We start from the raw sequence: 55249 nt of genomic DNA, 5'->3' as shown, positions 1-55249 counted from the left end.
TCCATCCTCGCGTACTTCGCAGCGACGCAAGGCGTCGGCGTCGCGATGGCGCAGCGCGTGCTCGTCGCCGATCAACTGCGCGACGGCACGCTGGTGACGCCCTTTTCCTTCGTGCTCGATCTGGGTGCGTTCACTTACTACCTGATCTATCCGCGCGACCATCTGTCGAATCCCGAGTTCGCCGCGTTCCGCAACTGGCTGCTCTCCGTCGGCGAAGCGCGTAGCTGATCGCCACACCGCACGCCGTTCAACGACCCTTGAATTGCGGCTGGCGCTTCTCAGCGAACGCCTTGCGCCCTTCCACACGATCTTCCGAATCGCGCATGGCGCCCCACGCCAGTTCGGTGAATTCGAGCGCCTGTGCAAGTGGCACATTGCTGCTGGTTTCAGCGACTTTCTTGATCATCTGCACGGCAAGCGGCCCATTCGCCGCAATCGTGCCTGCGAGTTCGCGTGCGGTGTCCATCAGCGCGGCGGGTTCGACGACATCGGACACGAGCCCCACGCGCTCCGCGTAGGCCGCGTCGATCTTGCAGCCCGTCAGCAGCATCTTCATCGCGATCGCCGACGGCACCGCTTTCTGCAGCGCCTGGATGCCGCACACGGCCGGAATGCTCGCGACAACGGCTTCCGGCAAGCCGAACACCGCGTGGCTCGATGCGATCCGCAAATCGCATTGCAGCGCGAGTTCGAGCCCACCGCCAAGACAATAGCCATTGATCGCACCGATGATCGGCTTGAAGATGCGCAACGAACCGAGATCCATCAGCCGCACATAGATGCCTTCGGCCGCTGCGCGATCGATGGAACGGACGAACGACGACCCGAAATTCGTTGCCGGCGGCTGCGTATTCTTCAGATCCGCGCCGACGCAGAACGACTTGTGTCCCGAGCCCGTGAGCACGATCACGCGCACGTCGTCGTCGTCGCGCGCTTCGGCGAGCGCCGCGCGCAATGCCTTCAGGCTGTCGAGGTCGAGTGCGTTGAGGGCCTCGGGACGATCCAGGCTCACGATGGCCACATGGTCCGACACGCTGTAGTGAATGGTCATGATCCGCTCCTTCAGACGCTAGGCGACGACAGCGAGCGGCCGCCGCATACATACAGCGTCTGCCCCGTGATGTACGACGCTTCACGCTGCGCAAAGAACAGCACGGCTTGCGCGATATCGTCCGGCGTGCCGATGCGCTGCACGGGCACCGACTGCTTGAGGCGCGCCTGAAGCTCTGCATCGAATGCCTGAAAAAGCGGTGTATCGACGATACCCGGCGCGACCGCATTCACGGTGATGCCGGCGCTCGCCCATTCGAGCGCGAGACTGCGCGTGAGGCTCACCACGCCGCCCTTCGCCGCCGAATAGTTCGACTGTCCGACGCCGCCCAGCCACGCGCGCGACGAAATGTTCACGATGCGCCCGTAGCGCGCGCCGCTCATATGCGTGAGCACCGCCCGGCAACACAGAAACTGCGACTTGAGGTTCACGCCGATCACGGCGTCCCAGTCGTCGTCGCTCATCTTCGTGATCCGCTTGTCGCGCACGATGCCCGCGTTGTTCACCAGCACGTCGATGCGGCCAAAGCGCCCGGCGACGGCTTCGACGGCGTCGTTCACGGATGCGCCATCCGTCACGTCGACGGGCAGACCGATCACCTCCGCACCTTCGGCAGCGAGCGCACTTGCAGCCTGATCGAGCGCCACGCGATCGAGATCGAACAGCGCGATGCGCTGGCCGCTGCGGGCGAGCGCCGCCGCGATGCCGAAGCCGATGCCCTTCGCGCCGCCCGTGACGACGGCGACCTCGGCGGATGGGTTGTGGGGTGATGCGTTCATGGCGTGTCTCCGTGGAATGAAAGCCTGTGCATTCCATGCTAGGGCGCACGATGCACCGCGCTCAAACGACTTTTTTAGCGGCTTCGATTGACTTTCCCTCAATCGAAACACTCGATGCCCGCGCGTTGGCGGACTGCGGGTTCGACGCAAAAAAACTCAATCGACAGCGCAAAAAATGTCGTTTGCGCGGCCTGTCACGCGAAACCTAGGATGCGTCCATGTGCAGGGCCAAACGCCGTGTCGCACGTTTCAGGCGATACATCCCGCACGTTCCGCATGCGTCGTGCAGCCAGCGCGCGCTCACCACAAAGAGACACGGAGACAACATGGACACCATCCTTCCGGGCGTCGCCCAGGAACCCGCGACACCGCTCACACGAGCGCAGCGAAAAGCCATCGTCGCGGCGACGCTCGGCACCATCGTCGAATTCACTGACTGGATCATCTACGCGACCTTCGCCGCGCTCTTCTCGCGACACTTCTTTCCGGCTAACAACGATCGCGTCTCGCTGCTCTCGGCATTTGCCGTGTTCGCGGTCGGCTTCGTGATGCGGCCGATCGGCGGCGCGCTGCTCGGCGCTTATGCCGACCGGCACGGGCGCAAGAACGGCCTCGCGTTGTCGGTCGCATTGATGGCCGGCAGTTCGCTCGTCATCGCCGTGTGCCCCGGTTATGAATCGATCGGCATCGCTGCGCCGCTCATTCTCGTTCTCGCACGGCTCATTCAGGGCTTCGCGGCAGGCGGAGAGTTCGGCTCGGCGTCGACGTTCCTGATCGAATCGTCGGCGCCGTCGCGGCGCGGCTTTGCGGGCTCGTGGCAACACTTCGCGGTCAACGCCGGCGTGCTGGTGGCGGCGCTGATCGGCGCGACCCTCACGTCGATGATCGACCATGCGGGCATGGCGTCCTGGGGCTGGCGCGTCGCATTCGCGATCGCCGGATTGCTCGGCTTCGTCGCGCTGTGGGTGCGCCTCGCCGTCGCCGAAACGGACGCATTCAGAAAGAGCGTCGCCGCGCATCAGCGCACACGCCATCCGTTTCTCGTGATCGTTCGCGAACATCGGCGCGCGGCACTGCGCGTCATCGGTATCGCGATGGCGGGCAATCTGTGCATCTACCTGTGGCTCGTGCTGTTCCCGACGCTGGCGCATCTGCGTACGGGTTTGCCGCTGCACGACGCATTCAGCGCAAGCGTGATGTCGATCGTCGTTTCGCTGATCGCGATTCCGTTCATCGGCATGCTGTCGGACCGTATCGGCCGCAAGCCCGTGCTGCTCGTCTTTGCGGGCGGCTCCGCGCTGTTCGCATGGCCCGCGCTGCACTTCCTCAGCAACGACTTCTGGAGCGCAACCGCCATCGTCACGATCGGCATGCTGCTCTCGTCGGGATTCGCCGCGACCTGCGCAACGGTGATGGCCGAGCAGTTCCCCGCGCATGTGCGGGCAACGGGTGTGGCGCTTCCCTATGCGGTATCGGCGGCGCTGTTCGGCGGCACGCTGCCCTATATCGTCACCGCGATGTCGAGTTCCGGTTTGTCGCAATACCTGTGGGTCTATGTCGCGGCCGTGTGCGTCGTCGGCTTCGTGGTCTATGCGCGGATGCCGGAGACGCGCGGAAAGATTCTCGACTGAGCGCCTCACTTCGACGCACGGTCATCGCAAGTTCAGCAGGTCAATCATTGGAGGCAGTAATGCGCAAGGTCGTTATCGGCGGCGTCGGCATGACGTCGTTTGGCAAGTTTCTCGATCGCAATCTGAAATCCCTCGCCGAAGAGGCGGTGTCGCTCGCATTGAAGGATGCGCGCGCCACGGTGAACGACGTCGATCGCGTCTTCTTCGGCAATGCGGCGGCGGGTGTCGTCACGGGTCAGGAGATGATTCGCGCGCAGTCGTCGCTGCGCAATACCGGGCTCGACGGCAAGCCGATGTTCAATGTCGAGAACGCCTGCGCTTCCGGCAGTTCGGCGTTGAATCTCGCATGGCTTTCGGTCGCTTCGGGACAATCGGAGACCGCGCTGGTCGTCGGCGTCGAAAAGCTCACGCATGAGGACAAGGCGATCTCGTTCGGCGCGTTCGCGAAGGCCGTCGATCTCGAAGAGCCGCTGCCCGAAGGCGTGACGACAGGCACGGGCTCGCTTTTCATGGATCTCTACGCGGCGAAGGCACGCAAGTGGATGGACAAGACGGGCGCCGATGCGAGCGACTTCGCGCGTGTCGTCGTGAAGAGCCGCCGCGCGGGAGCGTTGAATCCGCATGCGCAATTCCGCAACGAAACGAGCGTCGACGAAGTGCTCGCGAGCCGGATGGTCAGCGATCCGTTGACGCTCTTCATGTGCTCGTCGATCGGCGACGGCGGCGCGGCGCTATTCATCTGCTCGGAAGACTATGCGGAGAAGCACGACATTCGCCCCGTGTTCATCCGCGCGAGTTCCATCGTGTCGGCGAAGGCGGATGGATCCGGCGAACTGGTCGCGGTGCGCGCGGCGAACGCCGCATACGAAGAGGCGGGCATCGGTCCGTCGGACGTGCACGTCGTCGAACTGCACGACGCCTCCGCGCCCGCGGAACTCATTCACTACGAGAACCTGGGCCTGTGCGCACCCGGCGATGCGCCGAAGCTGATCCGTTCGGGCGATACGGATATCGGCGGACGCATTTCGGTGAATCCGAGCGGCGGTCTGCTGTCGCGCGGCCATCCCGTGGGCGCGACGGGTGTCGCGCAGATCGTCGAACTCACGCAGCAGTTGCGCGGCAAGGCGGGCGCGCGGCAACGGCCGGGGGCGAAGGTGGCGCTCGCCGAGAACAACGGCGGTCAACTGGCGGGCGATTCGGCCGTCGCGCTCGTCACGATTCTGTCGACCTGATCCCGGTCCGCATTGAAGTCGCGCCGCGTTCTGCACGCGGCGCGACCGCTTGCGTCGACGACTGTCACGCCACCACGTTACCGCGCTTGCCAACCGGCAATTCGCGCACGACGACATACTCGGGATCGCGCCGCTGCCTGGCGAAGATCATCAGAATTTCGCGCCATGCCGACCAGAGTCCCACGTAGGGTTGCGGCATTTGCGACGCCAGCGCTTCATGGAACTTCGGCAGCGCATGAAACGGCACGCTCGGGAACATGTGATGTTCGATATGGAAGTTCATGTTCCAGTAGAGAAAGCGCACCACCCAGTTGACCTTGACCGTGCGGCTCGACACGCGATGATCGAGCACGTTCTCCTTCAGGCCCGTGTGCTGGGTCAGTGCACACAGCTCGTGCAGCCACGTCCCATATGCGCGCGGCAGGAACAGAAACATGACGGGCAGCCAGCTGTGCGCCAGCACCGCCCAGACGAACACCGCGACATAGCAGGCCAGCAGCACACGCGAGTTGTCGCACATCTTCTTGTATTCTGCTTCGGGCACGACCTCTTTCGCGCCCTTCGTGACGATGCCGAAGCTATGCAGAAAGGTCGCAGTGAGAAACTGCATGCCGTGTGACACGCGTACGAAGTCAGTCACCAGTTTGATGTAGCTGTGCGGGCGATGCTTGAATGCGAGTTCCGGGTCTTTATACGGCGCCGCCGTCAGATGCGTGTACGTGTGATGCTTCGCGTGAAGCCAGCGGCTGTACACCTGCTCGCGCCACGACATGAAGCAGATCACCCAGTAGACCGCTTCGTTCAGCCAGCGCGTCTTGAACACGGTGCCGTGCCCCAGCTCGTGCGCGGCGGCCTCGCTGAACGCGAACACCGTTCCGTACAGCAGGAAGGCGGGAATCACCCATGCCGTGCCCAGCGAGAACCACGCGAGCACACCTGTCGCAACGACGAGGGCGAAGAAGCCGCCCGCGTGCAAGATGCCGCGTGCGTCGGAGCGCGTGGAAAAGTCCTTGAGCGCCTTGCGGTCGATGTCGACGCGGTGCCACGAATTCATGTCGATGTTCATTGCGTTATCCCTTCGCGAAGTGCGGAGTGCGTTGCCGTATTCGGATCCGATGCGACTAGCGATACGAGCCTGCGTACTTCTGGACGGGCGCGATGTTGTCGCGGGTCACGAAGCTCGGCCCGGAGCTGACCGTCGAGCCCGTATAGACCGGCTTCAGGTCGTACTTCGCGAGACGCGCGGTGACCTTCTTGTCGTCCTTGAGCGCCGCGACGATGCGAGCCGGATCGCTGGTCTTGTCGCGAATCGCTATCGCCATTGCGGCAACGGACAGATAGCCCTGCAGATACGGCTGCTGGTCGATCGCAAACGCGATCTGCCCGGCCTGGATCGACTTGAGGATGTCGGGAGAAAGATCGAAGGTGGCGACGTAGATCTTGCCGCTCATGCCTGCGTCCTTCACGCCGCGCAGCACGCCCGTCGCCTGATCGGGGCCGAGCGCGAGAATCGCTTGGGTCGTCGGATGCGAACGCAGATACGCGGCGACCTTGCTTTCGATCACCGTCGGGTCTTCGCCGCTGTCCATCGTCGCCTTCTTGTAGTCGACGCCGATCGCATCCGCGAAACCCTTGCAGCGGTCCCACAGCGCCTGAATATCGGCGCCGTGATTCACGCACAGAAACTCATGGATGCCCGCTGCCTTCGCGCGCTCGCCTGCCGCCTTGCCCGCCTCGTATTCAGGCTGGCCGATATGCATCAGCGCGCCGAGCTTCATGCCCGAGTCGGGTCCGCCGTTGATCGTGACGAGCGGAATATGCTTCGCCTTCACGCCTTGCAGGCCCTTCTGAATCATCTCGAAGTTCGGCACCGTCGTGATCACGCCCGAGTAGTTGCGCGCCGCCGCCTGTTCGAGGATGCGCACCATGTCGCCCGTATCGCCCGTAGGCGGATTGCGGTAATCGACGGGCACGTTGAAGTCTTCGCTCGCGTCGCGCATGCCGTTCTTGACGGTGTTCCACCAGACGTTCGAATCCGAGCCGTGGCTGACCATCACGAAGCGTTCTTCGGCGGCGGCGCCGTTTGCCGCCAGACCTGTGACCAGCGTCAGTGCCGCGAGCGCAGCGGCGATGCGTTTGAGCGGGCGTGTGAATGCGAGGAAGCGGGGCTTGTTCATGATGTTTGTCTCCTGTGATCGACGGAATGCGCATATGTGCAGCGTCTTATCGATGACGCCTGTTCGCTTCCGGTGGTTAAAATCTAGTTGATCGAATCTCCGCTCTCAAACGGTTTGTTGAGGATATTTCCTCAAACTGGAGGCACGGCATGAACGTCAGACGAAAGCCGACGATGGAAGATGTCGCGAAGGCCTCGGGCGTCAGCTATTCGACCGTCGAGCGCGTGCTGAACGGGCGTGGCGGCGTCGCGCGCGAGAAGGAATCGCGCGTGCTCGAATGGGCGCGCAAGCTCAAGATGGACCGCGCACTCGGCGAAGTCTCGGTGCGCTGGCTGCGCATCGCGATCCTCACGCAAAAGCCTTCGTCGCCGTATTACGTCGCGCTGCAACAAGGTTTCGAACTGGCGCAGAAGTCGTTCGAAACGCATCGCGTGGTGTGCCATCTCACGTTCTTCGACGATCTCGAACCGCAATCGCTCGCGGCCGTCATCAATCGGGCATCGCAAAAGGCCGACGCGATGATCGTCGTGGCGTACGAGCACAGCGTCGTCGTCGATGCGATTTCGCGGGTCGCGCGCAAGATTCCCGTCGTGACACTCGCGAGCGACTTGCCGGATACGGGACGGCTCGCGTACGTCGGCATCGACAACCGTTGTGCAGGAAGAACGGCAGGCGAATTGATGGGCCGCTTCATTGGCCGCGACGGCGGGCAGGTCATCGTGATCGCGGGGCTGCGCACGTATCTCGGCCACGAGGAACGCGAAGGCGCGTTCCGTTCGGTGATGCGTCGCAAGTTTCCGGCGTGCGAGGTGGTCGCGACAGTCGAGAGCCGCGAAGACGAGAAATCGACCGAGCGTCTGACGCGCGACGCCTTCAAAAAGTACCCTGATTTAAGAGGTATTTACAATCTATCGGTCGGAGACGAAGGCATTGCACGCGCGCTCAAGGCATTGAAACGCGAGCACTCGACCGTGCTGATCGGCCATGAACTGACGGAGATCAGCCGCGCGCTGCTGATAGAAGGCGTGATGGATGCCGTGCTCGATCAAAGCCCATTCGTGGAAGCCGTGCGCGCCGTGGAAGCGATACTGGGACACTACAACCGTGGTACGCCTTCAGGTCTTCCGTTGCAGACGCCGATGTCGATCTATCTGCAGGAAAATCTGCCGCCCGCTCCGTGAGGCAGCAGCTTCACTGCGCCTGATGGTCCTGAGCTGACGGCTTCTTGCGCGCCTGCGCTTCGATGAGTTGCAGCAACAGTTTCACAGGTTCGCTCAGATGCTGCGGCGCGCGATGCACGAGCCCGACATCGCGATGAAAGGTGTGATGCCCGAGGTCGACGGCACGCACTTTCGCGGGCCAACGCCGGTACGTCGCCGTTTGCGGCACGATCGCCACGCCGACGCCGTTCTCGACCAGTCTGACGATCGCTTCGAGTTCGTCGAGTTCGCACACTTCACGCACGGTGAAGTGCATCCGGCGCAGGAAGCGATCCACCTGACGGCCGCCGAACGACGCGCGATCGTAACGAATGAACGGCTGTTCCGACAGCAGCGCCGCCCAGTCCTTGCCCTTCACGCTACGCGGCACGATGAGCGTGAAAGGTTCTTGCGCGAGCGTCGTCCAGCGCAGATCGCTCTGAAACGAAAACGGCGGACGAATGATGGCTGCGATATCGATCTCGCCCGCATCGACCAGGTTCAGCAACTCCATCGACACGCCCGGAATCACCCGCGTTCTGCATCCGGCGCATTGCGCATGAAACCGGGCCAACGCATCGGGCAGCCACGAGCGCTGCACCGATGCAATCGCGCCGATATTCACGCGCACGTTGGCCGCCGGGTCCGCCGCCATCGAACTCAGGTTGTTATAAAGCCGGACGACTTCCTGCGCCTGCATGAGCACCTGCTGGCCCATCGCATTGAGGCGCGCTGTTCGCCCTTCGCGGTCGAACAGCGCAAAGCCGAACTCGGCTTCGAGCCGTTGCATCTGCGCGCTGACAGCCGCTTGTGTCAGGCCGATTCTGCTGCCGGCCGCCGCGAACGTGCCTTCCTGCGCAACCGCGATCAGCGTCTTCAGCTCACGGAGCATTGATCAATTCCGTTTGTGTTTGATGAAATAATATATTGATTTTATTTTACTATCTCGCTGCGTATTATCAGTGCGTTATTGGCGCCCCATGCGCCCCACAACAGAAAACCCGCAATGGAGAACTCAGTGAGCCTTTCGCCTTTTCATCTGGCCATTCCCGTCTACGATCTTCCCGCCGCGCGTGACTTCTATGGACGCGTCTTCGGGCTCGAAGAAGGCCGCTCCAGCCAGCAGTGGGTCGACTTCAACTTCTTCGGTCATCAGTTGGTGATTCACGAGCATCCGAAGACGGCATCGCAAGAGAGCGTGCACAGCAATCCCGTCGACGGTCACGACGTACCCGTGCCGCACTTCGGCATCGTGCTCGAATGGGATCAGTGGGAAGCGCTCGCGGCGCGGCTCAGGTCGTTCGGCACAAAGTTCGTGATCGAGCCGTACATCCGCTTTCAGGGGCAGGTCGGCGAACAGGCCACGATGTTCCTGTTCGATCCGTGCGGCAATGCACTCGAGTTCAAGGCGTTCAAGGATATCGGCCAGCTGTTTGCGAAGTGATGCCATGCCGTGAAGCGCCACGTCGCTTCACGGCAGGTTCTCGCGCAGCACGATATCGATCACCGGCTGAAACGCGCGTCAGCCCTCAACCTTCGACATGACAGCCGTCGCCGGATCGTACGAATAGCCCTTCTGCGCGAGTTGCTGCGCCATCGTTGCACCGATCAGCTTCTTTTGCGCCTCGCGGAACACCAGTTCGTGATCGGGCTTGAGCCGCTCCAGTTCGAACGAGAGCCTGCGTAGCAGCGCGGCTTCGCCCGTGCTGCGCGCATCGATGAAGAGAATCTTTTCGTTCGCCTGGTCGAGCCGCTGCTTGATGTCCTTCGCGTACGTCACCCACTGGTCGGCATTCGCGCGGAGATCGTTGTAGGCCTTCGTGTGCGCTTTCGACTGTGCGGCAAGCTGGCGTTGCAAGGACGCGATCTCTTCCGCGATATCGATTCCGCCCGGCTGTTCGCCATCTTTCGCGGCAACCTGCACGCGCGGCCGGTCGGCGAGGCTTTGTGCGAGTTCGGCTGCGCGCTGTTCCGCTGCATCCGCCCGCTCCTTCGCGGCAAACGCGTCTTGCGTGGCGCGCGCCAGTTCGGCGCTGGCCGCCGTCTGCGACTCGCTCATCGCGCTGATCTGCGCGCGCGCTTCATCGAGTTCGCGCGTTGCGCGTTGCAACTCGTCGAGTTGCGTCGATGCCTTGTCGTTGCGCGTGGCCGTGGCCTCGCGTTCGGAAGCGAGGCTCTGCTTCGATTGAGCCGCCTGCTGTTCAGCTGCATCCGCTCTTGCCTTCGCGGCCGACGCGTCCTGTTCGAGGCGCTTCAACTCGGAACTCGCCGACGTCTGCGCTTGCGTCAGCGTGTCGACCTGCTTGCGCGCTTCGTCGAGTTCCTGTTTGACGCGCTGCAGTTCTTCGCGTTGCGCAGAGGCTTCCGTGCCGTGCGCCGACGCTGCATCGCGTTCCGATGCGAGGCTTTGTTCGAGTTGCGCGGTCTGGCGTTCGGCTGCATCCGCTCGTTCCTTCGCCGTCAATGCATCCTGCGCGAGCCGCTTCAATTCCGCATCGGCGGATGTCTGCGCGCCCGTCAATGCATCGATCTTCGAACGCGCTTCGTCCAGTTCGCGCGTGACACGCTGCAATTCGCTGCTCTGCGCCGACGCTTCGTTGTTTCGTGCAGTCGCTGCGTCGCGTTCCGTCGCGAGCGTCTGTTCGTGCTGGGCCGCTTGCCGCTCGGCAGCGTCCGCTCTTTCTTTCGCAGCGGATGCGTCCTGCGTCAGCCGCGCCAGTTCGGCATTGGCCGCCGCTTGCGCGTCGGACAGCGCGCTGCTTTGCTTACGCGCTTCTTCCAGTTGAGCCAACGATTCATTGTTGCGCGCCGTCGCCGCGTCGCGTTCTGCTGCGAGGTTTTGCTCCAGCTGCGTGACCTGCTGCTCGGCCGCTTCCGCACGGCTCTTTGCCGCCGATGCATCTTGCGTCACTGTCGCGAGTTCCGCCGCTGCTGCCGTTTGCGCATCGGTCAGGGTGGCGATCTGCTGGCCCGCATCCGCGAGTTCGCGCATGACGCGCTGCAATTCATTGGATTGAGCCGCCGCTTCATTGCTGCGCGTTGCGGCGCTCTCCCGCTCGGCTGCAAGGGTTTGCTCCAGTTCGACGGCACGCTGTTCGGCTGTTTGGGCCCGCTCCGTCGCGGCGGTGACGTCCTGCTTGACGCGCGCGAGTTCGGCGTCGGCCGCCGTTTGCGATTCGGTGAGGGTGTTGATCTGCGTCCGCGCCTCTTCGAGTTGCTGCGTCACGCGCTGCAACTCGCCGGTGCGCATGACCGTCGCTTCCCGTGCGGCGGCGAGGCTCTGCTCCAGTCCGGCAGCCTGCTCCTTCGCGGCAGACGCCTCCTGACTCAGGCGCGCCACATCGGCGCCCGCGGCGGCAAGCTCGCCCGTCAACGCGTCGATCTTTGCACGCGCTTCGTCCAGTTCGCGCTCGACACGCTGCCGTTCGTCGCTCTGTGCCGCCGTCGCCTGACGCTCGGCAGCGAGACCTTGCTCCAGTTGCGCCGCGCGCTGCTCTGCCGCGTCCGCCCGTTCCTTCGCCGACGATGCGTCTTGCGTGACCCGCGCCAGTTCCGCCGTCGCCGCCGTTTGCGCGTCCGTGAGCCCGCTGATCTTCGACCGTGCCTCGTCCAGTTCGCGCGTGACACGCTGAAGCTCTTCGCCTTGTGCGGCCGTCGCCTCGCGCTCCACCGACAGGCTCTGCTCCAGTTGCGTCGCACGCTGCTCCGCGGCGTCTGCCCGTTGCCTCGCCACCGATGCATCCTGCGACACGCGCGCCAGTTCAGCGCTCGCCGCCGTCTGCGCCTCTGTCAGCGTAGTGACCTGGGTCCGCGCTTCTTCCAGTTCGCGCGTCACGCGCAGCAGTTCGTCACGCTGCGCCGCCGTGGCCTCGCGCTCGACCGTCAGACTCTGTTCGAGCTGCGCGGCGCGCTGCCCTTCGGTCTCCGCACGCTCGTTCGCTGTCGATGAGGTCTGCTTCGCCAGTTCCAGCTCGGCGCTGGCAAGCGCCTGCGCCTCCGTCATCGCGCTGACCTGTGCACGCGAGTCGTTCAGATCGCGCCCAATGCGCTCCAGTTCGACGCGCTGTGCGGCCACTTCGGCGGCATATTCCAGCGCCGCGTCGCGCTCGGTGGCAAGTGAGTTGCGGGTGTCGCTCAGGTCGGTCTCGACGGTCGCGAGGCGCGCGGCGCTCTCGTTCGCCTGAGCGATCGCGGCGTCGGCGCGCGACACGGCCTCGCTGGCCTGCTGCGACAAGCGCTCCGCTTCTTCCGATTTCGCCTGGCACGCTTCGTCGAGCGTCGCGACCTGCCGACGCGCGTCGTCTCGCTCCCGGCCGATCCGCACGATCTCTTCGTTCTTGCTCGACACCGTCGCGGCGAGCCACTCGTTGGCCCGATGCTGATCTTCAAGCGAGGTCTGAATGGCGGCCAGTTTTGCTTCACCCGCCGATGCGCGCTGGCTCAGATCCTCGATGCTGGCCTCCGCCGTCTCTGCGCGGGCGGTCGCCGCCGCAAGCTCGATCTTCACCTGGCTGGCGGAATCCTGCACCGCGCGCAGGTCGTTGCGCAGGCCGTCCAGCCGTTCGCGCCCCGTTTCGACTTCCTCGCCCGTCTTCTGCCAGGCGGCGAGCGCTTCGTCGCGCTCCTTGCGAAACACGTCGACCTGCTGGTTCGCCGCGCCGAGACCCTGGTTGAGAAGCCGCTCCGCATCGTCCTGGGAAGCTGTCCAGATCCGGCGCGCGACCTCCATCAAGGTTTCCGCGAACTCGCCCGGCAGGGCCTTCTGGGCCTGCGCCTGCGGGATCTGCGGCTCGCGCGCGTCGCGCCAGCGTTGCAAGGCGGCGGCAACGGCAACGATCGAGCCGCTGCGAACCTCCGCCCAGATGGTGACAGGGGAAACCAGACGGCCTTCTTCCGTCATGCGGTCTGCAACGGCTGCGACCTGCTCGTCAATCATGGTGGTGTCTGCGTCTGTGGACATAAGCGCCTCAAGAATCAACTGGCCGGGCGAAAGACCAATTTTTCGATACGTTACTACGATCGGCGGTCTTCGCGATGGAAGAAGCGTGCCAATGCTCATCCAGTAAGCATTTGCGATCGGCGGCGGCGGGTCGGATCAGCCGCCGGAATGTCTGCAAGCCGGCCAATGGAAATTTACTTGACACCTAAACTATCAAAACCTAAAGTAAAGACGAACACACACGTTGGGGAGCAGCATGCGCATCGTCTGTATCGGCGGCGGCCCGGCCGGCCTGTATTTCGGGTTGTTGATGAAGCGCCGGCATCCGGCGCACGAGGTGATCGTCGTCGAGCGCAACCGGCCCTACGACACGTTCGGCTGGGGCGTCGTGTTCTCCGACCAGACGTTAGGCAATCTGCGTGCCGCCGATCCCAAGAGCGCCGACATGATCCTCGAAGCGTTCAATCACTGGGACGACATCGAAATCAACTTTCGCGGCGAGAAGGTACGTTCGTCGGGACACGGCTTCTGCGGCATCGGCCGCAAGCGCCTGCTGAACATCCTGCAGGAACGCTGTGAAGAACTCGGCGTGAAGCTGGTTTTCGAAACCCAGGTCGCGAACGACGACGATTACGACGCCGACCTCATCATCGCCAGCGACGGTCTGAACAGCGCGATCCGCCACAAGTACGCTGCGACGTATCAGCCCGATATCGACATGCGCGACTGCCGCTTCGTGTGGCTCGGCACGAAGAAGCGCTTCGACGCCTTCACGTTTGCGTTCGAAAAAACCGAATGGGGCTGGTTTCAGGCGCACGCGTACCGCTTCGACGACGAGACCTCGACCTTCATCGTCGAAACGCCTGAGCGCGTGTGGCGCGCCGCCGGGCTCGACGAAATGGGCAAGGAAGACAGCATCGCGTTTTGCGAGCGGCTCTTCGCGAAGTATCTCGACGGCAATCCGTTGATGTCGAATGCGAGCCATCTGCGCGGCTCGTCGCAATGGATCCGCTTTCCGCGTGTCGTCAATCGCGAATGGGTGCACTGGAAAACGCGCGACGACGGCAAACGTGTGCCCGTCGTGCTGATGGGCGACGCCGCGCACACCGCGCATTTCTCGATCGGCTCCGGCACCAAGCTCGCGCTCGAAGATGCTATCGAACTTGCGAACAGCATGGACGCGCATCCGCACGACCTCGCCGCCGCGCTCGAGCACTACACCGACGTGCGCAGCATCGACGTGCTGCGCATCCAGAACGCCGCGCGCAATTCGACGGAATGGTTCGAGCATGTCGACCGTTATTCGTCGTTCGAGCCGGAGCAGTTCGCGTATTCGCTGCTCACCCGTTCGCAGCGCATCTCGCACGAAAACCTGCGCGAGCGCGATGCCGCTTACCTCGCTTCGTTCGAAGACTGGCTGTCGGTGCGCGCGGGCATCGAACGCGAACCGCACAAGCATTCCATTCCGCCGATGTTCACGCCGTTCACCCTGCGTGGCGTGACGTTGAAGAATCGCGTCGTCGTGTCGCCGATGGCGCAGTACTCCGCCGTCGACGGCATTGCGGGCGACTATCACCTGATGCATCTCGGCGCACGCGCAATGGGCGGCGCTGCACTCGTGATGACGGAAATGACCTGCGTATCGCCTGAAGCGCGCATCACGCCGGGGTGTCCCGGCATGTATGCGCCCGAGCATCTCGCCGCCTGGCGCCGCATCGTGCAGTTCGTGCATGCCCAAAGCGACGCGAAGATCGGCATGCAACTCGGCCACGCGGGCGCGAAGGCTTCGACGCGCGTGAGCTGGGAAGGCATCGATCAGCCCTTGCCCGACGGCAACTGGCCTCTGGTGTCGGCCTCGCCGCAACAATATCTGCGCGGCGTGAGCCAATGGTCGCGCGAAGCGACACACGAAGAACTGCGCGACATCGAAGCGCAATTCGTCCGTGCGACGGAAATGGCCGCGGAAGCCGGCTTCGATTGGCTCGAATTGCACTGCGCGCACGGCTACTTTCTGTCGAGCTTCCTGTCGCCGCTCACCAATCGTCGCACCGACGAATACGGCGGTTCACTGGAAAACCGCCTGCGTTATCCGCTCGAAGTGTTCGCGGCCATGCGCAAGGTATGGCCGCAGGACAAGCCGATGTCGGTGCGCATCTCCGCTCATGATTGGGTCGATGGCGGCACGACGCCGGACGATGCCGTTGAGATCGCGCGCGCCTTCAAGGCGACAGGCGCCGACATGATCGACGTATCGTCGGGACAGGTCAGCAAGGAAGAAAAGCCCGTGTTCGGCCGCATGTTCCAGACGCCGTTCGCGGATCGCATCCGCAACGAAGCCGGTATCGCGACGATCGCAGTCGGCGCAATTTCCGAGGCGGATCACGTGAACAGCATCATCGCAGCGGGACGTGCCGATCTATGCGCAGTGGCGCGTCCGCATCTGGCGAATCCGTCGTGGACGCTGAACGAAGCCGCGAAGATCGGCTACTTCGACGTGAACTGGCCGAAGCAGTACACGGCCGCCAAATCTCAACTCGAACGCAATTACGAACGCGAGCGCGCACAGGCCGCCGAAAATGCGCGCCTGTCGCCGCTCGAACGCGCGCAGCGCGCGGAAGGAACCGTTTGATGGACACCACGCTTGCAGGCAAGCACGCCGTCGTGACGGGCGGCGGCAGCGGCATCGGCGCGGCGACGGCGCAAGCGCTCTTGCGTGCCGGTGCACACGTCACGCTGATGGGCCGCGACACGCAACGTCTCGCTGCGCAACGCGACGCATTGAGCGCATATGGCGCGGTCGCCGCATGCATCAGCGTCGACGTAGGCGACGAAAGCGCTGTCACCAAGGCATTTTCTGAAGCTGCATCGATCGCGGGCGCGGTCGATGTGCTCGTCAACAACGCAGGCCAGGCGCAAGCCGCGCCCTTCGCCCAGACGGACAGTGCGCTCTGGCAGCGCATGCTCGACGTCAATCTGACGGGCGTGTTTCTGTGCACGCGCGCCGTGTTGCCGTCGATGCTCGAACGCGGCTACGGGCGAATCATCAACGTCGCGAGCACGGCGGGGCAGATCGGCTATGCGTATGTCGCCGCCTATTGCGCGGCCAAACATGGCGTGATCGGACTCACGCGCTCGCTCGCGCTGGAAGTCGCAACGAAGGGCATCACAGTCAACGCCGTCTGTCCCGGCTATACGGAAACGGAACTGCTGCGCGCATCGCTCGACCAGATCACCGCGAAGACCTCGCGCAGCGAGCAGGAAGCACGCGACATTCTCGTGCGCCACAATCCGCAGCGCCGCTTCGTCGCGCCCGACGAGGTCGCGAACGCAGTGCTGTGGTTATGCATGCCTGGTTCCGAATCCATCACAGGTCAATCGATTTCCGTTTCAGGCGGAGAAGTCACATGAGCAACGCAACGAAGAAGAAAGCCACCGACACTGCCGAAACGAAACCGGCGCGCAAAGGTGTCGAGAAGCCAGCGGAGAACGTCGTGGACATGGAAATGAGCACGGGCGCGGACAGTCACATGGGCTTGCGCCTCTGGCTGCGCATGCTGACCACGACCAACCTCGTGCAAGCCGAATTGCGCAAGCGCCTGCGCAACGAGTTCGACACGACGCTGCCGCGCTTCGATCTGATGGCGCAACTGGAACGTCATCCCGAAGGACTGAAGATGACGGAACTGTCGCGCCGTCTGATGGTGACGGGCGGCAACATCACCGGCATTACCGATCAACTGGAAAAAGAAGGGCTCGTCGCACGCGACACCGATCCGAACGATCGCCGCTCGACCAGCGTTCGCCTCACGTCCGAAGGCCGCGCGCTGTTCGACCGGATGGCCGTCGCGCATGAGCAATGGGTCGTCGAAATGTTCGGCGGCCTCGATCTCGACGAGAAATCGCGCACGCATCAGAAGCTCGGCAAGCTCAAGCAGCATCTGCTGAATACGATCAAAAGCTAGCGCGAGTTCCGCACAGGAGGAAACACTCATGACCCGTTCCGCTGCCGACGCCCTGCTGGCCGGCAATCGCACGACGCTCACCGCGTATCAAGCGCAGCACTTCGGCTGGTCCGTCGATGCAGGCATCGCGACGATCACGCTGAACCGTCCCGAGCGCAAGAACCCGCTCACGTTCGAGTCGTACGCGGAATTGCGCGACCTGTTCCGGCAACTCGCCTACGCGACCGACGTGAAGGTCGTCATCATGCACGGCGCAGGCGAAAACTTCTGCTCGGGCGGCGACGTGCACGACATCATCGCTCCGCTGATCGATCTACCGATGCCCGAACTGCTGCTCTTTACGCGCATGACGGGCGACCTCGTCAAAGCGATGCGGCATTGTCCGCAGCCGATCATCGCGGCCATCGACGGCGTGTGCGCCGGCGCAGGCGCAATCCTCGCGATGGCCTCCGACATGCGCGTCGGCACCGCGCGCAGCAAGCTCGCGTTTCTGTTCACGCGCGTGGGTCTCGCCGGCTGCGACATGGGCGCGTGTTCGATCCTGCCGCGCATCATCGGCCAGGGGCGCGCCGCCGAACTGCTCTACACAGGACGCTCCGCAAGCGGCGACGAAGGCTACGCGTGGGGCTTCTACAACCGCCTGTGCGCGCCCGAAGCACTGCTCGAAGAAGCATCGAAGCTGGCGGCCGATCTCGCCGCCGGCCCGACCTTCGCGCATGGTGTGACGAAGAAGATGCTGCATCAGGAATGGAGCATGAGCATCGACGAAGCGATCGAATCGGAAGCGCAGGCGCAGGCCATCTGCATGACGACGCGCGATTTCGAGCGTGCCTATCGCGCATTTGCCGCGAAGTCGCGCCCCGTGTTCGAAGGAGATTGAGTTGGCTGCGAACCACATCGATCCGCATGGCGCATTGGCCTGGCCGTTCTTCGAAGCGCGTCATCGCGAACTGGCCGAAGGCATCGAGGCATGGGCCGCGCAGCATCTCGCGCACGTGCAGCACGACGACACGGATGCGACTTGCCGCCAGCTCGTGCGCGCGCTGGGCGAAGCGGGCTGGCTGAAATACGGCGTGGGCGGCACGCAATACGGCGGACATGGCGACACCATCGACACGCGCGCCGTGTGTCTGCTGCGCGAAACGCTCGCGAAGCACGACGGCCTCGCCGACTTCGCGCTCGCGATGCAAGGGCTCGGTTCCGGCGCGATCACGCTGGCGGGCACGCACGAGCAGAAGACACGCTATCTGCCCCGCGTCGCCGGGGGCGAGGCCATCGCCGCGTTCGCGCTGTCGGAGCCCGACGCGGGTTCCGATGTCGCGGCCATGTCATTGCAGGCGCGTGCCGACGGCGACTGCTACGTGCTCGACGGCGACAAGACATGGATCTCGAACGGCGGTATCGCGGACTTCTATGTCGTGTTCGCAAGAACGGGCGAAGCGCCGGGCGCGCGCGGCATCAGTGCGTTCATCGTCGATGCCGATACGCCGGGCCTGCAGATCGCGGAGCGCATCGACGTGATCGCGCCGCATCCGCTCGCGCGTCTGCATTTCGCCAATGCGCGCGTGCCATGCAGTCAGATGCTCGGCGCGCCTGGCGAAGGCTTCAAGATCGCAATGCGCACGCTCGATATCTTTCGCACGTCGGTGGCTGCGGCATCGTTGGGCTTCGCCAGGCGCGCATTGCAGGAAGGGCTCGCACGTGCCGCGTCGCGCAAGATGTTCGGCCAGACGCTCGGCGATTTCCAGCTGACGCAGACGAAGCTCGCGCAGATGGCATTGACGATCGACAGCAGCGCACTGCTCGTGTATCGCGCCGCCTGGCTGCGCGATCAAGGCGAAAGCGTCACGCGCGAAGCCGCGATGGCGAAATGGCACGCGAGCGAAGGGGCGCAACAGGTGATCGATGCCGCCGTGCAACTGTGGGGCGGCATGGGCGTGCAGAGCGGCACGACCGTCGAACGGCTGTATCGCGAGATTCGTGCGCTGCGCATCTACGAAGGCGCGACGGAAGTGCAGCAGTTGATCGTCGGACGCGATCTGTTGAAGGCGCATGCCGCGCAGCAGGAACAGGAGCACGCGTCATGAGTGCCACCTTCGACATGCCGGTGCGCATCCGCTTCGCGCATTGCGATCCGGCGGGGATCGTCTACTTTCCGCAGTATCTGGTGATGACGAACATGCTCGTCGAAGAGTGGTTCAACGAGCGTCTTGCCATCGACTACGCCCACATGATCCAGGCGCGCCGCGTCGGGCTGCCCATCGTGAAGCTCGACTGCGAGTTTTCGAGGCCGAGCCGCATGGGCGAAACCATCACGCTCGCGCTCGGCGTCACACGCATCGGACGCCGCTCGATCGGCATCGAGATCGTCGCGCGTTGCGCCGACGAAGTGCGCTTTCGCGCAGCACAGGTGCTCGTGACGACGTCGCTGGAAAGCGGCCGGTCGATCGATATCCCCGACGACATCGCCGGCGCGCTCGCCGCGTTCGCGCCGCACGCCGTTCAATCCGAGGAGCAACGCTCATGAAGAAAAGACCGCTTCTGCCCGCTGGCTGGGTCAAGCCGCGCGGCTACGCGAATGGTGTCGCAGTGACGGGCACGCAGGTGTATATCGCCGGACAGATCGGCTGGAACGAAGAAGCGCGCATGACGAGCGATCTGTTCGCCGAGCAAGCCACGCAAGCGCTGCGCAACGTGCTCGCGGTGCTGCGCGAAGCGGGCGGCAAGCCCGAGCATCTCGTGCGCATGACGTGGTACGTCACCGACAAGCGCGAATACCTCGCGGCGCTGAAGGAAATCGGCCATGCGTTCCGCGAACTGATCGGCGATTACGACATCGCGATGAGCGCCGTGCAGGTCGTCGCGCTGATCGAAGACGACGCCAAGGTTGAAATCGAAGCGACGGCGGTCATTACCGACTAGGCGCCCGAAGCGCGCAGGCCCACACATCAAGCACATCACGCACGTTCAGCAGGGGAGTTTCACGATGGAACCGTCAGCTCACGTCGATACCTTCGCGCGCGACCACTTGCCGCCGCAGGATCAATGGCCGGTGTTTCTACTGGACAATCCGGACGTCGCATATCCGGCGCGCTTCAACTGTGCCACTGAACTGCTCGATCGTGCTGTCGACAACGGCCATCGCGACCGGCCGGCCATCTGGTCCGACGTCGACGGCAAACCGCAGGCGACCACTTACGGAGAACTGCGCGCGATGGTCAATCGCAGCGCTCATGTGCTGGTCGACGAAATGGGGTTGCAGCCGGGCAATCGCGTGCTGCTGCGTGGGCCGAATACGTTGCAGATGGCCGTCGCGTTTCTTGCCGCGTTGAAAGTGGGGCTCGTCGTCGTGCCGACCATGCCGTTGTTGCGCGCGAAGGAACTCAAGCAGATCGTCGACAAGGCGCAGATCGGCGCTGCGTTATGCGATACGCGACTGACGGAAGAACTCGCGCGCTGCACGACGCCGGGCGACGAGTTCTTCTGTGCGGGCCTTAAGCAAACACTGGTCTTTCACGACGATGCAGCCGGTTCGCTCGAAACATTGGCCGCATCGAAGCCCGCTGAATTCAAGGCCTGCGATACAGCAGCCGACGATGTCTGCCTGATCGCCTTCACGAGCGGCACGACGGGCGCGCCGAAAGGCTGCATGCATTTTCATCGCGACGTACTTGCGATGTGCGATCTGTTCCCGCGCCACGTCCTCGAACCCACGCCCGACGACATCTTCTGCGGCACGCCGCCGCTCGCGTTCACGTTCGGGCTCGGCGGCCTGTTGTGCTTTCCGTTGCGCGCCGGCGCATCGACGGTGCTGATCGAGAAGCAGACGCCTGAAACACTGCTGCAAAACGTCGAGCGCTTTCGCGCGACGGTGATGTTCACCGCGCCGACTTTCTATCGGCAGATGGCGCCGTTGGTGCCGCGCTTCGATATTGCATCGCTGAAGAAGTGCGTGTCCGCCGGCGAGGCATTGCCGGATTCGACGCGCGCGCTGTGGCGCGAAGCAAGCGGAATCGAAATGATCGACGGCATCGGCGGCACCGAGCTGATTCATATCTTCATCTCGTCGGCGGGGCACGACGTGCGTCCGCATGCGATCGGCAAGGCCGTACCCGGCTATGTCGTGCAAGCCGTCGACGACGACATGCGTCCCGTACCTCCCGGCACGCTCGGCAAGCTCGCGGTGCGCGGCCCGACCGGCTGCCGCTATCTCGCCGACGAACGCCAGCGCAAGTTCGTGCGCGACGGCTGGAATCTGCCCGGCGACTCCGTCTATATCGACGAAGACGGCTACGTGTTCTATCAGGCCCGCGCCGACGACATGATCGTATCGGCGGGTTACAACATCTCCGGCCCGGAAGTGGAAAGCGTGTTGATGCAGCACGCGGCCGTCGCCGAATGCGGCGTGATCGGCGTCCCCGACGACACGCGCGGCCAGATCGTGAAGGCGTTCGTCGTGCTCAACAAGGGCTATAGCGCGGACGAGAAACTGGTCGCGGAGTTGCAGGAATTCGTGAAGAATACCGTTGCGCCGTACAAGTATCCGCGCGTAGTCGCCTTCATCGACGCGCTGCCTCGCACCGAAACCGGCAAGCTCAAGCGCTTCGCCCTGCGTGCGATGTAGCGCACCCTGCTCCATCCGATAGCGGCGAATCCGCACGCGCGCAGTCCCCTTCGTCCAATCATCGAGGAGCAACTGATGGCCGGTTCGTTTATCGAGGTCGCCGCACGCGATGGCGGCCGTTTCAACGCGTATATCGCGCGTCCCGCGCAAGGGTCCGGTCCGGGCCTCGTGCTGCTGCAAGAGATTTTCGGCATCAACGACTATCTGAAGCAAACGGCCGACCGCTACGCCGAAGAAGGCTATGTCGTGCTCGTGCCCGATCTGTTCTGGCGCCTGCAGCCGAACGTCGTGCTCGGCTATGACGGTGACGACATGAAACGCGCGCTCGACTTTCATGCGAAGTTCAACGTCGATCTGGGCGTGCAGGATATCGCCGCGACCGTCGACGCATTGCGTGCGCTGCCCGAACAGCAAGGCAAAGTGGGAACGATCGGCTATTGTCTAGGCGGAAAGCTCGCGTTGCTCGCGGCTGCGCGCACGGACGTCGATTGCGCGGTGAGTTACTACGGCGTCGGGCTCGAAGCGTATCCGGACGATATGAAGAACATTCGCTGCCCGATGGTCTTCCATTTCGCCGAAAACGACGGGTACTGCCCGCCGCCTGTGCGCGAGCAGATCATGGTCGCGCTGCGCGCGCATCCGCAAGTCGAGCAGTACGTGTATCCCGGCTGCGATCATGCGTTCGCGTCGTCGTCGCGACCGCAGTACGACAAGCCTGCCGCGATGATGGCTTATTCGCGTACGCTCGCGCTGCTGCGCAAGGTGCTCGGCCCGATCTACGATCTGAACACATTGTGGGAACAGCACTGCTACTTCGAGTTCGCGACGCGCGATGTCGAATCCGTCATGCCGACGATGGTCGCGCAACCGTACGTCAACCATGTGCCGACGATGACGGGCGGCGTCGGTTACGACAATCTCAAGCGCTTCTATACGAATCACTTCGTCAACTCGAATCCGCCCGACACGAAGCTGATTCCGATTTCGCGAACCATCGGCTCCGATCGCATCGTCGACGAATTCATCTTTGCGTGCACGCATAGCTGCGAAATCGACTGGCTGCTGCCGGGCGTTGCGCCGACGGGCAAGTACTTCGAGGTGCCGATGCTCGCTGTCGTCTGCTTCCGCGGCGACAAGTTGTATAACGAGCACATCTATTGGGACCAGGCTTCCGTGCTCGTGCAGGTGGGTCTGCTCGATCCGAAGGGCTTACCGGTGGCGGGCATCGAAAGCGCGCGCAAGCTGCTCGATGAAAAGCTGCCTTCGAATCAACTGATGGGCGATAAGTGGTCGGCATGATGCCCGGCCACAGCGCGTGAGACATCGCGACATCGTGACGAATAGAGGCCGCCCTCTCGCGCGGCCTCGTATGATGTCCGCTCCGCCGATGTCCGGCCTTCACGCGCGCCTCGCCGCCTGCTCATGCTCACCGTCCATCATCTGAACAACTCCCGCTCGCAGCGCGTGCTGTGGATGCTCGAAGAACTCGGTGTGCCATACGAGATCAAGTGCTATCAGCGCGACCCCAAGACGATGCTCGCGCCGCCGGAACTGCGTGCCGTGCATCCGCTCGGCAAGTCCCCTGTGATCACCGACGATGGCCACACTATCGCCGAATCCGGCGCGATCATCGAATATCTGCTGGAGCGCTATGGACAAGGCCGCTTCGAACCGGCCGCCGGCTCGGCGGAGCGCCTGAAGTTCCGCTACTGGATGCACTACGCGGAAGGCTCGGCGATGCCGCCGCTGTTGCTGAAACTGGTTGCGCTGCGCATCGGCAGCGCGCCGATGCCGTTCTTCGCGAAGCCGATCGCGAAAAAGATCGCATCGACATTGCAATCCACGTTCGTCGATCCGCAAATCGCGCTGCATATGCGTTACATCGACGATTCGCTGCGCGCGACGGGCTGGTTCGCGGGCAGCGAGTTCACGGCCGCCGACATCCAGATGAGCTTTCCGCTCGAGGCCGCGACGGCGCGCGGCAACCGCGATGCGAAATATCCGTCCCTCGCGCGCTTTCTCGACACGATCCATGCCCGGCCCGCGTATCAGCGCGCGCTCGAACGCGGCGGCAAATACGAATTATTGAGCTGAGCCGTGTCGATTCCGGCCGCCTCCGATCGTCGTGTGTAGAAGAGCGGTGCGCGAATGGTTTCCGGTTGCAGCGGGCCGCCGACCCTGTCTAGACTGAAAGCGCATCGACAGTCACGGAGGAAACGCTCGCATGACGCATAACATCGAAGGCCGAACACGCTGGCTCGCACTGATCGTGCTGTGCATGGGCGTGCTGATGATCGTGCTCGATACGACCATCGTGAACGTCGCGCTGCCATCCATCGCAGCCGATCTGGGCTTCACCGAAACCGCACTGGTCTGGGTGGTCAACGCCTATATGCTGACCTTCGGCGGCTTTTTGCTGCTCGGCGGACGGCTCGGCGATCTGTACGGGCATCGCAAGCTCTTTCTCGCGGGCATCACGCTGTTCACAGTCGCGTCGCTCGCGTGCGGGCTCGGGAATTCGCAGGTCATGCTGGTTTGCGCGCGCGCCATTCAAGGTCTGGGCGGTGCCGTCGTGTCGGCCGTGTCGCTGTCGCTCATCATGAATCTGTTCACCGAAGAGGGCGAGCGCGCGAAAGCGATGGGCGTGTATGGCTTCGTGTGCGCGGGCGGCGGCAGCATCGGCGTGCTGCTCGGCGGACTGCTGACCAACCTGCTGAGCTGGCACTGGATCTTTCTCGTCAATCTGCCTATCGGCATTGCCGTGTACGCGATGTGCATCGCGCTGTTGCCGGCAGGGCGCGGGCACGCGCATGGCGAACGGCTCGACGTCGCGGGCGCGGCGACCGTCACGGCGTCGCTGATGCTGGCCGTCTACGCGATCGTCAACGGTAACGAAGCCGGCTGGCTTTCCGCGCAAACGGTCGGGTTGATCGTGGTTGCGCTGGCGCTGCTCGGCGCCTTCCTCTTGATCGAAGCACGCGTCGTGCATCCGCTGATGCCGCTCAAGCTCTTCACGCTGCGCAACGTGGCAACGGCCAATGTGGTCGGCGTATTGTGGGCGGCAGCGATGTTCGCGTGGTTCTTCATCTCCGCGCTCTATCTGCAGCGCGTGCTCGCTTATACGCCGCTTCAGGTCGGTCTCGCGTTCCTGCCCGCGAATCTGATCATGGGCTTCTTCTCGCTCGGCCTGTCGGCGCGCATGGTGATGCGCTTTGGCATCCGCCGGCCGCTCGCCGTGGGCCTGTTCCTCGCCGCGCTCGGCTTGCTGCTGTTCGCACGCGCGCCCGTCGACGGACACTTCGCCATCGACGTGCTGCCCGGCATGGTGCTGCTCGGCATCGGCGCAGGCGTCGCGTTCAATCCGCTGCTGCTCGCCGCGATGAGCGATGTCGGTCCCGCGGATTCGGGCCTCGCATCGGGCATCGTCAATACGTCGTTCATGATGGGCGGTGCGTTGGGACTCGCGGTGCTGGCGAGCCTTGCGGCCGCGCAATCGGCAAGCGGCGGCGCGCAGCAAGCCGATACACCCGCCGCCCTCACGAGCGGCTATCACGTCGCGTTTCTGGTCGGCGCGATTTTCGCGGCGATGGCGGCAACGATTGGCGGCGCGTTACTGCGGCCCGGCTCGCAGGCGGCCGCGCAAGCCGCTGCGCAGCAGGCACGCGATGACGGAACCATGAAGGAATCGATGGAGCAATCGCGATGAGCCAGACGACGGACGTTCCCGATCTCGTTCGCCGCTGCTTCGCGGCGTATCAGCACAAGGACCGCGCGGCGATCGAAGCGATCCTCGCCGACGATTTCCACTTCACGAGTCCGCGCGACGACCATATCGACCGGCGCGAATACTTCGAACGCTGCTGGCCGTTCAACGAGCAGGTCGAGTTCTTTCGTATCGAGAAGCTGTTCAGCGAAGGCAACGAAGCGTTCGTGCGCTACGCGTGCAAGCCGGCGAATCGCGAGGCGTTTCGCAACACGGAGTTCTTTCGTGTCGAGGACGGCAAGATCGTCGAAGTCGAAGTGTATTTCGGTTCGCCCGCGAAAGACGTATTGCATGCATGAACGGTCGATGGCCAATTGAATAGAACCGCAAGCGCGATCAAATGAAGCAGCCGCTCGCTCGATATGCTGGGTTCATGCCAAAACGAGAGTCCGTATGAACCTGGTCGGAAACCCTGCCGGAAGAGCGTTGTGGTTTATCGAAAGCCACTTTCACCGCGAGCTGTCGCTCGACGACATCGCCAGTTGCAGTTGCGTCTCGCGCTTTCATCTATCGCGCGCATTCGAAACGGCGACCGGCTACGCAGTGATGCGCTACGTGCGTGCGCGGCGTTTGACGGAAGCGGCGCGAAGTCTCGCACGCGGCGCGCCGGATATTCTGGCTGTCGCAGTCGATGCGGGTTACGGCTCTCATGAGGCATTCACGCGCGCGTTTCGCGAGCAGTTCGGGCTCACGCCCGAAGCGTTGCGCGCGCAAGGTCATCTCGACAACATCGCACTCGTGGAGCCGATCAAAATGGATGAGTCACTTCTCGCTCAACTGGAGCCGCCGCGTTTCGTCGACGGCAAACCCTTGCTCGTCGCCGGATCGAGCGAACGCTATCACTGCAAAAGCAGTTCGGGCATTCCGGCGCAATGGCAGCGTTTCAACTCGATATTCGGGAATGTGCCTGGACAGCTCGGCAACGTCGCGTACGGCGTCTGCTACAACGCCGACGACTCGGGCAACTTCGATTATCTGTGCGGCGTCGAAGTCGCCGATTTCTCCGGCTTGCCTGATGAGTCGAGCCGCGTGCGCATCGGTGCGCAACGCTATGCGGTGTTCACGCATCACGAACACATCTCGACGATACGCCGCACCTGGAACACGATCTGGAACAAATGGCTGCCCGAGTCCGGACACACGCCCGCCGACGCGCCCAACTTCGAGCGCTACAGCGAGCAGTTCAATCCTGTGACGGGGATGGGCGGCGTCGAAATCTGGCTGCCGCTCAAGAACTGAAACGCGCGGCGACGGTTAGACGCTCAGCCTCAGCCTCAGCCTTTGCCGCCGATGGGCGCGGCTTCGACTTCGAAGGTATCGCCCGTTTCGAAGAACGTGCCGCCCGCAACGTAATGACAGGTGCGCATGTCGTGATCGTCGCCCAAGTGCCAGCGGTTGTCGGAATAGACGCGGCTGTCCGCATAGCACGCGACCACTTCGGCGAGGATCAGATCGTGCCGCTGGCTGTCGTCGGGAATCACCTTGCATTCGAACCACGCGACACAGCCTTCCAGCATCGGCACATCGATCTTTTCGGCACGAAACGTTTCGAGTTCGAGCGCGGCAATCTTATCGATTTCGATGCCCGCGTTCGAGCCGACCGCGAGCGTATGGCGGGCGAAGCCGCGCGTCGGCAGTTGCAGACCGAACACGCCGCTTGCTTCGACGAGTTGCCGTGTCAACGTCTTCGCGTCGATCACGACGACGACTTTTGGCGGCACGAGATCGAGCGGCATGGCCCACGATGCCGCCATCACGTTCGAGCGGCCGTCGTGCGCGCTCGTGATCACCGTGACGGGGCCGTGGTTCAGAAGGCGCGTGGCGCGCGCCAGATCGACAGGTTGCCGGAATGCTTGCATGAGAGACCTTCGCGATATCGATCGCTGCATTCTAGCGAAGGCCTGCAAAACGCGAGCGTTGTGTGCCTCGGCTCGCGGTCGCAAGCGAAGCAGGACAAAAAACGGCGGCGCTGTTGCGCCGCCCGCCGATCCGCATGAGTGGATGCGAAGTCAGTGCGTCGTCGGTGGCTTGCCGTGCGTGACGTCGAGCGGCTTGTGTGCTTCGCCGTTCGCGCCCGGGAAGAATGCGTTCCATGCGGCACGCACACCCTCGGCTGCCGTCGCTTCGGCGTCGATGGTTTCCGGTTCCTCCACGCGGGCGGGATCTTCGCTCAATCCGCGCCAGTGGGTGAACACCAGGAGCGGCTTTTCGGTCCATCCGCCCTCCGCGTACTTCGCGAATGCCGTGTCTCCGCTGACCAGCTGGACTTCATACCACCCTTCTCGCACGGGCGCAAAGTCATCCAGCGGGAACCATGCGGTCGCTTCGATTTCCATAGTGCCGTCTCCTGTTGTGGAAGTCACTCATAAGAAGGCATTGTTCATGCCCTCCGGGCGGGCGCGCCCGTTCGCGGCGTCGCAGTTCATGTGGTTCGAGACTTGCAGAGCGAATGAAGCCGGAAAAACACGATGCACTTTTGACCACGACGCCATCGTCAGATTTACACATCTGGCCTATCGCCGTAAAGCCCGCCAACATATTCGGATTTGTCGAACGTTTACGGGTCTCGACGTTCGAGCGGGCGAAGTCACGCTCCAGCGTTCAGCCTGAAGGCGCCGCGGTCGAACGCTTCGCAGTACGCCTTCCAGTCGCTGACGACCTGCGCCTCGCATTGCGTCGCGAAATCGATCAGTGACAATTGCCATTTGCTGTCTTCGCCGAAGGCAATCAGGTCGTCGGCGATCGCGGAAGTCTGCCGTCCGCTGCTGCGGAAATGTGCCCACGCAACCAGTTCGGCCATGTTGCGCACGACGGATTCGAGCCGCGGCAGCTTGCCGTTCCAGTTGTCCAGTGCGACGCGATCTTCCGAAGGCTGAAGGCCGCGCAGCACATAAGGCCGCTGCTCGAATTCGACGGCATGCAGGAAAGCTTGCGACACCACCTGATCGCGCCGCTGGATTTCGACGACGCGCTCGGCTTCGCTATTCCATTTGGGCTGCCGCGTGCCGACGTTCGGCGCGGTGGCGGACGGCAACGCGAGCTTCATGTCGAGCAGATAATTGCCGTCTGGCGAGCCCTTGCCTTCGACGAGAATCACATAGCGGTCGACGCCCAGACTGCCCGTGCCCGCAATCCGGCGCGCCACGTCGATGATCTCGTAGAACTGCGGATTCGGCTCGCGCTTCGCGAAGTCGTTCATGAACGCGACGACCCTGGCGCGCGTTTCGTCGGCGACGGGCAAGGCCTTCTTGCCATCGACGCGCAGATTGCGCTTTTTCCCCTTCAATTCGGTGCGGCGGTTCAGGTGATCGGCACGGGAGCGCTGATGCAATGCGGCAAACAGCTCGCCGACCATGCCCTCGGCCGTCTCCTCCTCGATCCAGCGCGCCTTGCCGAACCGCAGCGCGGCCGCGTAGGAGTCGGTGGCCGTGTGGCACAGCGCGAGCGCCTCGGCACGGCTGAGCTTGAGGTCGTCGGCGGCCACCAGCACGCTGGACAGCAGACGGATCATTTCGTACAGGCACGGCGCGAGGCAGGCCTCGTCGAAATCGTTGATGTCGAAATAGATGAGACGGTTGTCGCCCTTGTAGCTGCCGAAATTCTCGAGATGCATATCGCCGCAAATCCATGCGCGCGGCGAGTTGTCCAGCACGGTGCCCTTGGACAGACGCTTGTAGAACAGATGGCACGTTCCGCGCAGAAACACGAACGGCGACGTTCGCATGCGTGCGTATTTCATCGCGAGACGGTCGGGATCCCGGCCGGCATTGAATCGGGCGATTTCATCAGCGACATCGAGCATGAGAACCTCTAGAGGAATGGAGTTCGACGGAAGGATTCTGTATCGACAGCCTTTCAGTTCCAAACGTTCGCAAGCCGTGCGCCACCGTGACGAACGGTCCAGGCGGGTCAGGCCTGGCCTGGCCGCGGGGGTGCGAAGCTGGCTCCATCGAATCGCGCCCGCCTGGTTCTTACGGGCACGCGGGGTTTGCCGTATCTTGCCCGCTTGGCATACTTCGAAATAGCGCTTGCAACGGGAGAATGACGTGGGGCAACGAGTCAACGAATATGGACAGCCGATCGGCGAACCCATGCCGCAATGGCAGCCGGCAAAGGCACCCGGCGATCAGCCGATGACGGGCCGCTATTGCCGGCTGGAACGGGTCGACGTGAAACGTCACGCCGACGATCTGTATGACGCCTATCGCGCCGCGCCCGATGGCAGCGACTGGACGTATCTGTCCGTTGGCCCGTTCGAGACGCCCGATGCATACCGCGACTTCCTCGCAACCTGCGCGGCTTCGCCCGATCCGCTGCACTATGCCGTGATCGATCTCGCGACGGGCAAGGCGGTCGGCACGCTTTCGCTGATGCGCATCGACAAGTCGAACGGCGTGATCGAAGTCGGCTTCGTCGTGTTCTCGCGGCGTCTGCAAAAGACGCGTATGGCGACGGAGTCGATCTTCCTGCTGATGCAACGCATATTCGACGAACTGGGCTACCGGCGCTTCGAATGGAAGTGCGATTCGCTGAACGCACCGTCGCGAACGGCTGCGGCGCGCTTCGGCTTCACGTTCGAAGGCATCTTCCGCCAGGCTATCACCTACAAGGGACGCAACCGCGATACGGCGTGGTTCTCGATTATCGATAGCGAATGGCCGGCGCTGCGCGCGGGTTTTGCGGAATGGCTCGATGCCGCGAACTTCGACACGCAAGGCACGCAGCGGCGTACCTTGCAAACGTGTATTGCGGCGCAACGCACGTGACCCGGCGGCGGGCCGTCACATCATCAGGAATGCTTTCATACTGCGGCGAATCGCGTCGAGCTCGGGCTGCGAAACCCGTTCTTCGCGGAATTCGCCGCGCCGCGCCACCCAGTCGAGCGTGGTGATCTGGTCGATCAACGCGACGCACGGCTTCGGCAACGCGGCAACGGGAATCTCCGTCGCGAAGCCGCGTGCCCTGGTCGTGCAGGGCACGGCAACGATCCGATGTGTCGGACCGTTATGAGCGTGGTGCGACAGAACGACGACAGGCCGAGGATATCCACCGCCCTGCTCATGTCCGACCACGGGTTCGAGTCTGATCCACAGCACATCGCCTATCTCGGGAACGCCGTTCTTCATATTGCTCCTTACCAGTCGTCCTGGCCCGTCGGGTCGGCAAGCTCGGAACCCACCGCGGCGCCAAGGTCGATGGTCGGATGCACGTTCTCGGGGCGTGCCGCGAGTTGCTCGCGATACTCGTCCCAGTTGAACGTCCTGATGGCGGGCGTAGCAACGAGCGCCCCGTCCGCCACCACCATGTCGACTTCCTGATCTTCGCGCAGGTGCAGTTCGTCAGCCAGGCTTGCGGGAATACGAACCGCAAGACTGTTGCCCCACCGCTTGATTGTCTGAATAGCCATAGCCCCACCTTCGCTCGAAAAATCCAGATACATGACTGCCTCCTGTCAAAGCCGGTAAAGGCCAGAAGCGCCGCATGTATCTACAAAGTAGATACCTATACTACGCGGCGCGGGTTGATGTGTCAACGTTGTATCTACGTGCGATGGGTGGTTCAGATGACCGATGCGTTCGCGTGACAAATGTCGCATCGGCGGCGGCCCTCGACAATTCGGCCGGAAGATATAGGAAAGGGGGAAAGGTCTTAGATCAGCCTAACCGACGTGCCGAAACACGCCGGTCGGGTGTCCCTTGTAGGTGGTCTGCCGCTCTTCGACGTATCCGCATTTCGCGGCGACACGCCGGGAAGCGACGTTGTTCGGCGCGATGATGCACACCGTATCGCGCGCCGGCCAGCTTGCTTCCGCCCACGTCAGCGCGCCGCGCACGGCTTCCGTCGCGTAGCCGATGCCATGCATCGACGGCATCAGTGCCCAGCCGATCTCGGGCGTGTCGCCAAGTGGCGGATCCATTTCGCGCTGGTAGTCCGCGAAGCCGATCTCGCCGACAAACCGCCCGCTGCCCTTCTCGCGGATCACCCAGTAGCCGTAGCCGAGCAGTGTCCAATGTCCGGCATAGCGCAGCAGCCGCGACCACACCTCTTCACGGCTAAACGGCTTGCCGCCGATGAACCGCGTGACGGTCTCGTCGGACCAGAGCGCATAGCTGTCATCGAAGTCTTCGCGGACATGCGGACGCAAGATCAGTCGATCGGTTTCGATTTCAAAAGCGGAAGGATTCATCGCGCGTATCTGGCAGGAGGGGAAGCGCAGATCATCGCAGATACGCGCGCCGAAGCGAACGCCCCGAGCACCGGACGCTCGCCGCGCCGAAACGCAGATTCACTCCTGCATGTACGCCGCTTCGAGCTTCTTGATGTCGAGCTTCACCATTTGCATCATCGCTTCCATCGCGCGTTTGACTTTGGCGGGGTCTTTGTCGGTCAGGAACTTCATCATCGCGGTCGGCACGATCTGCCACGACACGCCATAACGATCCGTCAGCCAGCCGCACTGCACGGGAGAACCGCCGCCTTCCAGCAGCTTGTTCCACAGCGTGTCGACTTCCTCTTGCGTGTCGCATTTCACGAACATCGAAATCGCCGGCGAAAAGGTGTACTGCGGGCCGCCGTTCAACGCGACGAATTCGCGGCCTTCCAGCTGGAACGTGATCGTCAGCACCTCGCTGGCTTTGCTCGGCACGGCATCGCCGTAATGGGTCACGTCGCCGATGCTGGAATTCTTGAAGATGCCTGTGTAGAACTTGACGGCCTCCTCCGCGTTGCCGTCGAACCACAGGCACATCGCAATCTTGTCCATCACATCTCCTTGATGTTGTCATGACGGGCGGGCGCGCATCCACCAAACGATGGGTCGCAGCGCCGCCCCCTTAACGCTTGTTATTGACGGCCCTGCGCCATCTGCTCCATCGCGGTCTTCATTTCGTCGGGCGTGACATCGCGCTTGTGCGTCGCGACGGACCAGCGGTGGCCGAAGGGATCTTCCACCTGGCCGTAGCGGTCGCCCCAGAACATATCGGTAGCGGGCATCGTCACCTTCGCGCCCGCCGCTTCCGCCTGCGCGATCGTGGCGTCCGCGTCGTTGACATACAGATGCAGCACGACGGGCGTGCCCTTCAGCGCCTTCGGCCCGAACGATGCGCCACCGCCGCAATCGGGCATTTCGTCGACGAGCATCAGCGTGGAATCGCCGATCTTCAGCGACGCGTGCATCAGCTTGCCGCCGGGGCCGGGCAGGCGCACCTGCTCGATTGCATTGAATGCTTTCTTGTAGAACTCGATTGCTTCGGCCGCGCCCGCGACGATGATGTGCGGTGTCAACGTGTGCATCCCTTCCGGGATGGGTTTGACGGCTGGCGTGGACATGATCGTGTCTCCTGATGTGAAGAGGTTCATGAGTGGCGAAGTTTCGCGATCTGCGAGTCTTCACCACTATGACGAGTAAGCCATCTTCAGATCGACACGCGCAACCGATTATTTTTTCGAGCCGGATCAAGCCGGCTCGAACCGTGCTGCTTAAACGGGCCGCCAGTGACCGGGCACCCACTGCCAGTGATTGGCTTCCCAACGATAGTGACCCTTCACCCACCGGTAGCCCGGCGCGGGCGGCGCGGGCATCACTTCGACGACGGGCGGAGGCTGGGCCGGCCGCGCGGGCTCGGCGACATAGCACGCTGACAGCGTCGACGCGCAAAGCGCGGCTGCCAGCAGCGTGCGTAACTTCATGGATTTCACGTCGAGTGCATGCATCGAGATCCTCTCCCTGTGTAATCGCCTGATGGCGTAATTGTTAAATCGGCTTGTGCGAACTACGCGCGGATGAGGCCTGTCATCGGCTGCGCATTGCCAGCCTGTGCGAACAGCGTGCGCGCGGTGCGATGCGGATCGAGTCCCAGGCTTTCGCTCGCGACGCCCGTAATCAGCCCATCGAGCGACGCCGTTGGCTTCAGGTCGCGTCCTTCGTACAGGTCGCCGTTTCGCAAGCCCGGCCAGTCTGCGACCACGCGCCCGCCCGCCACCGCGCCGCCGATCACCATCGCGACCGACGCCGTACCATGGTCGGTGCCGCCCGTCCCGTTCGCTGCCGCCGTGCGTCCGAATTCGGTGGCGACCAGCACCGTCGTCTTGCTCCAGGCGGCCCCAAGTCCGTCGCGCAAGGCGGCGAGCATCGTGTCTAGCGCCTTCAACTGCGCGGCGAGGCGCGGCATCTGCGCGCTGTGCGTATCCCAGCCGCCCGTTTCGATCATCGCGATGCGCGGCCCGTCGTCGCGCGACAGAAAGCCGGCCGCGAGCTTGCCGAGACTCGCCGGGTCCTGGCGCGCGCCCGCGTCGCCCGCGAGGCCGCGCGCCGCCATCGCCGATTCCCACAACGGGCGCAGTTGCGCGTCCTGCTCGTAGAGTTGAGAGACGCGCGCGAGCAGGTCGTCCGGCGCTTGAGGCAAGCCGGAAGGCGCATACGATGCGACATTCGCGCTGCCGCGCAACGCCATCGGCACCGTCGGCGCGAACGCGATCGCGTTTTCGTGCGTCGTCGAGGCAATGCCCGGCATCATGCCGACGAGCCGGTTGAGCCAGCCGTCCTTCACCTGATACGCGGACGTCCCGCCCGTCTCCAGCACGTTCTGCCCGTCGAAATGCGAGCGGTCCCGATACGGCGACGCAACCGCATGCACGAACAACGCCTCGCGCTGGCCATACATCTGCCCGATCTGCACGAGCGACGGATGCAGCGCGAACGTGCCGTCGAGCTTCGTCGAACTCGACGCCGACGTGTCGACGGTCAGTGCGCCGCGCAGCGTCGCGTAGGCGGGCTCGGCATACGGCACGACGATGTTCAGGCCGTCGGCGGCACCGCGCTGGATCACGAACACGAAGCGGCGGTCGGTCGCGGCCCGCGCGAACACCATCTGCGGCGCGACGAGCATCGCGCCCGCGCCGGCGGCTGCGACGCGTATGAAACTGCGGCGGCTGAGCATGATCATCTCCGTTGGAAATCGGGCGAAACGAGCAGCAGCGCAAGCGCCGTCGATGCGCTCTCCGCGCGCGACACGGCGACCTGCGTCGGCTCGCTGAGCGAACCCGCCATCAGCGTCTGGCCGAGCGAGCGCGCATCGAGCCGGTCGCCGACGCGCGCCGCGAAACGCTGCGCAATCTCGACGCGCCGCACGAGCGCATCGGGTGCGGCCCAGCTCGCGGCGATGTCGTCGTAACCGGCGGGGGAGCCGGGCCGCCACACCTGCTGGCCGAGCTGCGTGAGAATGGGCGCCATCTGCACGGCGCGCGCGCCGTCGTTCGGGTCGCGCATGCCGAGACCGCGCAACGACGAAATCGTCCACTCCCACGGCGACTTGAACTTGACGGCGACGGGCGACCACGCGGCAGCGCTGCCGATCAACGCGCGATAGACCGTCGGCAGATCGCCGCGGCTGCGCATGAACGCCGTCGCCAGTCGATCGACGACATCGGGCGGCGGATTGTCCGCCACGAAGTGGCGTGCGAGCTTGGTCGCGATATGCGTCGCGGTGGCGGGCGCAGTCGACAGGTCATGCAGGATCGCGAGCGTTTGCGCTTCGCCGGGTTGATCGTAGCGGCGGCCCATGATGGTCCGCGTGCCTGGCTCGTGCAGCGGCGCGCGGAAAACGAACGCGCCCGGCGGCGCGTTGCCGGGTTGCGGCCCTTGCGCGGCGGCAATGCTCCAGCCCGTCATCGCACGTGCGAACTCGGTGACGTCGTCCTGCGTGTAACCGCTACGCACGCCGAGCGTGTGCAGTTCCATGATTTCGCGCGCGAGGTTTTCGTTGAGGCCTTGCTTGCGGTTCGGATTGCGTTGCGCCGCGCGCATCGCGGCAACGCTGTCGGGACCGACCGAGCGCGTCTGATCGAGAAACAGCTGCATCGCGGGATGACGCTCGACGGCGACCAGCATGTCTTCGAAGCGGCCGAGCACATGCGGACGAATCGCCTCCGCTTCGAATGCACCCGCGTACGGCGCGACGGCGCCTTTATCGACCGACACGGCAAAGTGATTTGCCCAGAAATGCACCAGCCGTTCGACGAAAGGTGCGGGCGTCGTCAGCGCGCTTGCAACGCGTGCATTCACGGCGGCGCGGTAGGTGTCGCGCGATTCCATGCGCACCGCCTTGTTCGCTGCCTGGCGGGCGGCTTTGCGCGCGTCGTCGGGATTGGCGGCGGCGTTGGGCTGGCTGCTCGCGTTCGCGCCGCTTGCCGTGGCGTTCGTAGCGTTCGTCGCGCTCGCCATCGCCTGCTGGCGCTCATCGGCGAGTTGTGCGGCGATCGCCAGCGAAGTCGGCTGCGCAGCCCATGCGGCGGGCATCGGCTGATAGGCGTCGAACTGCGCGAGCAGCCAGTTCTTCGGATCGGCGGGCGGCGTGTCATCAGCACGCGCGCCGAGACCGAACCGGTTCAGCGCGATTGCGGCGGCGCTCAACGGCGCCGCCGTCATTGCAGCAGGTGAATTCGCCATGCTCACTCCTCTCCGATGCAAGCCGATTGCGGCCGCCCGTCGTGTGTCGTTCGATATGCGTTAAACGGAGCGTGCGGCGCTTTTCCGTCGCTGCTTTTTGCGTCGAGCGAGAAAAATCATTCGCTCGCCGGCTGTTCGTTCTGTTCCTGTTGCTGCCGCTGCGGGGTCTGCCGCTGCGCCTGCGTTTGCGGCAGCCGCCATTGCCCGCGCTCGCGCAAACCTTCCGCGAACTTCACGCGCTCATCGGGCGACAAGGTCGCCGCGAAATCGGCCACACCCTGCTCGACCCGCGAGCGCAACGCGATATCGGCTTCACGTGTACGGCTCAGCGCCATGTCGAGCGCCGTGCGATCCAGTTGCGGCGCACCCAGCAGACGCAGCACCTCACGCCGCTCTTCGCGGCCTTCGCGCGCATAGTCGCGCGCTTCGCGGCGCGCATCCTTGAGTGCCGTGACGAACTGCTTCTGACGATCCGCCGACAGCTCTTCCGCCGCGAAACGCAGCGCGCGCGGCTGAGGCTGGGCGGCTGCCGTCGTCGTCCGGCCATGCGCGACGAACCACTGATACGCGCCGCCCGCCACGCCGCCGATCAGGAACACATTGAGCACCAGCGATCCGACCAACAGAAACTTCCAGGCGCGTCCGCTCATTCACCACTCCAGTCGGCGGCTGTGCCGCCAAATCCAGTTGTCAGATACGAAGACTCGGGTCCCGGCGACGGGCTGCCCGTTACGAGGAAAAACGACACCGCCAGCGCCCCCGCGACGCCGCCGATCAGCCCCACGCCTGCGAAGGCCGCGCCCGACCACCACCAGCCCGCGCGCCGCAAGCGGCCGCCCGGCCAGGCCAGCGACAGTCGGCGCGAACGGCGGCGTGCAGGCGCCGAAGCGACGACGCGCTCGACGAGCGAAGGATCCGGCGCAGCGACGGTATCGCCGGCGAGCCATAGGTCGAGTTGCGCGGCGTCGGCGAGCAGCGCATCGGCCTCGCTGCGATGCTGGTCCGCCCACGCGCTCGCCGCCGTGCGTTCGGCTACGGGCCAATGGCGGGCGTCGGCGCCGTAGGCATCGACGATTGCGCGAAATCTCTCTGGTGTCATCGCCTTGTCCTCGTTCCGGCAGGATCGTCGCCCGCCAGTTGCGCGCGCAGACTGCGCCGCGCGCGCGCCAGCAGACTTTCGAGCGCTTCGACGGTAATGCCCATCAGCGCGGCCGCCTCGATGTTCGACAGTTCCTGGTAGTAATTGAGCACGAGCGCCTCGCGCTGGCGCGCCGGCAGCGCGGCGAGCGCGGCCCGCACACGCGCGTCGCGCGACTGCGCTTCGAGCTGCGTATCGGGAGCGGCGGCGGGATCGTCGGTATCGGGCAGTTCGTCGGCGGGCTCTTCGCGATGCGCACGCAGCCGGTCGTAGCAAAGATTCAGCGCCACGCGATGCAGCCACGTGTCGAAGCGCGCCTCGCCTTCGCGCCAGCGCGGCGCCTGCTTCCAGATACGCATGAACGCTTCCTGCGCGACGTCTTCCGCTTCCATACGGTCTCCCAGCATCCGCGTGGCGAGCGCCAGCAGACGCGGCAACTTGCGCGCGACGAGCGTGCGAACGGCGGCCGGCTCCTGCCTGCCGACGCCCGCAACCAGCTCCGCGTCCGGATCGCGCTCGCTCAATGCGCGCGGCTCCACGTACGGCCCGGACATCGCGCCGATTGAGCCGGTTGCGCCGATCGCGCACGTCGCGCGGAATCTCTCGCGACGAGGTGTTCTGTCGTCACTTGCTGTCGCTCCCTGTTGTTCTGATCGAAGACTCTACGGAAACGCGGCGAACCGCTTCGATGCGGTCCGCCGGCGCCCGTTCAATATACGACGACGGCCGGCCGGTAGTAGTAAGGCCGCCCCGGCACTACGACACAGCCCGCGAGCAGCAGCGCGAGCAACGCCAGCAACAATCCTTTCTTCATCGCTCTCTCCTGTCGCCCGTCAGCCCGCCCAGTGCGCCGGCACCCAATGCCAGTTCGGACCATGCGCGATCCAATGTCCGGGCACCCAGCGATACCCCGGCCGCGTCGCCTGCCAGTGACCCGGCGCCCACATGTAGCGGCCGCCCGCCCAGCGCCAGTGGCCGGGATCCCACGCGTAACCGGCGCGCGGCGGCGGAACGACTTCGGTGCGCGGCGCAGGCGGCGCCATCGGCGCGACGATCACCGCCTGCGCGAAGGCCGCCGACGCGCCCAGCGCGGCCACGCCCGCCGCGAGCAGACGCACGAGTTCGTGCTTGTTCATGGCGTTCTCCCTTGATTCGATTTCCGGTCCGAAAGTGGCCGGTTTCAGGGTTAAACGCGCGAGCCGCGAAAATCCGTCGCGGGAATTTTCGCGGCCCGAGGCAAGGTGGCGCAGGCACGAGCGAATCGGTATCGTCAAGGCTGGTCTTCACACGACAGGAGCGCCAAGTGACAAGCAACAACTGGTTCTCGAAGTTCTCGACCGGTCTCTCCACGATGGCCGGCAAGCCGGCGACGTTCGTGATCGCCGTGGTGCTGGTCGTCGTGTGGGGTGTCAGCGGGCCGATGTTCCATTTCAGCGATACATGGCAACTGGTGATCAATACGTCGACGACGATCGTCACCTTTCTGATGGTCTTCCTGATCCAGAACACGCAGAACCGCGACACGGCCGCGATGCAGATCAAGCTCGACGAACTGATCCGCGCGCTGGACGGCGCGCATAACGCGCTGCTCGATCTCGAAGAGCTGAATGAAAAGGATCTGACGCGCTTTCGCAAGCGCTATGAGCAACTGGCCGAACAGGCGCGCGGCAAACTGCGCTCGGGCGGCAAGGATACCGACTCGCCGTTCATCGACGAAAGCGACGACGATGCGGACAAGGACGCTGGCAAGCGTCGCAGCGACGCACCTTGAGTCATGACGAAAGCGACTCCACCCGTCCTGCACGACGCCGCCGAAGGTCATTCGCTCGCGCGGCACTATCCGCGCGGGCTGCGCATCGATCCGCACTCGCATACGTGGGCGCAGGTGCTGTATGCGGTGTCGGGTGTGATGTGGGTCGAAGCGGGACGCGAGGCGCTCGTCGTTCCGCCGCAACGCGCGGTATGGCTGCCCGCGGGCACCGAGCACTCGATTCACATGATGAGCGACGTCGAGATGCGCAATCTGTATTTCCATGAACGCGCCATCGGCCATCTGAGCGCGCGCAGCGACGTGTTCGAGATCAACGGTCTGATGCGCGAGCTGATTGCGTCGATCGCCGGGCACGAGCAGGCGCAGACGCGCGACGAGGACTATCTGAGCGCCGCGTATCGGCTCGCGATGCTCGAACTCACGCACGCGCCGCGCTCGTCGCTGCGCATTCCGTTGCCCGATGCCTCGGACCGACGTCTCGACGCGCTGTGCCGCGCTGTGATCGACAATCCGTCGAATGCGATCGGCTTCGAACAGCATGCCGCGGCCGTGGGCGCGAGCGTGCGGACGCTGGCGCGGCTCTTCACGCGCGAACTGGGCATCGGCTTCGCGGAATGGCGCCGCCAGGTGCAACTGGCCGTCGCCGTGTCGGGGCTCGCCGAAGGACGCCCCGTCAGCAGCATCGCGCGCGAACTCGGCTATCTGCCGAGCAGTTTCAGCGACATGTTCCGTCGCGAACTCGGCGCATCGCCGACCGACTTCGATCCGCACGCGACGCTGGCTGCATCGGCTGCGATAAAGTCGTGACGCTTCGGCATGCCGCCAAGCGCGTCGGCTGCCGTTGAGCGAGAATCGTGGTCGCCGGCGACGCGCATCGTGGTCCGCGCCATCGTCGCCGTGGCCAAACCTTCAACGTGACTGTGAGGAAACATCAAATGAGCAAGGGATACTGGGTCACCTCCTACCGCAAGACGAACGACGCAGCGGCGCTGGCCGCCTATGCGCAACTGGCGCTGCCCGCGATCACAGCGGCGGGCGGCAAGTTCATCGTGCGCGGCGCCGCCGAAGAAGCGCGCGAACAGGGCTTGAAGGAGCGCACCGTCGTGATCGAATTCCCGACGTACGAGCAGGCCGTCGCAGCCTACGACAGCCCCGAATACAAGAAGGCGCTGGCCGCATTGGGCAACGCTGCGGAGCGCGATCTGCGGATCGTGCGCGGCGCGGAATAAGCGCGCTTCGTCGCGCGTTGTTGCCGGTCGCAGCAACGCGCGTTCGTGTTTGTGCCTAGTAGCGGATCACCATCGGCAGACCGGCGCTGTCGCGTGGTTCTTCAGCGGGCAGCCGCACTGCGCTGTCCGAAGCGATGCGGCGCGCACTCCACAGCACCGCGAACGCATCGAGCACGTCGTCTTTCTGCACATGCCGCGCGAAACGTTCGTCGAGCGCGGTCTGCAACACGGCGCCAAAGACCGGGGCGAGCAACGCTTTACGTTTCGCATGCCCCGCTTCTTTCGTTTTTCCTTCTACGAGTCCCGTCGCTTCGCCGCCCTCTCGCTCGACGCGAAGCTGCATGAACGCAAGCTCGGGGTGAACTTCGAATACACGCGAGGCATCACGCGGGTCACGATGCAATGCCGCATCGACTTCGGCGATCTTGCGCAGAATGTTGAACGCCTGCTGAGAAATGCCTTTGCCCGTTGCTTCGCGGTTGAGCGCGCAGGCCTGTTGATAGTCCTCGGCAGCCAGCGTTTGACGCACGGGCGTCTGAAACACCGACGCGCTGCGCGGCCAATGCAGACGCCTCCGCGCTTCGGCATCGCACGTGCGAAATCCCGTCGATGAAAGACCGATGGGCATATCGACGGCAATGATGGCGGGCGCCTGCGCCCAAGCGAGCAGCGCGGCAAACGACTCGCACACCCGCGTTTCGATCGCGCCCGTTCGCGCGTGCTGCCGGACCGCGTACCAGCCGCCTTTGCAGCCGTCCACGCCGAGCAAATCTGTCTTCTTGCGATCCATCCACGGTTCCCCGAGTCAGCCTTTCCGAACCCGCGCGACGCGCTGTCCGATATTCGAAAGCACTTGTCTGAACGCCGTCGCACCGGTCACCTAGACTTGCGTTCATACGACAGATTCCGCAGGAGCGGCAATGAAAGCGATCCAGTTCAACTCTTTTGGCGGCCCCGAAGTCCTCGACTTCGTCGATCTGCCGACACCCGCCGCCGACGCCGACAGCGCCGTCGTGCAGGTAAGAGCGGCCTCGGTGAATCCGAGCGATGTCAAGAACCTGTCGGGCCACTTCGCTCATACGACCTTGCCGCGCATTCCCGGCCGCGACTTCAGCGGCGTCGTGGTCGACGGCCCTGCCGAGTGGGTCGGCGTAGAAGTATGGGGCACGGGCGGCGACATCGGCTTCACACGCGACGGCACGCACGCGCAGTTCATCCGGATTCCCGTCGGCGCGTTGTCACGCAAGCCGCGTGCGCTCACGCACGAACAGGCAGCGGCGATCGGCGTGAACTTCGTGGTCGCATGGCTCGGCGCCGTCGACTACGCCAAGCTGGTCGCGGGCGAAACGGTTGCCGTGATCGGCGCGAGCGGCGGCGTCGGCGGCGCGGTCGTGCAGATCGCGAAGTCGCGCGGCTGTCAGGTGATCGCGGTGGATCGCCGCGAGCCGGACGCGGACTCGCCCGCCGGCCGCCTGCTCGACCACTATGTGCCGCTCGACGAACACGCCGCCGAACGCGTGAAGGCACTCGGCGGCGCGGATGTCGTGTACGACGCCGTCGGCGGTGTCGCGTTCGAAACGGCGCTGAAGCTCGCGAAGTGGCGCGGACGCGTCGTCGAGATCAGCGCAACGGGCAAGCGGCGCGTGGATTTCGATCTGATCGACTTCTATCACAACGAGACACAACTGTTCGGCGCCGACAGCGCCAAGCTCGGCGTCGCGGACTTCGCCCGCCTGATGACGGAACTGGCTGAGGTGTTCGACAGCGGCGCATTGCAGGCGCCGTCGATCGCGCAAACCTTCCCGCTCGACCAGGCCCGCGACGCCTATACGGCCGTCGCGGGCGGCACCCGCGGACGCGTCGTCATCACGATGTGACCAACCGCTCACCACGATCCGGAGACTGATATGAAACCCTATATCGTGTCGCTGGCGGCGGGTGTCGTCGTCGGTCTGCTCTACAACATCGCCGACGTCAAATCGCCCGCGCCGCCCATCGTCGCGCTGATCGGCCTGCTCGGCATGGTCACGGGCGAGCACGCGATTCCGTTCGTGCGCTCGCTGCTCGCCCACGTGACAAGCTGACGAGCCGTTACTGCATACGTCCGTGCGTGCCGCTCATCTCGCGCGCGCGTTCGAGCAGCATGTCGCGTTCGCGCGCGTTGCGTGTCATCCCCGCCGCGCGCTCGAACTCGGCGCGCGCTTCGTCGTTGCGTCCGAGCTTGGCGAGCAGATCGCCGCGCACGCTCGGCAGCCAGTGATAGTGCTTCAGCGAAGGCTCGCCGGCGAGTGCCTCGACGAGTTCGAGCGCGGCCGTCGGACCGTACGCCATGCCGACAGCGACCGCGCGGTTCAGATCGACCACGGGCGACGGTGCCACTTCCGCGAGCGCATCGTAGAGCGCGACGATCTGCGCCCAATCCGTGTCGGCCGCTGTGCGGGCGCGCGCATGGCACGCGGCGAGCGCGGCCTGCAGCGTGTACGGGCCGCTCATGCCGCCGAGCGCTTCGGAGCGCTCCAGCGCGGTCAGTCCACGGCGGATCAGCAGCGGATCCCAACGGCTGCGGTCCTGCTCGAGCAGCAGCACGGGCCGCCCCTGTGCATCGACGCGCGCATGCGTGCGCGACGCCTGAATCTCCATCAGCGCGGCAAGTCCGTGCACCTCGCTTTCGTCGGGCATCAGGCCTGTCAACACGCGGCCGAGGCGCAGCGCTTCTTCGCAGAGCGCGGGACGCATCCAGTCGTCGCCTGCCGTCGCTGAATAGCCTTCGTTGAAGATCAGATAGATCACTTCGAGCACGGACGCGAGCCGCAAGGCGCGATCGTTCGCTTGCGGCACTTCGAACGGCACTTTCGCCGCCGAGAGCGTCTTCTTCGCCCGCACGATGCGCTGCGCGATGGTCGGCTCGGGCACGAGAAACGCGCGCGCGATTTCGTCCGTCGTCAGGCCGCCCAGCAGGCGCAACGTGAGCGATACGCGCGCGTCTTTCGACAGCACGGGGTGACACGCGGTGAACACGAGCCGCAGCAGATCGTCGCCGATATCGTCGGCACGCGCGGCGTCGAGCGCATCGACGAAATCGGGCACGATATGCGCCTCGCGCGCGTCCATGTCCGCGCCGAGTTCCTCGTGCTTGCGCGCGTGCAGCGCATCCTGACGCCAGCGGTCGAGCGCGCGGTTCTTCGCCGTCGCCATCAGCCACGCTCCGGGGTTGTCGGGTACGCCTGCGTCCGGCCAGGTTTCGAGCGCGGCCACCAGCGCGTCCTGTGCGAGTTCCTCGGCCACGCCGACGTCGCGCACGATCCGCGCGACGTGAGCGATGACCTTCGCGGATTCGATCCGCCAGACTGCCTCGATGGCACGATGTGTCGCAGCCGTCGTCACGGCCGGCCTCAGGTGGCGTCCGCCGCCGGCATTGCGGCGTTCGGATCCATGTACACCAGTTCCCAGATGTGCCCGTCGATATCCTCGATGCTGCGCTCGTACATGAAGCCGTGATCCTGTGCCGGGCGCGCCAACGCGCCGCCCGCGGCGAGCGCCTTGCCGGCGAGTTCGTCGACTTGCGCGCGGCTGTCGCACGACAGGCAGATCAGCGCTTCCGTGCTCTCCTTCGGATTGCACAGCGTCTTCTTCGTGAAGGTCTGGAAAAAGTCCTTCGCGAGCAGCATCGCGTAGATGTTTTCGCCGATCACCATACAGGCCGCCTGCTCGTTGGTGAACTTCGGTTCGAACGTGAAGCCGAGTTGCGAGAAGAAGGCCATGGATTTCTCCACGCTGCCGACGGCCAGGTTCACATAGATCTGCTTGTGCATGATGGTTCTTCCGTTGGGTTCTGGATGCGCTGCGGGTGCAGGAGAGATCAGTGGTTCGCGCCTTCGATCTTGCGAAAGCGCTCCATCGACTGGCTCGGCTCGAAGTCGTCGAGGTCCATCATCTGACGCACTTCGATCTCGCCGTCCGCGTTTTCGCCGAATGGCGCGGGAAAACGCCGCGCCCACTCCATCGCTTCTTCGCGCGAACGCACCTGAATCACGGTGTAGCCTGCAATCAGCTCTTTGGTCTCGGCGAACGGGCCTTCCGTCACGGTCCGCCCGCCATTCGCGTAGCGCACGCGCCAGCCCTTCGCGCTAGGTTGCAAGCCGGATGCATCGAGCAGCACACCCGCCTTTTGCAAGGCTTCGTGGTACGTGGCCATCGACGCAATCAGCGATTCCTCCGGCATCTTGCCGGCTTCGCTGTCTGCCGTGGCCTTCACCAGGATCATGAATCGCATCGCCGTCTCTCCTCGTGGATAAAGGAAGCCCCGTGGCGGCTTCTTATTTCCACGACGAGCGGCGCGCAGTCAGATCGACATCCGGCGATGCCAGGGAAAACCCCTGTCGAGTTGAAATTCAGTACTCGTAGCAGGGCGCGACCTTGCGGATTTCTATCGTGCACCACTCGGCGGCCGGGCATTCTTCGGCGAGGGCGAACGCCTGCTCGTAGGTATCGACATTCAGCAGGAAGAAGCCGCCGATCATTTCCTTCGCTTCGGCAAAAGGACCGTCGATCAGACGCGTCTGTCCGTCGCGCTTTTCGAGGCGTACGCCCTTCTTCACGCTCGACAGCGACTCCGCGGCGATCAGCTGTCCGCGCGATTGCAGGTCAGCGCGGTATTTCAGCATGCGGTCGTAGACGGCGCGGCCTGCGACTTCGCCGCGTTCCTGACGTTGTTCGGTGGGTTCGACGATGAGCAGCATGTAAGACATGAGGACTCCGTGTTCCGGTTGTCGGGGCCGCTGCGTTCGAGAGATGCCGTACTTCGTGAGCCGGGTGGCGCGGCGGGCGGTGCCAGCGATCGTTGGTCGGCTGGCGAAGGCAGTCTAGCAAAGTGCCGACGCCGGCGGGAAAGGTCTGCTGCGCGAGCGGGCATTCCGCTGATGGAAACGGCACGAGGCTTGCTCGTCGATTGATGTGTTCGATCATGCGATTGCCGTCTTTTGTTTTTCGTCAAAAAATATTGCCAGATTTCATCTCTATCAAATTCAGGAAAATTACACGCTTTCGATGTCAACATTTTTTATACTCGAAAATATAAATCCGCCAGATTTGAAATTATTTGTCGACCGGCGCCGATAAAATTGATATGAAAAAGTTCACCTCGAAATTTGATTTATGACACACTTTACCTGCATTGCTTACCAGGCCTGAATCACCCAACTGTCTCGTTTCCTTGGCGCTTTTCCGCTACCTGTCGCGACGAACGTTTCACGTCTTTCGGCCAGGGTTTATCTCAAATAAATCCTTTTAGTTTTTCGTTGCCATATCACAACGTCGATATTTATATCAATAAAATGACGTACTTATCTATAAATTAAAATACAAATCAAATCAGCCCTTTAGCTTAAAAACCCGCTTTTATTTCCTTTTCGGAAACAGACCATTTCCGATTCGAATATCAATCGATAGTTAGGGTACCTTTCTATACTTGCGCTTCCCCAAACAGGGCAAGTTGAGTTGTCTTGCTTCGTACAGGACGTGGCATGCATCGCTGTCCGTTTGTATTCAAGCCTCGCATTGCCCCTTGAACTGAAGGAAGCACACATGAAGAAGATTCTGATCGCAACGGCAGTGGCTGCCTCGTTCGCTTCGGTCGCCCACGCACAAAGCAGCGTCACGCTGTACGGCACGCTGGACGCGGGCATCACGTACACCAGCAACGTCGGCGGCCACTCGCAGTGGGCAGTCGGCAGCGGCACCATCGACGAAAACCGCTTTGGCCTGCGCGGCGTCGAAGACCTCGGCGGCGGCCTGCGTACGATCTTCACGTTGGAGCAAGGCTTCGACCTGAATAACGGTTCGCCAGCGAGCGCCGGCAAGATGTTCTCGCGCCAGGCATTCGTCGGTCTGTCGAGCGACGCCGGTACGGTCACGCTCGGCCGTCAGTACGACGCAGTGCATGACTTCCTCGCACCCGTGACGGCCGTGGGCAGCTGGGGCGGCAGCAACTTCGCGCACCTGGGCAATCTGGACATGCTGGACGACAACAGTGCCGTCCCGACCAACAACTCGATCAAGTTCACGAGCGCGAACTACGCCGGCTTCTCGTTCGGCGGCACGTATGGCTTCTCCAATAGCTCGAACTTCGCCGCAAACCGCGAATACAGCTTCGGCGCTGGCTATCAGAACGCAGGCCTGCGCGTCGGCGCCGGCTACCAGCAACGCAACAGCCCGAATGTGAACAGCAAGGGCGCTTCGGACCTGGTCGACGTGTCCGGCCTCGTCGATGTGCCGTCCGACGTGTCCTTCCGCCAGCGTTCGTTCGGTGCCGGCGCAAGCTACGCATTCGGTCCGGCCGTTATGGGCCTCGCCTGGACGCAAGCTCGCTTCGACAACTTCACGGGTTCGACGGCATCGCTGCATACGAACAACTACGAAGTCAATGCCAAGTACAACCTGACGCCGGCTCTGGGCCTGGGCGTCGCGTACACGTACACGAACGGCGCGGCTGCGGACTTCCATTTCCACGCAAACCAGGTTGGCCTGCAAGGCGACTACGCGCTGTCGAAGCGCACCGACATCTACGCACAAGGCGCGTACGTGCTGACCAGTTCGCCGGCTGGCGACATGATCCCGGCCGTCATCGACAACGGCAGCGCGACGGGCGTGTCGTCGTCGCGCCGTCAGACGGTGGCATCGGTCGGTCTGCGTCACCGCTTCTAATAGCGCTAATCGAACACGAGGCGCGGCGGCTCGATGCATACGATCGATCCGCCGTAGCTCGGGCCTGCGAGGGGACCACGACGCCCTTTCGTTCTTCGGAACGTGAGGGCGTCGCCTATTGATACCGCGTGAAATTCCGGCATGAGAGCCAAGCGGTACGAGGCATCAAGCCATCCGCTTCAGTTCCTTCTGCAAGCGGTCGAAGTTCTCTTCGTTCGCCTTGACGGCGAACGTCTTCACCTGCGCACACACGGCGGGCGTCTCGAACACCATGCTAAATGTGATGCGCGTCTGCGCATCGCTCAGTGCATCGAACGTCGCCGTCACGCGAAAGTACGGCCCCGACACATGATCGAACACGATCCGCTCGGGCGCGACGATCTCGACGAATACGCTGTGGTTCTTGTAATCGACGCCATCCGGCCCGTGCATCACGAAGCGCCAGTTGCCGCCTGGACGCAGATCGAATTCGTGAAAGGAATTGGTGAAGCCCTTGGGGCCCCACCAGTGCGCGAGGTGCGCCGGGTCGGTCCAGGCGCTGAATATGAGATCGCGCGGAAAATCGAACACGCGCGTCGACACGATTTGCAGATCCGCGATCGGCGGAACTGCGTCGCCATCCTCGGACATGAGACAACCTCCTTCGAACGATGCACAGCGTCCGCCCGAAGCCGGTCGGACAATTCAAGCATAGTGCATAGTCGAAGTGTCGAACGTTCGAAGCGCGCGACATACGCGCGGCGCCGAACGTTGGAACGCCTAAAGGTCCGATCAATGGCCGCAAGACGCAGCGGCAACGCAGCATCGAGTCAGATGGCCACCGACTCCGCCGACGGTTCGATCGGAATCACCCGCCGCGCGGCTGGCGCACCGCACTCGCGCAGCAGATCGCGCAGTTCGTTGATCACGGGGAAGACTTCGTGATTCCAGTCGGCGCCTTGCGCATCGTGCGCTTCCTGTTCGCGTTCGACGATCCAGCGATCTTCCGCGAAGATGCGTTCGGTGAACCACACCAGCAGCGGCCAGGCGATATCCAGCAAAGCGCCGATCTTCGGCCGCTTGATGGACAGCAGGCCGAACGTGCGATTGGTGCGCTGCTCGCGGTCGAGCGGCACATAGCAGATCCACAGGTCCATCACGCGCGTCCCGTCCGACGTGTGGATCTGCAGCGTCTGAAACGGATATTGCGTGCGGATCGTCATCACGTCCTTGTGATCTTCCCTCGTGCTGTTGCGGCTCTGTCCGAACACGAGCGCTTCGCCGATCGGCTGCTGACCCGCTTCGCGCGCAAATGTGTAGTCGACTTCCACCCAGTCGTCGCCGCGCCGCCGGCCTAGCGAACGCGCGCGCATCTTGCCCATCTGCTTGCGATGCAGGAACTGATGGTTCATGTCCATCAGGTTTTCGTGCATGAACGAGTAATGGCAAGCGACCTCGCGGCCGAAGCGGCGCGTCTTGTACGCCTTGTTCGCAACGGAGCCGAGCGGCGGCAGCGGCGTCGTTTCGGCGAGTTCGGCGTTACCGGGAAACACGAAAATCAGCCCTTCCGATTCGCGGCACGGATACGCGCGCACGCCATTCGGCAGGCGCTCGCGTCCCAGATACGGCACGTCGATGCATTTGCCCGAACAGTCGTACGTCCAGCCATGGTAGCCGCAGCGGATCGCCTCGCCGTCCACCACGCCCCCGCTGAGCGGCACCTGTCGATGCGCGCAGCGATCCTCCAGCGCGATCACCTTGCCCGACTCGGTACGCGCCAGCACGATCGGCTCGCCGGCGAAGCGCACGGCGTGCGTCTTGCCGCGCTTCACTTCGCGCGACCACGCGAGCGGGTACCAGTGATCGGGATGGATGTCGACGCGGCGCAGATCGCGCACGGCGGGTTTAGAGGTGTTATCGACGGTACTGCTGTCCAACGGAGCGACTACATGCATGAACGAGGCCTCCCGGGTACAACGGTCGGCTGGTCGCGGGGACCGAGCCGGTGTGATAGTTGGTAATCCGATGTCCCTTTCAGTCTACTAGAAGTCGCCGCCGGGAATCATGAGGGCTGACCGCAGGTCGCGTGCCGGTAGACGTTACCGGACCGTCCCCTCGTCCGTCCGTATCAGGCAAAAGAAAGGCGGCGCCGAAGCGCCGCCCTTGTGTTCGTTGCGACCGCAACGCGCTCAACGACGCGATACGTCGCCGATCTGCGCGCCAACGACGCTCAACGCGCGGCCTGCGTCGCGCCGACGAGACCCGCGCGATGCTGCTTGCCCCACGTCTTCCCGCCGCGTAGAAATTGCAGCCAGCCGAGCGCCGCGCCCGTGTGGCGCAGCAACTGGAAGGTGAACGGCTCGGCGATCGCGGCAGCCACGGCCATCGGCAGACTGGTGCCGCGCGTGAGCCCCGTCCAGCGGCGGTACAAATGGATGCTCCACACGTAGAACGCGAGGTCGATCGCCGTCTTCAGGCCAATCACGCTGAAAATCGACACGACGATCACCCCATGTCCGCCGAACACGAAGCCGAGCAGCAGCGCGAACGCGGTCAGACCGTAGATGGGCTGCATCGTGTCGAAGGCCTTCACGGGCAGCATCAGCCGGCCGAGCGTGCCGTAGCGCGCATTGCCCGTCATGTCGCGATTCCAGTACTGCGTCTGCAAAAAGCCCGCAAACCAGCGGCGGCGCTGACGCAGGAATGCGCCGAGCGTCGCGGGCGCTTCCGTCTGCGCATGCGCGTCGCCGACCACGCGGACTTCCCAGCCCAGATCGCGATCGACGGAATAGCGCCGCAGCCGGTGAATCAACTCGTAATCTTCGACGAGGCATTGGCCGTCGAATCCACCGACAGCGACAAGCGCCTTGCGCTGAAACGACGCAAACGCGCCCGACACCAGCAGCAGGCTATCGGCCCGCATCCACGCGAAACGCGCGATGAAATTGCGCATGTATTCGTAGTTCTGAAACCACTGGAACACGCGTCCGCTCGCCGTCCGATCGCAGACGGGCACGAGGATGCCCGTGGCCGCGACCAGCTTCGGCGACTGCGCGAAGGCCACGCGCATCGCGAGCGTCGCATCATCGGCGAGCAGCGTGTCGGCGTCGACGGTCATCACGGTGTCGGTCGTCATCACTTCGATCGCGGCGTTCAGCGCGAGCGCCTTTCCGCCGTGCGGCACGCGCAACCAGTACAGATTCGGATAGCGGCTGCTGGGCGCACTCAGTTCGCCCAGCGCGGGCTCGACGAGGCCGAAGCGGCGGGTCAGCAGATCGCGGGTGCCGTCGGTGGAACCGTCGTCGGCGATCACGATCTGCGCCGGACCTTGCGTCTGCCTCAGCAGCGCAGCGAGCGTCACGGGCAGCACGCCCGCCTCGTTGTGCGCGGCGACGATCACGCCCATCGTCGGCAGGTTGGCGGCGCTGGCAGAACGATGCGCCGGCAACGAGCGGCGAATCAACGGCAGCGTCTTCACCGTGACGAATGCGAGCAGCAGCGTGTCGTACAGCACGTAAGCGATACCCGTCGACCACGCGAGCGCGCCATGCAAAAAGAACGCGCGCGCGAACAGCAGCAGCCACAGTGCGGTCACGCTGCCATGAATGACGGCGCTCTGCCACGTCCCCTTGCGCGGGTTGATACGCGGCGAGGCGGCGGCGAGCGCTTCGCGCAGCGACAGCTTCGGTCGCGCGCCGGCATCATGCAATGTCACGTCGGCCAGGGCGGGGTTCATCAGCGTGACGTCTTCGATCACATCGATGTCCATCACGGCACCATCCGCTTGATGACGGAATGACGGTCGAGCAGCTCGTGCTTCAGCGCGCCGCCGATATGCATTGCCAGCAGCGCGTACAGCGCATAGCCGAGATACGTGTGCAGCATGCCGAAGCGGTCGTGCAGCGGCTCTTTCACGGCAGGATCGAGATTCATGATGAGGCCGATACGCGGAAACGGGATCACGCCGAATAGATGCATCGGATGGGTCGCCGCCGCCTTCCATGCGGAGTCGTGCATCCAGCCCGACAGCGGCAGCGCGATCATCACGAAGTACAGCAGGAAATGCGCGACATGCGCGGCCATCCGCTCCCACGACGGAAACTCGCGCGGCAACGGCGGCGGCCGGTGCGACGCCCGCCACAGCAAGCGAAGCAGCGCGAGGCCGAGCACCGTGATGCCGATCGACTTGTGCGTGTCGATGACGGGACGCACCCAGTCGTCAGGCAGAGAATCAGCGGAAAGACCGAGAACCACATTCACGATGATGAGCCCGGCGATCAGCCAGTGCAGGATCATCGCCGTGCGCGTGTAGCGGGACGCATGGGGCGGCGTGGAAAGCGCCTCGATGCCGTCGCGCGCGGCCGTGCGGGAAGTTGTCGATGTATTCATGAGCCGTTCTGGTTGGAAGTCGGTAGGGACGGCGAAAGCGATGTGCAAGCCGGCGCGTCGGTGAGCGGGCGAGCGGGCGCACTGCAATCGTCTTATCAACAGAACGCCCGACCCTGCCGCTTTATTCCTTCAACGTGCGAGCCGCGAATTTCCGTCGCATTTCCATTCGTTGCATGCAGCCGCCGATGGTTCCGGGCGGCTGTCACGCAAACTGGTCGATCCCCTGCACCAGACGTTCGGCGAGGCGCGGCGCGCGCAACTGGTCGAGCCACCATGTCAGCGCGCGGCCTTCCTGGTCGCCGCGCCACGCCACATAGAGCACGTTGGGCTCGCGCGGATCGGCGGTGTCCTTTTCGACCAGTTCGCCGCGCTTGAGCAGCGAAGCGACGCGCTGACGCGGCAGCCAGCCGACGCCGAGTCCGTCACGCTGCGCAAGGATTTTCGCACGCATGCTGGGCACCGCGAGCGAAGTCTGTCCGCCGAGCAACCCGTAAGCGCGCCCGCTCGCGCGCGACGAATCGGCGACGACGATGCCGCGCTGCTTCGCGATCTGCTCGCGCCGCAGCGGTTCCTTGATGTTCGCGAGCGGATGCCGCGGCGAGATCGCGAATACCCAGTCGACCACGCCAAGCTCGAACCAGCGCAAGCCGGGAATCGCGGGCGGCTCATTGGTCGCGCCGACGATCACGTCCGCGCGGCCGTCGCGCAGCGCTTCCCATGTGCCGCCGAGCACTTCCGTCGTCACGCGCAGCTTGACGCCCGATTGCAGCGCGTCGAACGCGTGCACGACGGGCATGAAGGTTTCGAACTCCATCAGTTCGTCGGTGACGATCCACAGACGGTCTTCCCAGCCGCTCGCGATCTGCCGCACGCGCTGCGTCATGCGCGACACGTCCTGCATCAGCCGCGCGGCCTCTTCGGCGAGCAGCTGGCCGGCAGGCGTCAATTGCAGCCGGTAGCGGCGGCGGTCGAACAGCAGCGCGTCGAACCGCGTTTCGAGCTGGCGCGCCGCGTGCGAGACCGTCGACGGAGCCTTGCCGAGTCGCGCCGCGGCGCGCGACAAGCTGCCGCTTTCGCGTATCGCTTCGAGCAGCGCAAGCTCCTCATCGGTCAACATGTTCGAACCTGTCGAATGAGATGGACGGGAAAATCGTACGGCAAAACGCGGACGGGGGTCCATCATAGGGTCTTGTGCCGATGTTCCGCCGCGCGGCTAATATCGCGGCGGCGGGTTCGCGTGTGCGCGCCGGGCAAAGAAAACAAGGAGCACCAACATGGGTTTGTTAGTCGACGGTCAATGGCAGGACAAGTGGTACGACACGGCATCGACGGGCGGCCGCTTCGTGCGCACGGACGCCGTCTTCCGCAACTGGGTGACGCCCGACGGCGATGCCGGTCCGAGCGGCCGCGACGGCTTCGAAGCGGAAGCAGGACGCTATCACCTGTATGTGAGCCTCGCGTGTCCGTGGGCGCATCGCACGCTGATCGTGCGCGCGCTGAAAGGGCTGGAGGACATGATCAGCGTGTCGGTCGTGCACTGGCTGATGCTCGGCGACGGCTGGACCTTCGCAGAAGGCCCCGGCGTCGTACCCGACGCGCTCAATCACGCGAAGTTCCTGCGCGACGTCTATGTCGCGGCAGACCCGCATTACAGCGGCCGCGTGACGGTGCCGATTCTGTGGGACAAGCATCAGCGGACGATCGTCAGCAACGAGTCGTCGGAGATCATCCGCATGCTGAACTCGGCGTTCGACGAGATCGGCGCCGAGCCGGGCGACTTCTACCCGCCGCCGCTGCGCGCCGAGATCGATGCGATCAACGCACGCGTCTACGACACCGTCAACAACGGCGTCTACAAGTCGGGATTCGCGACCACGCAAGCCGCGTACGAAGAGGCGGTCATGCCGTTGTTCGAGACACTCGACTGGCTCGAACAGAAACTGTCGACGCAGCGTTTCCTGACGGGCAACCGGCTGACGGAAGCCGACATCCGCCTGTTCACGACGCTGATCCGTTTCGATGCCGTGTACTTCGGCCACTTCAAGTGCAACTTGCGACGCATCGCGGACTATCAGAATCTGTCCGCTTACACGCGCGATATTTATCAGCATCGCGGCGTGGCGGCGACGGTGAATTTCGAGCACATCAAGCGGCACTACTACGAGAGCCATCGCTCGGTGAATCCGACGGGCATCGTGCCGCACGGGCCCGTGCAGGATTTCAACGCGCCGCACGATCGCGCGCGTTTCGAGTGAGGCGCGAGCGCGATTGCCTTCGATTGCACGGTGCGCGTTGCGCTAGACTGTCCGCGAACGTTGTTCGGATAGTACGGAGACTCACATGCTACGCAAGACGCGCACCGCATCCCAGCTACAGGACGAAGTAAGCCGGCGCATTCATCGCGCACCGGAAGTCGTCGAGGATGGCGTGAAGATTCGCGTGCCGCGTCCGCAATTGCAGGAAGCGGACGCAAGCGGCTGCAACTGGACGATGCAGCATTTCGGCAATGCGATCGGCTTCGACCGCGTCGTCAATGACGCGCTCAAAGCCGTGCAGAAGGAATACAACCTGTCGGAAGAGACGAAAGACCTGAACAGCCTGTTCGGCGATTTCCCGAAGAGCTGACGCGGCCGCTCACACAGCGGCCGTGAACGCCTCTTCGATCTGCGCGGCATCTGTTGGCCGCACGACGCGGGCCACTTCGACGCCGTCGCGCATGAAGATCAGCGTCGGCCACAGCTTGACCTTGAACGAGCGCCCAAGCGGCCGGCCCGGACCGTCTTCGATCTTCAGATGACGCGTGTCCGCGTGCTGGCTGAACGCCTTGCCGATCACGGGCTGCGCGGCCTGACAGTAGCCGCACCAGTCGGTGCCGAATTCGACGACGGTCACGCCCGCCATGGCGTCGACATCCGCGCGGCTCGGCGCGGTCTTCGAATATTGGTTCGCGGTAGTCATATCTCTCCATGCGCCGGGCAACACGGCAGTGGCGACTGCTTGCGCCATGTTGCCCGTTATCGAAGAAACGCGCCGGCGGCCTGCGCTTATGCGTTGCGCTGACGGCGCGCGCGGACGGCTTGCGCGAGCGTCTGCAGCACGGGCTCGGTTTGCGCCCAGCCGATGCACGCGTCGGTGATCGATACACCGCGAGCAAGCGGCACACCCGGCTTCAGATCCTGACGACCCGCTTCCAGATGGCTCTCGATCATCACGCCGACGATCCGCTTGTCACCGCCCGACAACTGGTTCGCCAGATCTTGCGCGACTTCGATCTGCCGCTCGTGCGACTTGTTCGAGTTCGCGTGCGAGCAGTCCACCATCACCTGTTCGCGCAAGCCGACCTTGCGCAGCGCGGCGCACGCTTCCTCGACACCCGCTGCGTCGTAGTTCGGTCCTTTCTTGCCGCCGCGCAAGATAACGTGCGCATCGTCGTTGCCACGCGTCTCGAAGATGGCCGCCATGCCCATCTTGGTCATGCCCATGAAAGCGTGGCTCGCCGCTGCCGCGACGATCGCGTCGGCAGCGATCTGGACGCCGCCGTCGGTGCCGTTCTTGAAGCCGATCGGGCACGACAGGCCCGACGCGAGCTGCCGGTGGCTCTGGCTTTCCGTCGTGCGCGCGCCGATCGCGCCCCATGCGATCAGGTCCGCGATGTATTGCGGGCTCAGCAGATCGAGAAACTCAGTGCCCGTCGGCAGCCCGAGACTGCTGATTTCGAGCAGCAGTTCGCGCGCGCGACGCAACCCTTCGTTGATGCGGAAGCTGCCGTCCAGACGCGGATCGTTGATATAGCCCTTCCAGCCGACCGTCGTGCGCGGCTTCTCGAAGTACACGCGCATCACGATCATCAGGTCGTCGCACAATGCGTCGGCTGCGACTTTCAGTTTGTGCGCGTATTCCATCGCCTGATCGTGGTCGTGAATCGAGCACGGACCCACGACGACCACCAGCCGGTCGTCGCGATCGTGCAGGATGTCGGCGATTTCGACGCGGCTCTTTTCAACGAGCGTCTGAACGCCCGGCGGGCATGGCAGCTCGTCGAGCAAAAGCGCGGGCGAGATCAGCGGACGGACCGCGCCGATGCGCGTGTCGTCGATGCGCGTGGTGTCCTGGGTGGAATCGGCGACGCCGGCTTCCTGGTCGCGTGCGGGGTTGTCGATGCGGCTCACGGTATTCTCCAAGCTCTGCTGTATTTGGGGCGATCCCGATTATCGCACTCGCGGCAAGGCAGACGCAG

General features: G+C 63.9%; 60 protein-coding genes (1 of these 60 cut by a window edge). 27 read left to right on the top strand and 33 right to left on the bottom strand.

The genetic code is table 11. From position 1 onward, the window contains the following. Positions 1–228, top strand: the final stretch of a protein-coding gene (locus G3N95_RS07410; protein WP_205969350.1) for a LysR substrate-binding domain-containing protein. 672 nt of this gene lie to the left of the window's left edge; 228 of the gene's 900 nt are visible here — the last part of the coding sequence; the start codon falls outside the window, past its left edge; it ends in the stop codon at positions 226–228. 19 nt (positions 229–247) lie between these two features. Here G3N95_RS07410 and G3N95_RS07405 read toward each other — a convergent pair whose 3' ends face one another. Beyond that, positions 248–1051 (bottom strand): enoyl-CoA hydratase-related protein, encoded by an 804-nt coding sequence (locus G3N95_RS07405; RefSeq protein WP_205969349.1) that lies wholly within the window; start codon positions 1049–1051, stop codon positions 248–250. Positions 1052–1062: 11 nt separating this feature from the next. Further along, positions 1063–1830 (bottom strand): SDR family NAD(P)-dependent oxidoreductase, encoded by a 768-nt coding sequence (locus G3N95_RS07400; RefSeq protein WP_205969348.1) that lies wholly within the window; start codon positions 1828–1830, stop codon positions 1063–1065. 326 nt (positions 1831–2156) lie between these two features. Between G3N95_RS07400 and G3N95_RS07395 the strand changes: the two genes are divergently transcribed. Together G3N95_RS07395 and G3N95_RS07390 are read left to right on the top strand one after the other, a co-directional pair. After that, a complete protein-coding gene (locus tag G3N95_RS07395; RefSeq protein WP_205969347.1) occupies positions 2157–3461 on the top strand; it encodes an MFS transporter in 1305 nt (434 codons plus the stop codon). Between the two features lie 59 nt (positions 3462–3520). Then, a complete protein-coding gene (locus tag G3N95_RS07390) occupies positions 3521–4693 on the top strand; it encodes a thiolase family protein (protein ID WP_205969346.1) in 1173 nt (390 codons plus the stop codon). 64 nt (positions 4694–4757) lie between these two features. Here the strand turns inward: G3N95_RS07390 and G3N95_RS07385 are convergent, their stop codons facing one another. Together G3N95_RS07385 and G3N95_RS07380 are read right to left on the bottom strand one after the other, a co-directional pair. Continuing rightward, positions 4758–5759 carry a fatty acid desaturase gene (locus tag G3N95_RS07385; protein ID WP_205969345.1) on the bottom strand — a complete coding sequence of 334 codons (1002 nt, stop codon included), beginning with the start codon at positions 5757–5759 and terminating at the stop codon, positions 4758–4760. A 55-nt stretch (positions 5760–5814) separates the two neighbouring features. Beyond that, positions 5815–6870, bottom strand: coding sequence for a sugar ABC transporter substrate-binding protein (locus tag G3N95_RS07380; RefSeq protein WP_205969344.1), 1056 nt, complete (start codon positions 6868–6870; stop codon positions 5815–5817). Positions 6871–7019: 149 nt separating this feature from the next. Here G3N95_RS07380 and G3N95_RS07375 point away from each other — a divergent pair, with 149 nt between their 5' ends. Beyond that, positions 7020–8051 carry a LacI family DNA-binding transcriptional regulator gene (locus G3N95_RS07375; RefSeq protein WP_205969343.1) on the top strand — a complete coding sequence of 344 codons (1032 nt, stop codon included), beginning with the start codon at positions 7020–7022 and terminating at the stop codon, positions 8049–8051. A gap of 10 nt (positions 8052–8061) precedes the next feature. Here the strand turns inward: G3N95_RS07375 and G3N95_RS07370 are convergent, their stop codons facing one another. Beyond that, the gene (locus tag G3N95_RS07370; RefSeq protein WP_205969342.1) at positions 8062–8961 is read right to left on the bottom strand and encodes a LysR family transcriptional regulator; all 900 of its coding nucleotides are present in this window, start codon (positions 8959–8961) and stop codon (positions 8062–8064) included. Between the two features lie 126 nt (positions 8962–9087). On the opposite strand from G3N95_RS07370, the gene G3N95_RS07365 reads away from it, so the two are divergent. Then, positions 9088–9513 carry a VOC family protein gene (locus G3N95_RS07365; RefSeq protein ID WP_028363775.1) on the top strand — a complete coding sequence of 142 codons (426 nt, stop codon included), beginning with the start codon at positions 9088–9090 and terminating at the stop codon, positions 9511–9513. Between the two features lie 78 nt (positions 9514–9591). On the opposite strand, the gene G3N95_RS07360 is transcribed toward G3N95_RS07365, so the two are convergent. After that, positions 9592–13029 (bottom strand): DNA-binding protein, encoded by a 3438-nt coding sequence (locus tag G3N95_RS07360; RefSeq protein WP_205969341.1) that lies wholly within the window; start codon positions 13027–13029, stop codon positions 9592–9594. Positions 13030–13264: 235 nt separating this feature from the next. Between G3N95_RS07360 and G3N95_RS07355 the strand changes: the two genes are divergently transcribed. From G3N95_RS07355 to G3N95_RS07295, 13 genes are all read left to right on the top strand, one after another. Next, the gene (locus G3N95_RS07355; protein ID WP_205969340.1) at positions 13265–15637 is read left to right on the top strand and encodes a bifunctional salicylyl-CoA 5-hydroxylase/oxidoreductase; all 2373 of its coding nucleotides are present in this window, start codon (positions 13265–13267) and stop codon (positions 15635–15637) included. After that, entirely contained in the window at positions 15637–16416 is a 780-nt protein-coding gene (locus tag G3N95_RS07350; RefSeq protein ID WP_205969339.1) for an SDR family NAD(P)-dependent oxidoreductase, read from the top strand. The genes G3N95_RS07355 and G3N95_RS07350 overlap by 1 nt, the downstream gene beginning before the upstream one ends. After that, on the top strand, positions 16413–16970 hold the full coding sequence (locus G3N95_RS07345; RefSeq protein WP_205969338.1) for a MarR family transcriptional regulator: 558 nt from the start codon (positions 16413–16415) through the stop codon (positions 16968–16970). The genes G3N95_RS07350 and G3N95_RS07345 overlap by 4 nt, the downstream gene beginning before the upstream one ends. 28 nt (positions 16971–16998) lie before the next feature. Next, entirely contained in the window at positions 16999–17850 is an 852-nt protein-coding gene (locus tag G3N95_RS07340; RefSeq protein ID WP_205969337.1) for an enoyl-CoA hydratase family protein, read from the top strand. Position 17851: 1 nt separating this feature from the next. Next, on the top strand, positions 17852–19057 hold the full coding sequence (locus tag G3N95_RS07335; RefSeq protein WP_205969336.1) for an acyl-CoA dehydrogenase family protein: 1206 nt from the start codon (positions 17852–17854) through the stop codon (positions 19055–19057). Continuing rightward, positions 19054–19497 carry a thioesterase family protein gene (locus G3N95_RS07330; protein ID WP_205969335.1) on the top strand — a complete coding sequence of 148 codons (444 nt, stop codon included), beginning with the start codon at positions 19054–19056 and terminating at the stop codon, positions 19495–19497. The genes G3N95_RS07335 and G3N95_RS07330 overlap by 4 nt, the downstream gene beginning before the upstream one ends. Then, entirely contained in the window at positions 19494–19892 is a 399-nt protein-coding gene (locus G3N95_RS07325; protein ID WP_205969334.1) for a RidA family protein, read from the top strand. Before G3N95_RS07330 ends, G3N95_RS07325 begins: the two co-directional genes overlap by 4 nt. A 64-nt stretch (positions 19893–19956) precedes the next feature. Next, positions 19957–21594: an AMP-binding protein gene (locus tag G3N95_RS07320; RefSeq protein ID WP_205969333.1), complete on the top strand. Its 1638-nt coding sequence runs from the start codon at positions 19957–19959 to the stop codon at positions 21592–21594. 75 nt (positions 21595–21669) lie between these two features. Continuing rightward, entirely contained in the window at positions 21670–22893 is a 1224-nt protein-coding gene (locus G3N95_RS07315; RefSeq protein WP_205969332.1) for a dienelactone hydrolase family protein, read from the top strand. 123 nt (positions 22894–23016) lie between these two features. Then, complete coding sequence (locus G3N95_RS07310) at positions 23017–23688, top strand: glutathione S-transferase (protein ID WP_205969331.1); 672 nt, start codon at positions 23017–23019, stop codon at positions 23686–23688. A gap of 130 nt (positions 23689–23818) precedes the next feature. Beyond that, on the top strand, positions 23819–25300 hold the full coding sequence (locus tag G3N95_RS07305; protein WP_205969330.1) for a DHA2 family efflux MFS transporter permease subunit: 1482 nt from the start codon (positions 23819–23821) through the stop codon (positions 25298–25300). Beyond that, positions 25297–25656, top strand: a complete 360-nt coding sequence (locus G3N95_RS07300; RefSeq protein ID WP_205969329.1) for a nuclear transport factor 2 family protein — start codon at positions 25297–25299, stop codon at positions 25654–25656. The genes G3N95_RS07305 and G3N95_RS07300 overlap by 4 nt, the downstream gene beginning before the upstream one ends. 94 nt (positions 25657–25750) lie before the next feature. After that, entirely contained in the window at positions 25751–26596 is an 846-nt protein-coding gene (locus tag G3N95_RS07295; protein ID WP_205969328.1) for an AraC family transcriptional regulator, read from the top strand. A gap of 35 nt (positions 26597–26631) precedes the next feature. Here the strand turns inward: G3N95_RS07295 and G3N95_RS07290 are convergent, their stop codons facing one another. From G3N95_RS07290 to G3N95_RS07280, 3 genes are all read right to left on the bottom strand, one after another. Continuing rightward, on the bottom strand, positions 26632–27216 hold the full coding sequence (locus G3N95_RS07290) for a flavin reductase family protein (RefSeq protein ID WP_205969327.1): 585 nt from the start codon (positions 27214–27216) through the stop codon (positions 26632–26634). Between the two features lie 150 nt (positions 27217–27366). Further along, entirely contained in the window at positions 27367–27693 is a 327-nt protein-coding gene (locus G3N95_RS07285) for a hypothetical protein (protein WP_205969326.1), read from the bottom strand. Between the two features lie 251 nt (positions 27694–27944). Then, positions 27945–29159: a DUF2252 domain-containing protein gene (locus tag G3N95_RS07280; RefSeq protein WP_205969325.1), complete on the bottom strand. Its 1215-nt coding sequence runs from the start codon at positions 29157–29159 to the stop codon at positions 27945–27947. A gap of 244 nt (positions 29160–29403) precedes the next feature. On the opposite strand from G3N95_RS07280, the gene G3N95_RS07275 reads away from it, so the two are divergent. Beyond that, positions 29404–30123 carry a GNAT family protein gene (locus G3N95_RS07275; protein WP_205969324.1) on the top strand — a complete coding sequence of 240 codons (720 nt, stop codon included), beginning with the start codon at positions 29404–29406 and terminating at the stop codon, positions 30121–30123. A 15-nt stretch (positions 30124–30138) separates the two neighbouring features. Here G3N95_RS07275 and G3N95_RS07270 read toward each other — a convergent pair whose 3' ends face one another. The 12 genes from G3N95_RS07270 to G3N95_RS07215 form a co-directional block, all read right to left on the bottom strand. After that, on the bottom strand, positions 30139–30483 hold the full coding sequence (locus G3N95_RS07270) for a type II toxin-antitoxin system PemK/MazF family toxin (RefSeq protein ID WP_205969323.1): 345 nt from the start codon (positions 30481–30483) through the stop codon (positions 30139–30141). 8 nt (positions 30484–30491) lie between these two features. Next, positions 30492–30764: an AbrB/MazE/SpoVT family DNA-binding domain-containing protein gene (locus G3N95_RS07265; RefSeq protein ID WP_241018286.1), complete on the bottom strand. Its 273-nt coding sequence runs from the start codon at positions 30762–30764 to the stop codon at positions 30492–30494. 252 nt (positions 30765–31016) lie between these two features. Then, complete coding sequence (locus tag G3N95_RS07260; protein WP_205969321.1) at positions 31017–31544, bottom strand: GNAT family N-acetyltransferase; 528 nt, start codon at positions 31542–31544, stop codon at positions 31017–31019. A 99-nt stretch (positions 31545–31643) separates the two neighbouring features. Further along, the gene (locus G3N95_RS07255) at positions 31644–32120 is read right to left on the bottom strand and encodes a VOC family protein (protein WP_205969320.1); all 477 of its coding nucleotides are present in this window, start codon (positions 32118–32120) and stop codon (positions 31644–31646) included. Positions 32121–32200: 80 nt separating this feature from the next. Next, a complete protein-coding gene (locus tag G3N95_RS07250; RefSeq protein WP_205969319.1) occupies positions 32201–32686 on the bottom strand; it encodes a VOC family protein in 486 nt (161 codons plus the stop codon). Between the two features lie 150 nt (positions 32687–32836). Continuing rightward, positions 32837–33070, bottom strand: coding sequence for a YXWGXW repeat-containing protein (locus G3N95_RS07245; RefSeq protein WP_205969318.1), 234 nt, complete (start codon positions 33068–33070; stop codon positions 32837–32839). Between the two features lie 59 nt (positions 33071–33129). After that, positions 33130–34296, bottom strand: a complete 1167-nt coding sequence (locus G3N95_RS07240; RefSeq protein WP_205969317.1) for a DUF1501 domain-containing protein — start codon at positions 34294–34296, stop codon at positions 33130–33132. A 2-nt stretch (positions 34297–34298) separates the two neighbouring features. Next, on the bottom strand, positions 34299–35804 hold the full coding sequence (locus G3N95_RS07235; RefSeq protein ID WP_205969316.1) for a DUF1800 domain-containing protein: 1506 nt from the start codon (positions 35802–35804) through the stop codon (positions 34299–34301). Positions 35805–35920: 116 nt separating this feature from the next. After that, complete coding sequence (locus tag G3N95_RS07230) at positions 35921–36454, bottom strand: periplasmic heavy metal sensor (RefSeq protein ID WP_205969315.1); 534 nt, start codon at positions 36452–36454, stop codon at positions 35921–35923. After that, positions 36451–36903, bottom strand: coding sequence for a hypothetical protein (locus G3N95_RS07225; protein ID WP_205969314.1), 453 nt, complete (start codon positions 36901–36903; stop codon positions 36451–36453). The genes G3N95_RS07230 and G3N95_RS07225 overlap by 4 nt, the downstream gene beginning before the upstream one ends. Beyond that, positions 36900–37466 (bottom strand): RNA polymerase sigma factor, encoded by a 567-nt coding sequence (locus G3N95_RS07220; RefSeq protein ID WP_205969367.1) that lies wholly within the window; start codon positions 37464–37466, stop codon positions 36900–36902. Before G3N95_RS07220 ends, G3N95_RS07225 begins: the two co-directional genes overlap by 4 nt. 309 nt (positions 37467–37775) lie before the next feature. Further along, positions 37776–38078 carry a YXWGXW repeat-containing protein gene (locus G3N95_RS07215; protein ID WP_205969313.1) on the bottom strand — a complete coding sequence of 101 codons (303 nt, stop codon included), beginning with the start codon at positions 38076–38078 and terminating at the stop codon, positions 37776–37778. 167 nt (positions 38079–38245) lie between these two features. On the opposite strand from G3N95_RS07215, the gene G3N95_RS07210 reads away from it, so the two are divergent. The 3 genes from G3N95_RS07210 to G3N95_RS07200 all read left to right on the top strand — a co-directional run bounded on the left by G3N95_RS07210 (position 38246) and on the right by G3N95_RS07200 (position 39942). Further along, complete coding sequence (locus tag G3N95_RS07210; protein WP_205969312.1) at positions 38246–38713, top strand: low affinity iron permease family protein; 468 nt, start codon at positions 38246–38248, stop codon at positions 38711–38713. 3 nt (positions 38714–38716) lie between these two features. Then, entirely contained in the window at positions 38717–39520 is an 804-nt protein-coding gene (locus G3N95_RS07205) for a helix-turn-helix transcriptional regulator (protein WP_205969311.1), read from the top strand. A 128-nt stretch (positions 39521–39648) separates the two neighbouring features. After that, positions 39649–39942: a DUF1330 domain-containing protein gene (locus G3N95_RS07200; RefSeq protein ID WP_012403389.1), complete on the top strand. Its 294-nt coding sequence runs from the start codon at positions 39649–39651 to the stop codon at positions 39940–39942. A 55-nt stretch (positions 39943–39997) separates the two neighbouring features. Here the strand turns inward: G3N95_RS07200 and G3N95_RS07195 are convergent, their stop codons facing one another. Next, positions 39998–40732 (bottom strand): DUF429 domain-containing protein, encoded by a 735-nt coding sequence (locus tag G3N95_RS07195; protein WP_205969310.1) that lies wholly within the window; start codon positions 40730–40732, stop codon positions 39998–40000. Positions 40733–40862: 130 nt separating this feature from the next. Between G3N95_RS07195 and G3N95_RS07190 the strand changes: the two genes are divergently transcribed. Continuing rightward, positions 40863–41819, top strand: a complete 957-nt coding sequence (locus G3N95_RS07190; protein ID WP_205969309.1) for a zinc-binding alcohol dehydrogenase family protein — start codon at positions 40863–40865, stop codon at positions 41817–41819. Between the two features lie 30 nt (positions 41820–41849). Continuing rightward, the gene (locus G3N95_RS07185) at positions 41850–42026 is read left to right on the top strand and encodes a DUF1427 family protein (RefSeq protein ID WP_205969308.1); all 177 of its coding nucleotides are present in this window, start codon (positions 41850–41852) and stop codon (positions 42024–42026) included. Positions 42027–42033: 7 nt separating this feature from the next. Here the strand turns inward: G3N95_RS07185 and G3N95_RS07180 are convergent, their stop codons facing one another. The 4 genes from G3N95_RS07180 to G3N95_RS07165 form a co-directional block, all read right to left on the bottom strand. Then, positions 42034–43326, bottom strand: a complete 1293-nt coding sequence (locus G3N95_RS07180) for an RNA polymerase sigma factor (RefSeq protein WP_205969307.1) — start codon at positions 43324–43326, stop codon at positions 42034–42036. A gap of 8 nt (positions 43327–43334) precedes the next feature. After that, a complete protein-coding gene (locus G3N95_RS07175; RefSeq protein WP_205969306.1) occupies positions 43335–43754 on the bottom strand; it encodes a VOC family protein in 420 nt (139 codons plus the stop codon). A 47-nt stretch (positions 43755–43801) separates the two neighbouring features. Further along, entirely contained in the window at positions 43802–44215 is a 414-nt protein-coding gene (locus G3N95_RS07170) for a YciI family protein (protein WP_205969305.1), read from the bottom strand. 118 nt (positions 44216–44333) lie between these two features. Further along, positions 44334–44690: a YciI family protein gene (locus G3N95_RS07165; protein ID WP_205969304.1), complete on the bottom strand. Its 357-nt coding sequence runs from the start codon at positions 44688–44690 to the stop codon at positions 44334–44336. An 835-nt stretch (positions 44691–45525) separates the two neighbouring features. Between G3N95_RS07165 and G3N95_RS07160 the strand changes: the two genes are divergently transcribed. Next, positions 45526–46644, top strand: coding sequence for a porin (locus G3N95_RS07160; RefSeq protein ID WP_205969303.1), 1119 nt, complete (start codon positions 45526–45528; stop codon positions 46642–46644). A 165-nt stretch (positions 46645–46809) separates the two neighbouring features. Here the strand turns inward: G3N95_RS07160 and G3N95_RS07155 are convergent, their stop codons facing one another. The 5 genes from G3N95_RS07155 to G3N95_RS07135 form a co-directional block, all read right to left on the bottom strand. Next, a complete protein-coding gene (locus tag G3N95_RS07155) occupies positions 46810–47274 on the bottom strand; it encodes an SRPBCC family protein (RefSeq protein WP_205969302.1) in 465 nt (154 codons plus the stop codon). Positions 47275–47453: 179 nt separating this feature from the next. Then, positions 47454–48578, bottom strand: coding sequence for an aromatic ring-hydroxylating dioxygenase subunit alpha (locus G3N95_RS07150; protein WP_205969301.1), 1125 nt, complete (start codon positions 48576–48578; stop codon positions 47454–47456). 275 nt (positions 48579–48853) lie between these two features. After that, positions 48854–50359 carry a glycosyltransferase family 2 protein gene (locus G3N95_RS07145; protein WP_205969366.1) on the bottom strand — a complete coding sequence of 502 codons (1506 nt, stop codon included), beginning with the start codon at positions 50357–50359 and terminating at the stop codon, positions 48854–48856. 32 nt (positions 50360–50391) lie between these two features. Then, positions 50392–51012: a cytochrome b gene (locus G3N95_RS07140; RefSeq protein ID WP_205969300.1), complete on the bottom strand. Its 621-nt coding sequence runs from the start codon at positions 51010–51012 to the stop codon at positions 50392–50394. Positions 51013–51214: 202 nt separating this feature from the next. Next, a complete protein-coding gene (locus tag G3N95_RS07135) occupies positions 51215–52129 on the bottom strand; it encodes a LysR family transcriptional regulator (protein WP_205969299.1) in 915 nt (304 codons plus the stop codon). A gap of 157 nt (positions 52130–52286) precedes the next feature. On the opposite strand from G3N95_RS07135, the gene G3N95_RS07130 reads away from it, so the two are divergent. After that, positions 52287–53267, top strand: coding sequence for a glutathione S-transferase family protein (locus G3N95_RS07130; protein ID WP_205969298.1), 981 nt, complete (start codon positions 52287–52289; stop codon positions 53265–53267). Positions 53268–53352: 85 nt separating this feature from the next. Beyond that, complete coding sequence (locus G3N95_RS07125) at positions 53353–53637, top strand: hypothetical protein (protein WP_205969297.1); 285 nt, start codon at positions 53353–53355, stop codon at positions 53635–53637. A 9-nt stretch (positions 53638–53646) separates the two neighbouring features. Here G3N95_RS07125 and G3N95_RS07120 read toward each other — a convergent pair whose 3' ends face one another. Together G3N95_RS07120 and G3N95_RS07115 are read right to left on the bottom strand one after the other, a co-directional pair. Beyond that, complete coding sequence (locus G3N95_RS07120) at positions 53647–53970, bottom strand: thioredoxin family protein (RefSeq protein WP_205969296.1); 324 nt, start codon at positions 53968–53970, stop codon at positions 53647–53649. 86 nt (positions 53971–54056) lie between these two features. After that, positions 54057–55181: a 3-deoxy-7-phosphoheptulonate synthase gene (locus G3N95_RS07115; protein ID WP_346778364.1), complete on the bottom strand. Its 1125-nt coding sequence runs from the start codon at positions 55179–55181 to the stop codon at positions 54057–54059. Positions 55182–55249 lie beyond the last annotated feature (68 nt).

Source organism: Paraburkholderia sp. Tr-20389 (assembly GCF_017104565.1).
In the GTDB taxonomy this organism is placed as follows: Bacteria; Pseudomonadota; Gammaproteobacteria; order Burkholderiales; family Burkholderiaceae; genus Paraburkholderia.
The sequence above is the reverse complement of the archived record's forward strand: the minus strand, read 5'-3'. Positions and strand labels throughout refer to the sequence as shown.

Excerpts from the sequence above, each read along its gene's own strand:
- G3N95_RS07390 (WP_205969346.1), top strand. The coding sequence starts at position 3,521 with ATGCGCAAGGTCGTTATCGGCGGCGTCGGCATGACGTCGTTTGGCAAG.
- G3N95_RS07130 (WP_205969298.1), top strand. The coding sequence starts at position 52,287 with ATGGGTTTGTTAGTCGACGGTCAATGGCAGGACAAGTGGTACGACACG.
- G3N95_RS07165 (WP_205969304.1), bottom strand. The coding sequence starts at position 44,690 with ATGTCTTACATGCTGCTCATCGTCGAACCCACCGAACAACGTCAGGAA.
- G3N95_RS07405 (WP_205969349.1), bottom strand. The coding sequence starts at position 1,051 with ATGACCATTCACTACAGCGTGTCGGACCATGTGGCCATCGTGAGCCTG.
- G3N95_RS07230 (WP_205969315.1), bottom strand. The coding sequence starts at position 36,454 with ATGAGCGGACGCGCCTGGAAGTTTCTGTTGGTCGGATCGCTGGTGCTC.
- G3N95_RS07160 (WP_205969303.1), top strand. The coding sequence starts at position 45,526 with ATGAAGAAGATTCTGATCGCAACGGCAGTGGCTGCCTCGTTCGCTTCG.
- G3N95_RS07320 (WP_205969333.1), top strand. The coding sequence starts at position 19,957 with ATGGAACCGTCAGCTCACGTCGATACCTTCGCGCGCGACCACTTGCCG.
- G3N95_RS07350 (WP_205969339.1), top strand. The coding sequence starts at position 15,637 with ATGGACACCACGCTTGCAGGCAAGCACGCCGTCGTGACGGGCGGCGGC.
- G3N95_RS07195 (WP_205969310.1), bottom strand. The coding sequence starts at position 40,732 with ATGGATCGCAAGAAGACAGATTTGCTCGGCGTGGACGGCTGCAAAGGC.
- G3N95_RS07185 (WP_205969308.1), top strand. The coding sequence starts at position 41,850 with ATGAAACCCTATATCGTGTCGCTGGCGGCGGGTGTCGTCGTCGGTCTG.
- G3N95_RS07155 (WP_205969302.1), bottom strand. The coding sequence starts at position 47,274 with ATGTCCGAGGATGGCGACGCAGTTCCGCCGATCGCGGATCTGCAAATC.
- G3N95_RS07245 (WP_205969318.1), bottom strand. The coding sequence starts at position 33,070 with ATGCATGCACTCGACGTGAAATCCATGAAGTTACGCACGCTGCTGGCA.
- G3N95_RS07375 (WP_205969343.1), top strand. The coding sequence starts at position 7,020 with ATGAACGTCAGACGAAAGCCGACGATGGAAGATGTCGCGAAGGCCTCG.
- G3N95_RS07285 (WP_205969326.1), bottom strand. The coding sequence starts at position 27,693 with ATGGAAATCGAAGCGACCGCATGGTTCCCGCTGGATGACTTTGCGCCC.
- G3N95_RS07140 (WP_205969300.1), bottom strand. The coding sequence starts at position 51,012 with ATGAATACATCGACAACTTCCCGCACGGCCGCGCGCGACGGCATCGAG.
- G3N95_RS07175 (WP_205969306.1), bottom strand. The coding sequence starts at position 43,754 with ATGCACAAGCAGATCTATGTGAACCTGGCCGTCGGCAGCGTGGAGAAA.
- G3N95_RS07305 (WP_205969330.1), top strand. The coding sequence starts at position 23,819 with ATGACGCATAACATCGAAGGCCGAACACGCTGGCTCGCACTGATCGTG.
- G3N95_RS07370 (WP_205969342.1), bottom strand. The coding sequence starts at position 8,961 with ATGCTCCGTGAGCTGAAGACGCTGATCGCGGTTGCGCAGGAAGGCACG.
- G3N95_RS07135 (WP_205969299.1), bottom strand. The coding sequence starts at position 52,129 with ATGTTGACCGATGAGGAGCTTGCGCTGCTCGAAGCGATACGCGAAAGC.
- G3N95_RS07360 (WP_205969341.1), bottom strand. The coding sequence starts at position 13,029 with ATGTCCACAGACGCAGACACCACCATGATTGACGAGCAGGTCGCAGCC.
- G3N95_RS07355 (WP_205969340.1), top strand. The coding sequence starts at position 13,265 with ATGCGCATCGTCTGTATCGGCGGCGGCCCGGCCGGCCTGTATTTCGGG.
- G3N95_RS07205 (WP_205969311.1), top strand. The coding sequence starts at position 38,717 with ATGACGAAAGCGACTCCACCCGTCCTGCACGACGCCGCCGAAGGTCAT.
- G3N95_RS07345 (WP_205969338.1), top strand. The coding sequence starts at position 16,413 with ATGAGCAACGCAACGAAGAAGAAAGCCACCGACACTGCCGAAACGAAA.
- G3N95_RS07270 (WP_205969323.1), bottom strand. The coding sequence starts at position 30,483 with ATGAAGAACGGCGTTCCCGAGATAGGCGATGTGCTGTGGATCAGACTC.
- G3N95_RS07385 (WP_205969345.1), bottom strand. The coding sequence starts at position 5,759 with ATGAACATCGACATGAATTCGTGGCACCGCGTCGACATCGACCGCAAG.
- G3N95_RS07395 (WP_205969347.1), top strand. The coding sequence starts at position 2,157 with ATGGACACCATCCTTCCGGGCGTCGCCCAGGAACCCGCGACACCGCTC.
- G3N95_RS07190 (WP_205969309.1), top strand. The coding sequence starts at position 40,863 with ATGAAAGCGATCCAGTTCAACTCTTTTGGCGGCCCCGAAGTCCTCGAC.
- G3N95_RS07125 (WP_205969297.1), top strand. The coding sequence starts at position 53,353 with ATGCTACGCAAGACGCGCACCGCATCCCAGCTACAGGACGAAGTAAGC.
- G3N95_RS07310 (WP_205969331.1), top strand. The coding sequence starts at position 23,017 with ATGCTCACCGTCCATCATCTGAACAACTCCCGCTCGCAGCGCGTGCTG.
- G3N95_RS07255 (WP_205969320.1), bottom strand. The coding sequence starts at position 32,120 with ATGGACAAGATTGCGATGTGCCTGTGGTTCGACGGCAACGCGGAGGAG.
- G3N95_RS07120 (WP_205969296.1), bottom strand. The coding sequence starts at position 53,970 with ATGACTACCGCGAACCAATATTCGAAGACCGCGCCGAGCCGCGCGGAT.
- G3N95_RS07325 (WP_205969334.1), top strand. The coding sequence starts at position 19,494 with ATGAAGAAAAGACCGCTTCTGCCCGCTGGCTGGGTCAAGCCGCGCGGC.
- G3N95_RS07225 (WP_205969314.1), bottom strand. The coding sequence starts at position 36,903 with ATGACACCAGAGAGATTTCGCGCAATCGTCGATGCCTACGGCGCCGAC.
- G3N95_RS07330 (WP_205969335.1), top strand. The coding sequence starts at position 19,054 with ATGAGTGCCACCTTCGACATGCCGGTGCGCATCCGCTTCGCGCATTGC.
- G3N95_RS07265 (WP_241018286.1), bottom strand. The coding sequence starts at position 30,764 with ATGGCTATTCAGACAATCAAGCGGTGGGGCAACAGTCTTGCGGTTCGT.
- G3N95_RS07170 (WP_205969305.1), bottom strand. The coding sequence starts at position 44,215 with ATGCGATTCATGATCCTGGTGAAGGCCACGGCAGACAGCGAAGCCGGC.
- G3N95_RS07260 (WP_205969321.1), bottom strand. The coding sequence starts at position 31,544 with ATGAATCCTTCCGCTTTTGAAATCGAAACCGATCGACTGATCTTGCGT.
- G3N95_RS07400 (WP_205969348.1), bottom strand. The coding sequence starts at position 1,830 with ATGAACGCATCACCCCACAACCCATCCGCCGAGGTCGCCGTCGTCACG.
- G3N95_RS07200 (WP_012403389.1), top strand. The coding sequence starts at position 39,649 with ATGAGCAAGGGATACTGGGTCACCTCCTACCGCAAGACGAACGACGCA.
- G3N95_RS07215 (WP_205969313.1), bottom strand. The coding sequence starts at position 38,078 with ATGAACAAGCACGAACTCGTGCGTCTGCTCGCGGCGGGCGTGGCCGCG.
- G3N95_RS07150 (WP_205969301.1), bottom strand. The coding sequence starts at position 48,578 with ATGCATGTAGTCGCTCCGTTGGACAGCAGTACCGTCGATAACACCTCT.
- G3N95_RS07300 (WP_205969329.1), top strand. The coding sequence starts at position 25,297 with ATGAGCCAGACGACGGACGTTCCCGATCTCGTTCGCCGCTGCTTCGCG.
- G3N95_RS07240 (WP_205969317.1), bottom strand. The coding sequence starts at position 34,296 with ATGCTCAGCCGCCGCAGTTTCATACGCGTCGCAGCCGCCGGCGCGGGC.
- G3N95_RS07290 (WP_205969327.1), bottom strand. The coding sequence starts at position 27,216 with ATGCAAGCATTCCGGCAACCTGTCGATCTGGCGCGCGCCACGCGCCTT.
- G3N95_RS07295 (WP_205969328.1), top strand. The coding sequence starts at position 25,751 with ATGAACCTGGTCGGAAACCCTGCCGGAAGAGCGTTGTGGTTTATCGAA.
- G3N95_RS07235 (WP_205969316.1), bottom strand. The coding sequence starts at position 35,804 with ATGGCGAATTCACCTGCTGCAATGACGGCGGCGCCGTTGAGCGCCGCC.
- G3N95_RS07315 (WP_205969332.1), top strand. The coding sequence starts at position 21,670 with ATGGCCGGTTCGTTTATCGAGGTCGCCGCACGCGATGGCGGCCGTTTC.
- G3N95_RS07145 (WP_205969366.1), bottom strand. The coding sequence starts at position 50,359 with ATGAACCCCGCCCTGGCCGACGTGACATTGCATGATGCCGGCGCGCGA.
- G3N95_RS07250 (WP_205969319.1), bottom strand. The coding sequence starts at position 32,686 with ATGTCCACGCCAGCCGTCAAACCCATCCCGGAAGGGATGCACACGTTG.
- G3N95_RS07280 (WP_205969325.1), bottom strand. The coding sequence starts at position 29,159 with ATGCTCGATGTCGCTGATGAAATCGCCCGATTCAATGCCGGCCGGGAT.
- G3N95_RS07380 (WP_205969344.1), bottom strand. The coding sequence starts at position 6,870 with ATGAACAAGCCCCGCTTCCTCGCATTCACACGCCCGCTCAAACGCATC.
- G3N95_RS07340 (WP_205969337.1), top strand. The coding sequence starts at position 16,999 with ATGACCCGTTCCGCTGCCGACGCCCTGCTGGCCGGCAATCGCACGACG.